This window comes from Plantactinospora sp. B6F1, assembly GCF_040120695.1.
In the GTDB taxonomy this organism is placed as follows: Bacteria; Actinomycetota; Actinomycetes; order Mycobacteriales; family Micromonosporaceae; genus Plantactinospora.
Genome location: NZ_JBEEAC010000018.1, coordinates 115,344 through 157,333, shown reverse-complemented (window position 1 = coordinate 157,333; position 41,990 = coordinate 115,344). Strand labels below are relative to the sequence as shown.

Below are 41,990 nucleotides of genomic sequence, written 5' to 3'. Positions count from 1 at the left end.
TCGACGGCCTGGGCCAGCGACCGGTCGGCCCGGACCGCGAGTCGGCTTCCGGTGACCCGGATCGCCAGCGGGAGCCGGTCGCAGAGCTGCACCGTCCGGTGCACGGCCGGTAGATCGCCGACCGCCCCCGTTGCCCCGACCGCCCCCGCCGACCCGGCCGGGCCCCCCGACCCGGCCGGGCCCCCCGCCTCGGTCGAGCCCCCCGACCGAGCAGGTACTGCGGGAAGTGCCTGGCCCGCCGGTCCGCCCCCCACGGACCCGGTCCTCCCCGTCGACCCGGTGACCGGTTCGGCAGTGGAGGTCCCGAGGACCTGCATCGACGCCACCGACCAACTCGGCCCGACCGGGCCGGTCGGCCACGCCGGTCCCCCGGGCACCGCCGGGGCCGGTCGCCCCGGCGCGGCGTCGAACGGCGGCTCGACCCAGGCCGGTGGCCGAAAGAGCGGCTCGCAGTGGTCCTCGACCAGGTTGCCCTCCGGATCGACCAGGCAGCGCCGGTACCGGCCGTCGTCGTCCAGTACGTCGACCCCGCGGAAAGCGCCGTACCGGTAGTGCACCACCCCGCCCCACTGGTACGGCCGGTCGGAGAGGACTGCCGGTCCCACGTAGCCGGCGGTCACCTCGTCGAGACGTCTCGCCAGTTCCCGGAAGAGTTCGTCGGTCGCGGGGTGCACGGTGAGGAACTTTCCGGCCCCGGCCCTCGGTGCCCGCGGAGCGTTGAGCTCGGCCAGTCCCGCCGTGGTGGCGACGAAGCCGAATTCCGTACCCGCCTCGACCAGCACCGGCGCGCACGCCGCGAGCACCAGCGGCGCGTTCGCGGGCGTTGCCGAGACGTGCAGCTTCCAACCCTGCAAGCGGTCGACCGGCGACGCCGGGGTGACCATGGTCCGCCCGGCCCGTTGCCGCACGGTCCAGCCGGCGAGGCTGATCCGGTCGAGCAGCTCGCGGATCAGGTCGGCCGGCTCAGGTTGCCCGGACCGCACCGCAGGGCGGGCGGGAGCCGAGTTTCGCCTGCCCAGCGGCATGGCGAGGCCGGAACTCCGGCTCGCGGTTGCCGACGACTCGGGCGTCATTGGTCTCCCCGGTTGACGATCGGTGAGGTACCGGCCGTGGTGAGTGGCAGCTGGCACCGCCGACGAGAGTGCCGGTACGGCGCATCGAGTGGGCATCGACCCGGCATCGAGTACCTCCGGTCGGGCCCGGACCGGAGGCTCTGGTCGGACAGCCGTCGACCAGGCCCGGGTCGGGTACCGGACCGTACGGAGACAGGCCGGATTTTCCCGAGTGGACTGGGACACCGGTCCCGGGCCAGCGGGACGTCGCAGGGGACATGATGCTCAGCCGACGGACCTTTCCACACCCCGTTGATGAGCGGGCCTAGGCTGCGAAGGAACCGTCGCCCACCAGCGCCGAGGACCGTCGAGACTGGATTACGAGGGGAGCGTCATGACCGCTAAGCCGATCCGCCCGGTTCGCCGTACGGAGATCGAACCGATCGTCATCGCCAGCGACAACAGCTTCGCGCACGCCTACGGCAGCGTCGCGGAAATGCTGAGCGAGAAGGACATCGGCGCCAAGGCCCAGGGGGGCCTGGAGTTCTTCGACAAGGCGGGCCGTCGGCTCGCGCCGGTACTCAGCCACGCCTGGGAGCTGGAGGGGCTGGTACCGACGCTGGAGGATCCCGACCCGGAGCTGATCCAGGGGCGGTTGCAGGCCGTCGTGCAGCACGTCGGCGACTACATCCGCCGGCATCCGGAGATCGTCGCCGACTCCGGCCTGACCGCAGACGAGGCGATCGACGCGCTGCCGCAACTCGGCGCCGGCACGCTCGCCGAGGACGCCGCGCACTTCCCGGGTGGCGACTCGCCCTCCGGTGGTGTCCGGCTGATGGATCGGGGCGGATGGTTCCACAACTCGCTGCACGCCGCCGGCTGGACACACTGAGAACTTGATCGGACAGGGGTAGCAGGGGTGACGTCCACCGAGGACACCAGGCGCTGGCCCACAGGCAGGCTCGTCGCACTGGTCGGAGCAGCCATCGTCGTCGCGCTCGTGGTGGCCGGGCAGTACGTCAGCGCCCGTGATATCTGGATCGAACAGACCGGCGAGACCGCGGTGATCGCGGTCGCGTTCACCGTGATGGGCGTGCTGGTCCTGATCGGGGTACCCGGGCATCCTGTGGGCCGGCTCACGCTCGCCGCCGGGGGGGCGGCGAGCGTGGCCGTACTCGCGGAGAGTTGGAACACCTGGCTGCCGCTGGCCTGGCTGAGCCAGTGGGCGTGGTTCGTCCCGTACGGCCTGATCTTCCTCACTCTGCTGGTCTTCCCGGACGGGCGGCTGCCCTCGCGGCGGTGGCTCCCGGTCGCCGTGGTGATCATCGGCGGTACGGTCCTCGCCGCCCTCGCCTACGCGGTCGCCGCGCTGGACGACCCCTACGGCTTGGTCAGCGACCCGGATCCGGCCCCGACACAGCGGGCCCGGACACTCGTCCTGGTGGCACTCGTCGCCATCGGGGTAACCGTACTCGGGCTGATCGCCGTGCTGGTCTCGCTGGTGCTGCGCTGGCGGCGGGCCGACAGCGAGACCCGTGCACAGTTGGCCTGCCTGCTGGCGTCGGGGATTCTGCTGCTACTCGGGCTGGTGCTCGAGGCCATCAATCTGCCCGGAGCCTGGCTGATCATGGTGGTGGCGCTACCGATCGGGATGGCCGTCGCGGTGCTGCGCTACCGGCTGTACGGGCTGGACCAGGTCATCAACCGGACCATCGTCTGGCTGGTGATGAGCCTGCTGGTGATCGCCGCCTTCGTCGGACTGATCACCCTGCTGCGCGACCTGCTGATGGCGGGCAGCACCTCGAACGCATCGCTGGTGGCGACCGGGCTGATCGCGGTCGCGTTCGAGCCGGCCCGGGGCCGGGTGCAGCGGGGGGTGAACCGGCTGCTCTACGGCGACCGGGACGACCCGTACCAGGTGATGGCGCGGCTCGGCGAGCTGTTGGGCCGTACCGTCGAGCCGGGCGCGGTGCTGCCGCTGCTGACCGACACCATCGCGCGGTCGCTGCGGGTGCCGCACGTCGCGGTGGAGGTCGAGGGGCGGGAGGGGCCGCGCGTCCTCGCCGCGCACGGTACCGCGAACACACCGATCGAGGCGTTCGACATGGTGACCCGGGGGGAACGGGTCGGCCGGCTGCTGGTCGCCAACCGGAGCGCGGCGAGCCGGTTCACCCCGGTCGAACGGCGGTTGCTGGGCGACCTGGCGGTGCACGCGGCGGTGGCGGCCGAGGCCGTCCGGCTCATCCACGACCTCCAGGAGTCCCGGGAACGGCTGATCACCGCCCGCGAGGAGGAGCGCCGTCGACTTCGCCGCGACCTGCACGACGGGCTCGGTCCGACGCTGGCCGGGATGGCCATGCAGGTCCGGGCCGCGCACAAGCTCGTCGCCGGGCAGCCGCGCACCGGTCGGATCCTCGACGCGCTCGCTACGGACCTCCAGACCTGCACCGCCGAGGTACGCCAGCTCGTCGACCAGCTTCGGCCACCGGCGCTGGACCGGGGACTCGCCGCCGCGCTGCGCAACGAGTGCGCCCGGTTCGACAGCCCGAACCTCGCGGTCCGGTTGCAGGTCGACGGAAACCTCCAGGGGTTGCCGGCGGCGATCGAGGTGGCCGCGTACCGGATCGTCGCCGAGGCGCTGAACAACGTGACCCGGCACTCCCAGGCCAGCACCTGCCGGGTGCACGTGCACCGGGACCGGGCGCTGACGGTGGAGGTCGTGGACGACGGGGTGGGACTCGGCCCGCGCCGGCCCGGCGGGGTCGGCCTCGACTCGATGCGGGAACGGGCCACCGAACTCGGCGGTGACTTCGACATCACCCCGACGAGTCCGCACGGTACGTCCATCCGGGTGCGACTACCCTTCCAGCCGACCCTCCCCGACCCGGCGACGGCGGTGCCAGGGCAGGGCGGCCCAGTCACCCTCGACCGAGCGGCCACCGACGCACCGACCGGGGATACCGGTACCGCCGGCCGTACGGGCGGCGCCAGCGGAACCGATCCGGAAGCCGGCAACCCGGACGGCTGCTGGGGGATCGCCCACCGGTCCGTCGACGCCGGCCCGGAATCGCAGTTGCCGCAGCCGCGCAGCGGAGCCGCACAGCCCGCCAGCACCGCCCCGCCCGCCACCGGGAGCCAGAGTCCGGACAGCGACGCGGGCCGGATCGGCTAGCCCGCTACGCTGAACCCGCGATGCGCAGCCGGGCCCCGGCAATGCCCTTCCGGCCGATGGCGGCGCACATGACGTGATGCGCGGGCAGAGGCGGCGACGAGCATGGTGCACGGTGGACGGATCCTCATCGTCGACGACCACCCGGTGGTGCGCCGGGGGCTGCGCACCATGCTCGAGGGCGAGTCGTGGGTGAGCGAGGTGTTCGAGGCGGCTACCACCGCCGAGGCGATCAGCACCGCGGTCGGCGAACGGGTCGAGGTGATCGCGATGGACGTGACGCTGCCGGACGGTGACGGTGTCGACGCCACCGCGCGGATCATCCAGTCCCGCCCGGAGACCAAGGTGCTGATGCTCACCATGGCCAACGACGAGGAGATCGTGGCCCGGGCGCTGCGGGCCGGTGCCCGGGGCTACGTGCTCAAGGACACCGATCCGGACGCCGTCATCGACGCGCTGCGTACGGTCGCCCAGGGCGGGGTCGTGCTGGGGCCGGGGATCGGGACGTCGGTGCTCACCGCGCTCAACCGGGGACCGGCCGAACTGCCCGCCCCGCTCAACCAACTCACCGCCAGGGAGCGGGACATCCTCGGCCGGCTCGCGTTCGGCGACACCAACGCCAAGATCGCCCGACACTTCGGGCTGAGCGAGAAGACCGTCCGCAACCAGCTCTCCGCCATCTTCGCCAAGCTGGGTGTCGCGGACCGGGTTCAGGCGGCCCTGCTCGCCCGCGACGTCGGGCTCGGCACCTGAGCCGTCCCGGTGCTCAGCCCGGGCGTAGGTCGAACTCGACGACCAGCGGATAGTGGTCGGACGCGGACTCCGCCGCCCCACCGGTGACGACCCGGGGCGGGTGGGCCAGCCGGGCGAGCGGCGGCGTGCCGAGCAGGTAGTCGAGTCGCATCGCGGTGAACTCGACCCCACCGCCCGCGCTGGTCGGCACGGTGTGCGGCGGTTCCGCCGACCCGGCCGGACCCGCCGGCCGGAACAGGTCCACGAAGCCGGCCCGGTACAGCGCGGCGACCGCCCGGGTGTCCACGGTCACCCCGTCCGGCATCAGGTGCCGTTTCCGGTACTCCGGCGGCAGCCGGCCGATCCGCTCGTCGTGCCGGCCGCCCGGATCGAGCGTGTTCAGGTCACCGGCCAACAGGACCAGCCGCTCCGGCAGCCGCCTCCGGTCCGCCCCGCCCCGGCTGGCCGCACCGACCAGCCAGCCGGCCTCACGCAGCCGGCGCCACCCGGAGTACGGGTGAAGGTGCGTGCTGAGCACGGTCAGCGGCCCCCGGTCGGTGTCCAGCACGACCCGCTGAGCCCCGTGGTGGAACGGCCGACGGACCGGTGCGACCACAACCGGCGCGACCGGGGGCCGGACCAGGACCGCCACCGGTTGACCGAACCACCCGCCGGCCAGGTACCCGCGCATGCCGAGCCGCCGGGCGAGGGTGTCGAACCGGTCGCGGTCGCGGCGGAGTCCCCGGAGTTCCTGTAGTGCCAGCACGTCCGGGCGCTGCTCGGCGACAACCTGGAGTACCAGGTCCAGCCGGCCCGGGTCGGCGCCGTCCCGCCCGCCGTTCTTGATGTTGTAGGTCATCACCCGCACCCGACACCACCCCGTCCTCCGTCCGGCAGGCCCACCGGTCACCGCCGCAGGTTCCTCCGCCCGGTCCCCGCAGCCCCGACCGCGGCACCCTCGGGTCTCAGTCTGGTCGGGCCGCCCTGGCCAGTTCGTCGTCGAGTTCCGACAGTTGGGCCGACCTGCTCGGCGCGGTCTCCACCGTCCCCGCAGAACCGTTCGGGCGGGCGGAGCCGCTCGGGCGGGTGGAGCCGCTCGGGCGGGCGGAGCCGCTCGGGCGGGTGGAGTCCCACGATTCCGCGTCGGCCCCGCCGCTGTCCTGCCCGCCGCCGGCGGAGAGTTCCTCGTTGGGACGTACCACCAGCCAGAGCAGGCCGATCCAGAGCGCGGTGAGCAGCATGGCCCCGGCGAAGTCGCTCGGGTGGTGCATCCCCCGGTACATCCGGGAGGTGGCCACCAGCAGCGGCATCACGACCGCGGCCAGCACGGCCAGCCAGCGCCACCAGCGGTCGGTGCGCGGCACCACCAGCAGTGCGATCGCCACCCACAGGCACATCGTCGCCGCGATGTGCCCGGACGGGAACGACGCGGTCGGCAGCGGTCCGTCCAGGTGTTCGACCTGCGGGCGGGGCCGGTTCACCGCGTGCGACGAGGCGAGGAAGAGGGTCAGCTCGCCGAACATGGTCAGGGCGAGGAAGAGCACCGGCCGCCAGCGCCGCCAGAAGGCCACCGCCAGCGGGCAGAAGACCAGCGAGACCAGCAGGATGGCGTGGGTGTCGCCGGCCTTGCTCGCCAGGTGGCTGACGTCGTTGAGGGTGTCGGTCCGCTGCGCGGCGAACCATTCCGGCACCTTCCGGTCGAGTGTCGCCACGAAGGTGCCCTCGACGTGGTAGCTGACCAGCATGCCGAAGGCGTACAGCGCGCCGAAGACCAGCACCCAGCCGGTGATGACCTCGGCGACGGCCGCCCGGGGGTGCGGCAACACGCGGTCCTCCGCCGGTGCCGGAGTGATCTCCCGGCCCGCCTCCGGCTCCAGCCCCTCGCCCAGCGGCCGGACCGGGCGTCCCCGCTCGCGGCGCCACAACCGGAAGGCGTACGCGGTGATGCCCAGCCAGGCGAGGCCGAGCAGCCAGCCGGCGAGGACGTCGGAGAGGTAGTGCACGCCGAGCGCGATCCGGGTCACCCCGACCGCCACCACCACCGCGATCACCAACCCGGTCGCCAGCCGGCGCCACCGGGGTCGCATCGCGGGTAGGAAGACCAGCAGCAGCGCGCCGTAGGCGACCATCGATCCGAGGGCGTGGCCACTGGGGAAGCTGTTGCCCGGCGCCGACGCCACCGGGATGTCGACGACCGGGCGGAGCCGGCCCACCAGCTCCTTGAGCGACGGGTCGAGTACCAGCGCGCCGAGACCGGTGACGATCAGGTAGACCGCGAGCCGGCCCTGCCGGCGGATCAGCAGGCCCACCACCGCGATGGTGACCAACCAGATCATGATCGGTCGGCCGCCCAGCGAGGTTACCGCCCGGAGAACGGTGACCAGGCCGTCGTTGGCCGAGACCAGCTCGTTGAACCAGGCCGCCGTCTCGTGGTCGGCCCGGTACAGCGGCCCCCAGTGGACCCGGACCAGCAGCAACAGCACGCCGAAGCCGACGCCGGTGCCGGCGACCAGGGCGAGCCCGGCCAGGCTGCGTTCGGCGAAATGCCCGAGAGGTCGCCGCAACAGGTCGCTGACCATAGCCACGCCAGAGCCCCCTTCTCGTCTCTGGCCTGCCCGGTACCCGCGCTGCGGACGGCGTACACCCGTCAGTCGTCGCGCGGCTCCGCCCCGGGGCCGACGGCGTCGGCGACCCGCTCCGCGCTGCGCCGGGGCCCGGGTACGGCCCGGCCGAGCGTCCCCGCCGGATCGATGTCCAGCATGTCGGCGCGTCCCGGGTCAGCCCGGTCCGGATCCCAGCGGTCCGGCTCGGCCGGCTCGTGCTCGCCGATCCGCAGCGCCTCCAGTTGGGCGGCGAAGGCCAGCCCACCGAAGAGCGCGATCCCGGTGAGGTTGGCCCAGAGCAGCAGCGCCATCATCCCGGTCAGCGCGCCGTAGGTGGCGCCGAACGCGTCGCTGTAGGACACGTAGCCGGCGAGCAGCACGCTGGCCAGCCACCACAGCGCGATACTGAAGCCTGCGCCGAACAGCAGCCAGGACAGCCCCGGTTGCCGGCGGCGCGGCGCGTGCCGGAACAGCACCGCGACGGCGAAGACGGTCAGTCCGAGGCTCAGCGGCCAGCGCAGCACGTCCCAGCCGAGGCCGGCGGCCGGCCCCCACCAGTCGTAGTGCCGCCCCATCGAGCGGCCCAGTTCACCGCCGCCGACCAGGATGAAGAAGCCGGCCAGCGCGGGTGCCCCGGCGGTGAGCGCGAGTACGGCGGCCCGGACGTACTTCCAGAGCGCCGGACGGTCCCGCTCCACCCCGTAGATCCGGTTCGCCCCGCGCTCCACCTGGGCCATCGTGGTGGTCAGCGCGACCAGCCCGGTGATCAGGCCGAGAGCCAGGGCCAGTTCGCCGGCGTCCTCGGTCTGTTCCGAGTCGACAAGCAGCTCCCTGACCACCCCGTCGCTGGCGCCCGGGGTCAGCGCGATCACCGTGTCGGCGACGACCCGGCCGCCCTCGTCCACCCCGAGGTCACTGATCAGGCCGGTCAGCGCGATCAGGAACGGCACCACGGCGAGGCAGAGTTGCAGGGCGAACGCCCGGGAGTGGCTGAACGCGTCGCCGTAGCGGAACCGGATGAAGGCGTCCCGGACCAGGTGCCAGCCGCCGTGCCGGCGCAGGGTGTGCCAGGCGTCGTCGGCGGATAGTTCCTCGTCGGGCATGCACCGGGTCTCGGGGACCAACCGGGTACTGCTCACCGGGCCTCCTCCACCCGGCGCTCCCCCCGTTCGGCGACCGCGTCGGCGTCCACCGCCAGGTCCGGCTCGGTCGCCGGCTTCGGTACGCAGAGCCAGAGCGCCGCGGGGCGTACCGACACCTTCAGGGAGCGGCCGGCGGGGATGACGTCCCCGTCCAGCTCACGGGGCTGGGCCCGGTTGCTGGTGATGATGACCCGCCGGCCGCGCAGCACCTCCATCCGGGGCACCCGGCGACGGCGCCGCAGCACCGCCCAGCCGAGCGAGAGCCAGTGGTTCAGCGTCCGGGGCGTGAGGACCGCGACGTCCAGGTAACCATCGTCCGGCTCGGCGTCGGCGAGCAGTCGTACCCCGCCCTGCAACCGCCCGACGTTGGCCACCAGGACCGTACGGGCCCGGCGCCGAAGGGGCGGCTGGTCGTCGATCCGGATCGACACCCGCATCGGCCGGTCCCGCAGGTGCCGCAGCGCCCCCACCAGGTAGGCGGGCCAGCCAACCCGGGCCTTGGTGGTCTCGGAGGTGGCCTGCAGCATCTGGGCGTCGAAGCCCATTCCGGCCATCACGGTGAAGTACTGGTCACCGCAGCTGCCGACGTCGATGCGCCGCCGGCCCTGTTCGAGCGCCACCTCGAGCCCGGCGGCCAGGTCGTTCGAGAGCCCGAGGTTGGCGGCGAGCAGGTTGCCGGTGCCCGACGGCAGGATGGCCATCGCCGCGTCGGTGCCGACCAGGGCCCCGACGCAGGACATCACGGTGCCGTCGCCGCCGCAGACGAAGACCACCTCGGCGCCGTCCTCGACCGCCCGCCGGGCCTGGCCCCGGCCCGGGTCGTCGACGGTGGTGGTGAACCAGGCGGGTTCCGGCCAGCCGGCGGCGGCCAGTGTCTCGGTGACGGTCCGGCGCAGCCCGTCGAGGTCGGTCTGCTTCACCGGGTTGACCACCACCGCCGACCGGAGACCGCCGGCACCACCTGCCCGGGTACCCGCCGGTACGCCGTCCGTGCTCTGCTCGTGCGCCTTCACGGCCGCCAGTGTGCAGCAGCTTGCCGCCGACAGCGACCCGGGGGCGGTCAGGCTGCGCTGCGGAGGGAGTCGAGAGTACGGCGACGCAGGTCGGCGAGGTCCACCCCGGCCTCGGTCAGCAGCAGCGCCGCCAGCCCCTGCCCCTCGCGGAGCAACCCGAGCAGGATGTGCTCGGCGCCGATCTCCCGGTGCCGGAGCTGGATCGCCTCGCGCAGGGCCAGCTCCAGCACCTTCTTGGCCCGGGCGGAGAACCGGCTGGAGAAGTCCCAGCCGCCGAAGAGGCCACGCCGCGAAGACCGGGACGGCGGCGGCTCCAGAGCACCCGCACCGAACGACTCCTCCAGCTTGGAGCGAACCGCCGCCAGGTCGATGCCGATCGAGCGGAGCGCCTCCGCGTCGCGGTCGCCGAACTCCTCGGTGCCGCGGCCGAGCTTGCGGTCGATCGCCTCGGCCACCCGGGCGGCGTCCACGCCAGCCTGGTCGAGCAGTTCCGCGACGGAGCTCCGCGCCGGGTCGAGCAGGGCGAGCAGGAGGTGTTCGGTGCCGACGTTGCGGTGCCCCAGCCGCTCGCGCGCCGCCACGGCCCCACGGACGACGTCCCGGGCCTGCACCGTGAACCGCTCGAACATCATGCCCCTCCCTGGGTACGCGCCGACGCCCGGCCGGCGTGCTTCTTGTGTACTCCCTGCCTGCTGACCTCTAGCGCGTCGGCGATCTCCTGCCATGACCAGCCCTGGCGCCGGGCGTTGTCGACCTGGACGACCTCCAGGCGTTCCAACAGCCGACGCAGGGCCACCACCGCACGCAGCCCGACCCGTGGATCGGTGCTGCCGGCCGCCGCCGCCAGATCCGTTGCCTGACTCATACTGTCAACTTAGGTTGACGCCACCCCTTGTGTCAACCTAAGTTGACATGACTCGGCTGAATGCCGTCGTCAGCCGGGCCGATGTTGTGGTAGCAGCAGGCTGACCGCCGCGATAGCCAGGCCGATTCCGGCCGCGATGAGGAAGACCAGGTCGTAGCCGGCAGCGAGGGCGGCCGGAGAGCCGGCGGCGGCGCCTGTTCCGGCCTTGACGCTGGCGGCTGTGGCGAGTACGGCTAGGGCTACCGAGCCGCCTGCCTGGTTGGCGGTGTTGGCCAGGCCGCCGACGATGCCCGCGTCGCGTTCGGGTACGTCGGCGGTGGCCGCGGCCATGAGGGTGGGAAAGGTCAGGCCGATGCCGACGGCGATGAGCAGCGTGGGCCCGAGCACGCCGGTGACGTAGCCGCTGTCGGTTCCGGCCTGGGCGAGCCAGCCGAACCCGGCCAGGAAACAGGCGCTGCCGGCCAGTACCAGTGGGCGTGCACCGGTTCGGGGCAACAGGTTGGCGGCGATCCGCGCGATCACCACGAAGGTCACCGCCGCGGGTGTCTGTCCGAGCCCGGCCTCGAGTGCGCTGTATCCGAGGGCGTTCTGCATGAACAGCGACGTGAAATACCACATCGCGACGGCGATGCCGCCGAAGAGCAGCAGCATGCCGTTGCTGACGGCGACGGTCCGGATTCTGAACAGCCGCAGGGGCATCATCGGCCGGGTGGCGAACCGCGCCTCCACCACGATGAAGATGCTGAGCAGCAGCAGGCCTGCCACGGCTGGCCCGAGGAACCGCGAGGACGTCCAGCCGTGCTCGGCGCTCTGCATGACCCCGTAGATCAGTGCGGCCAGTCCAGCCGTTCCGGTGGCCGCGCCGGTGAGGTCAAGCGATTCCCGCCGGTTGGCTCGGGTGGCGGCCAGCGACATCATGGCCAGTACGATCAACACGGCGCAGATCGGCACGTTGATGAGGAAGACCCACCGCCATGACAGGCCGGTCGTGATGGCGCCGCCGGCGAGCGCGCCGGCCATCCCGCCCACACCGCCCGAGGCGGACCAGGCGCCGAACGCCCGCGCCCGCGGCTGCGGCTCGGTGAAGTAGGTGTTGATCACGGCCAGTGTCGCCGGAGCCAGCATGGCGGCGCCCACGCCCTGCGCGACGCGGGCTCCCACCAGGATCTCCGGCCCGGTTGCCACGCCGCCGACCAGGCTCGATGCGGAGAACAGGAACAGTCCGGCGACCAGCATCCGGCGCGGGCCGAACAGGTCGACGGCGCGGCCACTGAGCAGCATGAAGCCGGCCAGGGTGAGCACGTAGCCATTCACCACCCAGGCCAGGCCGATGGCGGTGAAGCCGAGATCCCGCTGGATCGAGGGCAGCGCGACGTTGACGATGGACACGTCCAGGATCACCATGAACTGGCAGGCACACGCCAGCGCCAGAACCATCCAGGAGGATGTGGCTGGCGGCCTGGCCCGCCGAGTTGTGGTGCTGGTGCTGGTCATGAGGACTCTCCCTGAGCTCAACCCGCCGCCTCCGCGGTCCGAGAGGCCGCCGCGGCCAGGGCCTCGTGGCCGTTTCCGGTGCCCACGGCGACATCGGGGACGACCTGGTCGCCCAGCAGCTGGAGGGTGATCCTGGCCAGCCGGAGTCCTTGGTATCGAGCCGCGTCCAGCGCCGCGGCGCCGGGGCCGTCTCCGTTCGGGCTGGTCACGTGCGACGTGCCGTACGGGTTGCCGCCGGCGGCGTAGACGACCGGATCGGTGAATCCGGGCGGGACGATCAACGACCCCCAGTGGTAGAAGACGTTGCTCAGCGACAGGATCGTGGCCTCGCTGCCGCCGTGCCGGTTGAACGCCGAGGTGAAGGTCGTCACGGGCTTGTTGGCCAGCCTCCCCTCCTGCCACAGACCGCCGGCCTGGTCGATGAACTGCTTGAGCTGCGCGGCCGGCGCACCGAACCGCGTCGGTGTCCCGAACGCGTACGCGTCGGCCCACGCCAGGTCCTCGAGTCCGGCCCGAACGATCGACGCGGTCGCGTCGGCGTGCCGCCGCCACTGCGGGTTCTGGTCGATCGCACTGTCGGGGGCCAGCTCGGCGACCCGTCGCAGCCGTACGGCGGCCCCGGCCGAGGCCGCCCCCTCGGCGACGGCCTGCGCGAGCGCGTGCACAGCGCCGGTCGCGCTGTAGTAGATGACAGCGACCTTCACGGTCATGTCCGGCTCCTCGATGCTGCTAGAATTAGTTATCCGCATAATGTTATGCGCATAACCTTTCTGTCAAGGAGAGCCCGTGGACTTCGAGTACGCCGACGCCCTCAACCAGGCCATCCGGCTGCTGAGCCTGCGCCACCGGGCCAGGGCCGCCGCGTTGCTGGCCCCGCTCGGCCTACACCCCGGCCAGGAGGCACTCCTGCTCGAACTCGACCGGACCGGACCGAGAATCCAGGCCCAGCTCAGCGAGGCCCTCGGCTGCGAGCCGCCCAGCGTCACTCTGATGACCCGCAAGCTCGAGGCCTCCGGCCACATCCGCCGCGAACCCGCCCCCTCCGACAAGCGCGCCAGCATCGTCGAACTCACCGACAGCGGTAGGGCCCTCGCCGATCGGGTCAAGCAGCTGTGGCACGCTCTCGCGGAGGAGACCGTGGCCGGCCTGCCCGCCCAGACCGTGACCGAACTACCCGCCATCCTCAACGCCATGACCGGCAACGTCGACACCAGGCGCCCGGCCAGCCACACAGCCGCCGGTACGGCCTAGCTGTTCGATCAGGTTCAGCGGGAGCGTCGAGTCGACGGTGTCGTCATTCCGGCCTCGTCCAGACCGGCGAGCGCCGGGAGAAGTCGACGGTGGCGGCCACGGTGGCGGCACGCTCGGCGCCCATTTCCCGCTCTGTCAGCCACAGCCCCAGATCCAGGCCGGCGCTCAGCGCGCCGGCGGTGATGCGATCGCCGTCGTCGACCACCCGCTCCTCGATGACGTTGCCACCGTACGCCCGGAGTTCCTGGTAGGCATTGCGGTTGGTGGTCGCGTTGCGCCCGGTGAGCAGGCCCGCCGCCGCGAGCAGCATGCCGCCGGTGCACACCGACGCTGCCCACCGCGCGGTACCGGCCGCCCTGGCCAGCGCGTCGGGCAGCACACCGCGCCGGGCCTCGGCCCACGAGCCCTGCTCGGCACGGTTCATCCATCCCCCGCCGACCACGATCAACCCGTCCGGGCTGCCCAGCACTCTGGGCACGGCCAGCTGGACGCCTCGCATGCTGCGCACCGAACCCGGCTCGGCGGCGACAACCAGATCGACGTCGAATCCGGCCATGGAGAGGACCTCGAACGGCCCGAAGGCGTCCAACTCGTCGAACCCATCGAAAACTACGATCTCCACTCGCACTCACACAGGTTCGCCTTCTGCGTCCTGGCATACCAGTGACATCCTTGCCGTCATGCGTGAGGGATCGGCCATCCATCGTGTCGCCGTCCTGGCCCTGGACCCGGTGGTGGCGTTCGACGTAGCCATCGCCACGCAGGTCTTCGGCCACGAGCGCCACGGCCGATACGAGGTCACGCTCTGCGCGCTCGATGCGGGGTCGGTCACCACGACCACACCAGGTTTCGGCATCACCGTCGCCGCCGGCCTCGAAGCCGTCACCACCGCGGACACCGTCATCGTGCCGGGCTTCGGACGAGGTCCGGCACCCCAGGCGGCTCTCGACGCCCTACGTACCGCACATCGGGGCGGGGCCCGGATCGCATCCATCTGCATCGGCGCCTTCGCTCTGGCGCAGGCCGGCCTGCTCGACGGCCGTCGGGCCACCACCCACTGGGCCCATGCCGCCGATCTCGCGCGGGAGCACCCCGCCGTGCGGGTCGATCCGGCGGTCCTCTACGTCGACGAAGGTGATGTGCTGACCAGCGCCGGACTCGCCGCAGGCCTCGATCTGTGCCTCTACATGCTCGGCCTCGATCACGGGCAGTCGGCCGCGATCCACCGCGCCCGACGCATGGTCACGGCGCTGCATCGTGCCGGGGGGCAGGCCCAGTACACGATCGCGGCCAGGACGGAGACGAGTGAACGACTCGGGCCCGTGACCGAGTGGGCGCTGGCCAACCTGCATCGACACATCACCGTGGCGGATCTCGCACGGCAGGCGATGCAGTCCACCCGGACGCTTCGGCGGGCCTTCGTCGCGGAGTTCGGCACCAGTCCGCATGCCTGGCTGACGGCCGCGCGGCTGCGCAAGGCATGCACTCTGCTGGAGACCGGCGAGCTCACCGTCGAACAGATCGCCCGGCACAGCGGCCTGGGCAGCGCCGCAAACCTTCGGCTGCACTTCCGTCGGGCGTACGCCACCACACCGCTGGCCTACCGCGCCACCTTCCAGGGACCTCGTACCTGAGGAATCCGACGGCCGGTACCGAGCCCGCTCAGGAGACGGCTGCGCGGAACGCCGTGGCCCGCAGCCGCAGCGCGGTCAGGTCCCCGCCCTGCGGCGCCGCACCGAGTAGGGACTCGGCGGCACCGACCGCGACGGCACCCGCCGCGAGGTACTCCGGAGCGGATTCGAGGTCCACCCCACCGAAGGGCACGAACGGGACGTCTGGAAAGGGTTCCCGCAGTGTCCGGAGGTAGGCCGGGCCGCCGAGCGACGCGGGAAACAGCTTCACCGCGGCCGCCCCGGCCAGGCTGGCCGCGACCACCTCGGTCGGGGTCAGCGCGCCGACCAGGGCGGGCAGCCCGAGTCGTACCGCCTCGGCAACCGCCGGCACCAGTCCCGGGGTCACCACGAACGACGCCCCAGCCTGCTCCGCCTGCACCACGTCGGCCTCGGTGAGCACCGTACCGGCGCCCAGCGGCGCGTCCGGACCGAGCGCCGCCCGGGCCCGGACCAGCACCCCGGCCTCGTCCCGGGAGGTCAGCGACACCTCGACGAGGGCGACCCCGGCCTCTGCCAATGCCAGTACGCTGGCCAGGGCAGCGTCCGGATCGTCGCCCCGCACGACGGCGAGCAGCCGGTGCCGGCGCAGCACGTCGGGCAGGTTCACCGTCCCATCCTCGCAGCCCGATCCGCCCTCACGCGGCACAACGGGCCCGGGTCAAGCCGACACAGAACCGACAGTGCGGAGATTTGCGGGGATTCGCATATACCGCCCGGGCGGTTCGGCAATCCTGCTAACCTGCCCGCCATGCACCGAAGCCCTGTGACGGGTCCGGACCGGATGCCCGCCGAGGGCGACGTCAGCCGCACCTACCCGCTCGCCGGCCACCGGCTCAGCGTCGCCGGGGGCAGCCGGGTGGGCCAGCGCTACTCGGCGAACTTCGACGTGCTGCACGTCGATCCGGTGCTGCCGTTCCTGGCGGTCGCCGACGGGATGGGCGACGGCCGGGGCAGCACCGTCGCCGGCGGCACCACCATGGAGACCATGGTCGCCGAGGTACGCGCGGCAGGTCCCGACATCGGCCCCGGTCGGCTCCGCGCCGCGATGGCCCGGGCACAGTCCCGGGTCCGGGCTGCCGGCACCGACCTCAACGAGCTGAGCGGCTGCACCTTCACCGGCCTGGTCGTCGTAGCGCCGGAAACCGCACCGGGTGCCGCCGGCCCGGCGCCGACGTCAGCGGGTGCCGAGGCGCAGTTGCCGGCCCGGCCGGATCGCGCCGACGGGGGTGCGGGATCGCGGCGTACCGCGCCGATCGCCCGGCCGGCACCGGGCGGGGCGGCCGCGGGTCCGACCGGCGCGACCGACCTATCCGGCTCGACCGACCTATCCGGCTGGATCGTGCAGATCGGTGACTCCCGCGCCTACCGGCTCCGGGACGGACTGCTCGAACTGCTCACCGTCGACCACACGGCCGCCTGGCTCGGCGCCGTCTACGGCTGGTACCCGGCGGACTCCCCGGCGGCCGCCGCCGCCCGCTACCAGCTGACCCGCTACGTCGGCCACCCGGCGATGCCCGAGCCGGACCTGCTCAACGTCTCGTTGCGCCCCGGCGACGTCTACTGCCTCTGCACCGACGGGGTCGCCGAGCAGCTCGACTACCAGCGGCTGACCCGCCGGCTCGGCGCGGCCGGCAGCCTTGTCGAGGTGGTCCGCGGTGCGCTCGCCGACACGCTGGTCGCGGGCGGTCGGGACAACGCGACCATGGCCGTACTGCGGGTCGAGCACTGAGCGAACCCTCCGATGTGCGGCCGTGCCGGCCGAATACGCCGACGACCGCCACCGCACCGGATACTCTCGGCTGGTGCAGGATATACGCCACGTAATCAGCGGCGGGATGGTGGCAGTGACCGCGGGGCGACCGTGAGCACTCCACAGGACGCCTTCGTCGTGGTCGGGGTCGACGACTCCCGGCTGAGTATGACGGCGGTCCGACTGGCGGCCCGCGAGGCGGTCCTGCACTCCCGCCCGCTGCGGGTGGTGCATGCGTTCAACTGGGTCGCGGACCCGGCGGAGCCGATGCCGGAGGAGCCCCGCCGCCCCGCCGAGGAACTGCTGTGCCGGGCCACCGCCACCGCCAACCAGGCGCAGCCGACCCTCGACGTCTCCAGTGCGCTCATCGAGGGACCGGTGATCACCACCCTGCTGCGCGAGTCGGGTTCCGCCGCGCTGCTGGTGATCGGCGACGGCGGGCTGTCCGCCGGTACCGACGTGCCGACGGCCTCCGACGCCACCGCCGTACAGCTCGCGGCCCGGGCCGGGTGCAGCGTGCTGGTGGCCCGGGAACAGGTGCCGTTGACCGGGCCGGTGCTGGTCGGGGTGGACGGCTCGGCCAGCTCACTGAGCGCGCTCGAATTCGCCTTCGACACCGCCAGCCGGCACTGCACCGACCTGGTCGTGGTGCAGGTCTGCGACCCGGCGGATGCGGACGGCACCCCGCCGCCCGAGGTCGTCGAGCAACTCGCCGAGGCGGTCGCGCCGTGGCAGCGGAAATTCCCCTCGGTGCAGGTGAACCAGCGGGTCCGGACCGGTGACCCGGAGTCGACGCTGGCCCAGGAGGCGCGCCGGGCCGAACTGGTGGTGGTCAGCGCGCGCGGTGACGAACCCTGGCGCGGCATGCTCGGCTCGGTCAGCCAGGCGATGCTCTACCACTCGATCGCGCCGGTCGTCGTGGTACGCGGCGCGCACGGCGTGTACATCCAGGAGTGAGCGTGCCGAGATCGCCGTTCCGGTCGCGGGTCGGCCCGACTCGGGGCAGGCTCGGGTGATGGAGACCGCGCTCGACCCGCAGCCCCGGCTCTCCGAGGAGGAACTGGGCCGGATCGACGCGTACTGGCGGGCCGCCAACTATCTCAGCACCGGACAGATCTACCTGCTGGCGAACCCACTGCTGCGCGAGCCGCTGCGACCGGAGCACATCAAGCCGCGCCTGCTGGGCCACTGGGGTACGGACCCGGGGCTGAACCTGGTCTACGCACACCTGAACCGGCTGATCGTGCACCGCGACCTGAACGCCATGCTGGTCACCGGCCCGGGGCACGGGGCTCCGGCCATCATCGCGAACACCTGGCTCGAGGGAACCTTCACCGAGCTGTACCCGTCGGTGAGCCGGGACGAGGCCGGGATGGCTCGACTGTTCCGGCAGTTCTCCTTCCCCGGTGGGCTGCCGAGCCACGTCGCGGCGGAGGTCCCGGGGTCGATCCACGAGGGCGGCGAGCTGGGTTACTCGCTCGCGCACGCCTACGGGGCCGCGTTCGACAACCCGGACCTGCTGGTGGCCTGCGTGGTCGGGGACGGCGAGGCGGAGACCGGCCCGCTGGCCGGAAGCTGGCTCTCCACCATGTTCATCGATCCGGCCCGGGACGGCGCGGTGCTGCCGATCCTGCACCTCAACGGCTACAAGATTGCCAACCCGACGGTACTGGACCGGATGCCCCAGGACGACCTGGTCGGCATCCTGCGCGGCTACGGCTACCGACCGTACGTGGTGGCCGGGGACGAGCCGGCCCGGGTGCACCGGGAACTGGCGGCCTGCCTGGACCGGGCACTGGACGAGATCACCGAGATCCAGCGGCGGGCCCGGGATGGCGGGCCGGCTGGGCGGCCACGCTGGCCGATGCTGGTGCTGCGGACCCCGAAGGGCTGGACCGGGCCGGGCGAGGTGGACGGCGAGCAGGTCGCCGGGACGTGGCGGGCCCACCAGGTACCGCTGGAGGAGGTACGCGACAATCCCGAGCACCTGGCCCGGCTGGAGCACTGGCTGCGGTCGTACCGGCCGGAGGAGCTCTTCGACGCGACCGGCGCGCCGCTGCCGGCGCTGGCCGAGCTGGCTCCGCGCGGTGACCGCCGGATGAGCGCGAACCCGCGCACCAACGGCGGCGTCGTACTCCGGGACCTGGTCCTGCCCGACTTCCGGGCCCACGCCGTCGCCGTGGACCGGCCCGGCAGCCCGATCACCGGGGCGACCGGGATCCTCGGCGGTTGGCTCCGGGACGTCATCGCGGCCAATCCGGACCGGTTCCGGCTCTTCGGGCCGGACGAGGTGGAGTCGAACGGGCTGGCCGCGGTCTTCGAGGTCACCGACCGGGCCTTCCCTGGCCCGGGTGGGCCGGGCGACGCCCACCTCTCCCCCGGCGGCCGGGTGAGGGAGGTGCTCTCCGAGCACCTCTGCCAGGGCTGGCTGGAGGGCTATCTGCTGACCGGCCGGCACGGCGTCTTCACCAGCTACGAGGCGTTCATCCACATCGTCGACTCCATGGTCAACCAGCACGCCAAGTGGCTCAAGACCACCCGGGACATCCCCTGGCGCCGCCCGGTCGCCTCGCTCAACTACCTGCTCTCCAGCCACGTCTGGCGGCAGGACCACAACGGCTTCTCCCACCAGGACCCGGGCTTCATCGACCACGTCACCAACAAGAAGGCCGAGATCGTCCGGGTCTTCCTGCCGCCGGACGGCAACACACTGCTCTGCACGATGGACCACTGCCTGCGCAGCCGACACCGCATCAACGTGGTGATCTCCGGCAAGCAGGCGGCGCCGACCTGGCTGCCGATGGAAGAGGCGGAGCTGCACTGCCGGCGCGGGATCGGGATCTGGGACTGGGCCAGTACCGACGCCGGGACCGAGCCGGACGTGGTGCTCGGGTGCGCCGGCGACGTACCGACGCTGGAGACCCTGGCCGCCGCCGACCTGCTGCGCCGGCACCTGCCGGAGCTGAGGGTCCGGGTGGTGAACGTCGTGGACCTGATGCGCCTGCAACCCGCCGGAAGCCATCCGCACGGGCTGACGGACGCGCAGTTCGACGCCCTCTTCACCCCGGACCGTCCGGTCGTCTTCGCCTACCACGGCTACCCCTGGCTGATCCACCGGCTCAGCTACCGCCGAACGAACCACGCCAACCTGCACGTGCGGGGCTACCGGGAGGAGGGCACCACCACCACGCCGTTCGACATGGTGATGCTGAACGACCTCGACCGGTTCCACCTGGTCATGGATGTGGTCGACCGGGTACCCGGGCTAGCGGTCCGAGCCGCCCACCTGCGCCAGGCGATGGTCGACGCCCGGCAGGAGTGCCGCGACCACACCCGGCGGTACGGCGAGGACCATCCGATGGTCGCCCAGTGGCGGTGGCCGGGCTGAGGATGTGGAACGGCACAGCGCCGAGCTTGTCCGGGTTGGCCAGCAGGAAGATCCGCCGTACCGCGTCGTCGTCCACGTCGAGCACCAGCAGGTGCGGGGTCCGGGAGTACCCGATCAGCATGGCCGGCGCGGCATTGACCTCCAGCGACACGGCCCGCAGCGCTGGCGGCCGTGAGTAGATCGCTGCGAAGAACCGGGCCACCTTCGCCGCCGAGCGGATCGGCCGCAGCGCGGCACGGGCGCGGCCGCCGCCGTCGGACCAGGCAACCACGTCCGCGTGCAGCAGGCCGTGCAGCCGGGTCATGTCACCCTCGCGGGCGGCGGTGACGAAGTCGGCGAGTAGCCGTCGGTGCTCGGCCGGTGTGGGCGCGAACCGGACCCGCCCGTCGCGCAGCGCCCGTTCCGCCCGGTGGTACAGCTGCCGGCAGTCCTCGACGGTCCGCTCGACGATGGCGGCTATCTCGTCGTACGGCAGGTCGAAGGCGCTGCGCAGCACGAAAACGGCGCGCTGCGGCGGAGTCAGCTGCTCCATGAGATGCAGCACGGCGATCGAGAGATCCGAGGTGTCCACCGCGCCGAACGGGGACGGATCGGTGCCGACCGGCTCCGGCAGCCACTCACCGACGTAGCTCTCCCGCCGCGCCCGACGGGCCCGTAGCTGGTCGAGGGCGAGCCGCCCCACCACCCTGGTCAGGTAGCGGCGCGGCTGTGCCACAGCCGCCCGATCGGCGCCGGCCCAGCGCAGGTAGGCCTCCTGCAGGATGTCGTCGGCGTCGTGTGCGCTGCCCAGCAGTCGGTACGCCAGCCCGAACAGCATCGGCCGGTGCCGGACGAACTCGTCCACGTCCGGCGCGGTCACCAGCGGCTCCCGGTCACGCCAAGGGTGGCGGCTGTGTTCGGTTGGTGATGGCGATCCGGTTCCATACGTTGATAGTGCCAATCGCCAGGAGGAGGTTGGCGACCTCCCCCTCCGACCAGTGCTTGACGGCCTCGTCCCACACGTCGTCGGGCACCCCGTGGTCGTCGAGCCGGGTCACCGCATCGGTCAGCGCGAGCGCGGCCCGTTCCCGATCGTCGAAGTACGGCGCCTCCCGCCAGGCCGCCACCGCGAACAGCCGACGCTGGTGTTCGCCGTCGGCGAGGGCCTCCTGGGTGTGCATATCCACACAAAACGTGCATCCGTTGAGCATCGAGGCGCGCACCTTGATCAGGTGCAGCACGGTCGGATCGACCGTCGACCGCGTGTACTTCTCCAGCTGCGACATGGCGGCGTAGCCCGCCGGCACCAGCTCCGGCCAGGACATTCGTTGACTCATACTGCAACGACGGATCCGGCCGGCCCTGACGTGACAACGTCAGCTGTTGTACCCGCCACACGGCGCAGGCGTACGGGGGGAGCGGGGTCTCCGGGCTGTCGGCGCCGGCGCCGCTGTTCAGGTTCCGCTACGTGACCCCGAACACACCTGGTGGTCCGCCGTCTACTCCGCGTCGGCCTCCCCGCCCTCGTCATCGAGCCGCCCGCGTTCGTCGTCAGGCAGGTCCTGCCACCACCTCACCTGCTCCGCCGCACGCTTGGCGAACACCTCGCGGTACACGCTGAAGCCGACCGCCTCGTAGAGCGTGATGTTGCCCGCCAGTACGCCCCGGGCCATGTCGCGGGCCAGCGGGTCACCGTCGTCCCTGGCCCGTGCTTCCAGGGCCTCACGCAGCAGCCGCTGCTCGACCGGATCGCGCAGGCGCCCCAGCAGTCGGCTATCCATCGCGCACCCCGCGCCCGTAACCAATCCGGTTGTCGGCGGAGCGACCCGGACACCGTCGAGGGCGTCGCGGGTGATGGGGAGTGGTCACGCCCTCCACGCTGGCAGACCACGCTCGCCGAACCCTGGCGTTCCGCCGACCCCGGCCGGACGCTCGCGGCGCTGGTCAGCGGCGTGTCGGGGCGCCGCCCACGGGCCGACTACGGGTTGGGTACGGGCGGCGGGGGCCGATGTATGGTTGCCCGGGATCGCCGGGAGGCGACGATCACGAGGTGCGGTCGGACGGTGACGGCCAGTGGATAGGGCAGGGCTCTCCAGCATCCCTCGTGAGTCAAGACTCCCCAGCACCCTTCGGGAGTTCCGGGAACGGGCCGGTCTGACCCAACAGGAGCTGGCCGACCGGGCCGGGCTGAGCGTCGGCGGGTTGCGGGATCTGGAGCAGGGGCGCGTCGCCGCGCCCCGGTCCACCACCTTACGCCGACTCGCCGACGCCCTGGGTCTGTCCGCCGAGGAGGCGGCCGGGCTCGTCCGCCTCGGCCGAGCCGCCCAGCCACCAGCGCACGGCCTGCGGTTGCAGGTGTTGGGCCCGCTCGCCGTCGTCGTCGACGGAGCCGGCGTGGATCTCGGGTCGGCCAAGCAGCGCACGCTGCTGGCCCTGCTGGCGCTGCACCCGAACGAGCCGGTCCGGCTGGACACGCTCGTCGAGCTGATCTGGGGAGAGCATCCGCCGGACAGCGCCGCGACCTCGGTGCAGAACCACGTCTCCCGGCTACGCCAGCGGCTGCGGGCGGTGCAACCGGCCCCCCGTGCAGACCGCCTGCTGGTCGCCACCGGGGGCGGCTACCAGCTCACCGTCACCGACGACCAGCTTGACCTGCTCGACTTCCGTCGCCTCGTCGGGCGGGCACGGCATGCCCAGCGGGACCGGGACCTGACATCCGCGTACGAGTGGTACGGGCAGGCGGCCGGTCTGTGGCGCGCGGCGCCGCTGGCCGACCTCGCCGGCCTGCGGATCCTGCCCGAGGTGGCCGCGTTGGACCGGGAACGCCGGACGGTGGTCGTGGAGTACGCACAGGTGGCCGCTGCACTCGGCCAGCACGAGCGGGTGCTGCCGCTGCTGCGGCAGGTCGGCGAGGCCGATCCGCTGGACGAGGCCGCGCACGCGCAGTTGATCCTCGCGCTGGCCGGCAGTGGTCAGCAGGCCGAGGCGTTGCGGGTGTTCGAGGCGCTGCGCCGGCGGCTCGCCGACGAACTGGGCGCGGACCCCGGCCCCGAGCTGGCCGCCGCGCACCGGCGGGTGCTGCGTCAGGAACTGCCGGAGCCGGCGGGGACCGGCATCGCGGAAACCGGCATCGTGGAAACCGGCATCGCGGTGAGCGCGCATCGCCAACTGCCGCCGGACATCGCCGACTTCACGGGCCGGGAGGCCGAGCTGGCCATCCTGTCGTCGGCCCTGCCGTCGGCCGGGGACACCGGCAGCACCGTGGTGATCTCCGCGATCGAGGGGATGGCCGGGGTCGGCAAGACGCGGCTCGCCGTCCACCTCGCCCACCAACTGGTCCGATCTGGACGGTACGCCGACGTCCAGCTCTACGTGGACCTGCACGGCCACGCCGACGAGCCACCCGCCGACCCGGCGACCGTGCTCGCCTCGTTCCTCCACCTGCTGGGTGTGCCCGGTGCCCAGATCCCCGACGGTCTGGATGCCCGGGCGGCGCTGTACCGGGACCGGTTGCACGACCGGCACGCCCTGGTCCTGCTGGACAACGCCGCCGGTGACGACCAGGTGCTGCCGCTGTTGCCGGCCAGTGCGACCAGCCTGGTCCTGGTCACCAGCCGGCGGGTGCTCGCCCTCGACGGCGCCCACACCTTGAACCTGAACGTGTTCACCGCTCGGGACGCCCACGCCCTGCTCGAACGGGTCGCCGGGAAGCACCGGGTCGCCGCCGATCCGGTCGGCGCTCGCCGGGTCGTCGACCTGTGCGGGCGGCTACCGCTCGCGGTCGTACTGGCCGCGCACCGGCTGCGGTCCCGGCCGGCCTGGACCTTCGGCGACCTCGCCGCCCGGCTCGAAGCGGAGGGCGACCGACTCGGCGAGCTGGCGGTCGGGAAAAGGCAGATCCGCGCCGTCTTCGATTTCTCCTTCCGGGCTCTCGATCCGGCCGGGCAGCGGCTGTTCCGGCTGCTCGGGCTCCACCCCGGCGACGACTTCACCGTCGACTCGGCCGCCGCGCTGCTGGGCGTCCCGCCGACGGCGGCCCGGCAGACGCTGGAGCGGCTGAGCGACGAGCACCTCGTCACCCCGATCACCGTCGACCGCTACCGGTTGCACGACCTGCTCCGCGAGTATGCCGCCGCGCGGGCCGCCGTCGAGGACGACGATACGCACGACAGCACCGACACCGCCGTCGACCGGATCCTCACCTGGTACCTGTACGCCGCCGACGCGGCCATCCACCGGCTCTTCCCGTACAACACCGAGGTCGTACTGGACGAGCGGACCCGACCGGCACACCTGCCCTCGTTCGACACGGATGAACGGGCGTTCCGATGGATCACTGCGGAGCAGAGCACCCTGGTCGCGGCCGTGACCACCGCCTTCAACCACGGCCGCTACGACATCGCCTGGCGGCTGCCGGCCGTGCTCCGGCTGCACTTCGACCGTCGCAGCAACTGGCACGACTGGCTCGGTACCAGCCGGATCGCGCTGGAGGCGGCACGTCGGACGGGTAACCGGGAAGCCGAGGCGCTGATCCTCAGCGGACTCGGCCTCGGCCTCGGTCAGCTCGGTCAGATCGAGAAGTCCATCGACCACCTCACCCGATCGCTGGAGATCCGCCGTGCCGTCGGCGACCGGCGCGGCGAGGGCCGGACACTCAACAACCTCGGTACCGCGTACGGCCGGCAGGGCAGGTTCCAGAAGGCCATCGACCACCTGACCGCGGCCCTGGAGGTCCGCCGCGAGGTCAGCTCCCAGTACGACCAGAGCATGACGTTGGGCAACCTCGGGCGGGCATACGCCGGGCTCGGGCAGCACGAGGAAGCGATCCGCTGCCTGTCGCAGGCGCTCGAGGTCCGGCGGCGGCTCGCCGACCCGGTGGGCATCGCCTCGGCGCTCCACAACCTCGGCGAGGCGCTGCTGAGCGCCGGGCAGCACCGGCAGGCCCTGGTACCGCTGCACGAGGCACGCGACCTGTACCACCGGAAGCACTGCCACGGGCTCGAGGCCGAGACCCTGGAGGTGATCGGGGACGTCCTGGTCTGCTCCGGCGAGCCGGCCCAGGCCCGGGAGTACTGGCGACAGGCGCTGGACATCTTCGACACGCTGGACCACCCTCGCGCCGAAGGGCTGCGCGCCCGGCTGGCCGAGCAGCCGGCGCCGCCCGTGATCGGCTCCACGAGACCATAGTCGAGTCAGGGCTCCACAAGACCCTGGTCGCGTCGGGATTAGGCGGGACCCTGGTCGAGCTGGGGCTCGGCGTGCGGCCGACCCTTCAGCTCGTGGAAGCCGGGTACGCCGGCCACCAGCAGCGTCCCGTCCCAGAGCCGTCCGGCCTGCTCACCGGTGGGAATCCGGGAGATGACCGGGCCGAAGAAGGCGACCCGAGCGCCGTCGGTGCCGGTCGTCGCGATGATCGGGGTGCCGACGTGCGGGCCGACCAGGCCGATCGCCTCGGCGTGCGAGGCGCGCACCGCGTCGTCGTACGCGCTCGACGTGCCGGCGTCGACCAGTTCGCGCGGCAGGCCGGCGGTGGCCAGCGCGGCGTGCAGGTCGCCGAGCCAGTCCTCGCCGCTCCGGGCGGTGGTCCACATCGCCGTGTAGAGCCGGGCCATCGCCTCGGGGCCGTACCGCTGGCGCGCCGCCGCGCAGATCCGGACCGGCACCCAGAGATAGCCCTCGGGGTCACCCTCCGGGTCGTCGTCGCGCCCCTCGTTGAGCACCGACAGGCTCATCAGGTGCCACCGCGGCTCGACGGGCCGGACCTTCGCCACCTCCAACAGCCAGCGCGAGGCCGTCCAGGTGTACGGGCACGAGGGGTCGAACCAGAAATCCGCGACGGTCGTCTCCGGCATCCCGTGTCCCTTCGCTGATCAGCCCTGTGGCCGGCCCGGGCCGGAGACCGCGCGGCCGGGGCATACCCGGGTCGTCCGGATCCTAGCCGCCGCCACCGCCACCGCCGCAGCCTCCCCCGGACCCGCAGCCGCTCTCCCCACCGCCGCTGCCGCTGTCCCCACCGCCGTAGCTGGCATAGCCGGAACCCGGGTGCGCCGGTCGGTGTCCACCGCCCCGCAAACAAGATTGATCCGGATAAGTCGTCGCATCTTGCTCAGATCGATCCGGGCTGATCCGGTGGGGTGTTGACGCAGCCGTAGCGCGCCTGCAACATTACGACGACACCACGCAAATTTCGGGCTGTCGACTGCTAAATAGCCTTCTTCAGTCCGGAATTTCTAGACAGGCGTCCTCTGTGCTCCTTCCCCGGCTGCCCTCGGGGAGCGGCCCTTCGGCGGGGTCCGCGGCGGCGGCGGACAGGCGGACGGACGGCGCCACCGCCCGCCCTCCGACGGCGGGCGGGCAAGCCGGGCCCGCCGCCGACCAGGCCCGGTCGCTCGCAGCACCCAGGTCGGTTCCGACGAGCGCCAAGGAAGCCTGATGAGACAGCCACCACCACGACCCCGCCTGATCGCGGCGACGCTCACCACCGGCCTACTCGCGGCGGCGGGATCGCTGCTACCCACGCCGGCCGCGGCCCGGCCCGACATCGGGGCGCAGCGGGCCGAGACCGCGGTCGCCGCCAGCCTCAGTGCCAGCAGCTCGCATCCGGAGTACCCGGCCGGCAACGCCGGCGACGGCAACCCGGCGACCTACTGGAAGAGCGCCAACAACGCGTTCCCGCAGTGGATCCAGGCCGACCTCGGCGCCGCCTCCGAGGTGAACCGGCTGGTGCTCAAGCTGCCACCCGGCTGGGGTACCCGGACCCAGACCCTCTCCGTGCAGAACAGCACCAACGGCAGCACGTTCAGCACCCTCGTCGCCGCCACCGGCTACTCCTTCGACCCGGCCAGCGGCAACACCGTCACCGTCGACCTGCCGACCACCAACACCCGCTACCTGCGGCTGCACATCACCGCCAACAACGGCTGGCCGGCGGGCCAGCTCTCGGAACTGGAGGTGCACGGCCCGGCCGGCGGCCCGGACAACCAGGTCCCGACCGCGCCGACCAACCTGGCAACCCGTCCCCGCTGACCGTCGCCCCGGTGGCCAGCTCCGACCTGGTGGCGATTCCGACCTGGTCGCCGGGCACCCCGGCGAACGGCCAGCCGGTCACCTTCTCGGTGGCGATCCGCAACCAGGGCACCATCGCCTCGGCCGGCGGCGCGCACGCCATCACGGTGACTCTGTCGAACGCCGGCGGCACGGCAGTACGCACGCTGACCGGCTCGTACACCGGCACCATCGGCGCCGGGGCGAGCACCGGCCCGGTGAACCTCGGCACCTGGACGGCGGTGAACGGCCGGTACACGGTCCGGACCGTGCTGGCGGCGGACGCCAACGAGCTGCCGGTGAAGCAGGGCAACAACACCAGCGAGACTCCGTTCTTCGTCGGGCGGGGCGCCAACCTGCCGTACGAGATGTACGAGGCCGAGGACGGCACGCTCGGCGGCGGCGCGGCGGTCGTCGGGCCGAACCGGACCGTCGGCGACCTCGCCGGTGAGGCCTCCGGCCGTCGCGCGGTGACCCTGAACAACACCGGTGCCTACGTCGAGTGGACCACCAGGGCCCCGACCAACACGCTGGTCACCCGCTTCTCCATCCCGGACTCCTCCGGCGGCGGCGGGATCAACTCGACGCTGAACATCTACGTCAACGGCAGCTTCCACAAAGCCATCGACCTGACCAGCCGGTACGCCTGGCTGTACGGCAACGAGGCGAGCCCCAACAACTCACCCGGCTCGGGCGGGCCCCGGCACATCTACGACGAGGCGAACGTGCTGCTCGACTCGTCGATCCCGGCCGGCAGCCGGATCAGGTTGCAGAAGGACCCGGCCAACAGCACCACGTACGCGATCGACTTCGTCAACACCGAGCAGGTCTCGCCGCGACCGAACCCGGACCCGGCCCGCTACACCACGCCGGCCGGTACCAGCCACTCGGACGTACAGAACGCGTTGGACCGGGTGAGGATGGACACCACCGGCAACCTGATCGGCGTCTACCTGCCCGCCGGCACCTACCACACCTCGAACAAGTTCCAGGTGTACGGCAAGGCGGTCCGGGTGGTCGGCGCCGGCATGTGGTACACCCGGTTCCAGACCCCGCCCGGCCAGGAGAACACGGACGCCGGCTTCCGGGTCGAGGGCACGGCGAACGGCTCGACCTTCGAGCACCTCGCCTTCTTCGGCAACTACACGTCCCGGATCGACGGGCCCGGCAAGGTCTGGGGCGAGTTGCAGAACGTCTCCAACCTGACCTTCGACAACGTCTGGGTCGAGCACACCGTCTGCATGTTCTGGGGCGTGCACGTCAGCAACATCACCATCAGGGACTCGCGGATCCGCAACACCTTCGCCGACGCGGTCAACATGACCAACGGCAGTACGAACAACCTGGTCAGCAACGTCGAGGGGCGCGGCAACGGGGACGACGCGTTCGCGCTCTTCTCCGCCACCGACGCCGGCGGCGGGGCGAACAGCGGCAACGTCTTCGAGAACCTGACGGCGACGTTGACCTGGCGGGCCGCCGGGGTGGCGGTCTACGGCGGCCAGAACAACACCTTCCGCAACATGTACATCGCCGACCAGCTCGTCTACTCCGGGATCACCATCAGCTCGCTCGACTTCGGATATCCGTTCGTCGGGTTCGGGCCCGGGCTCACCCGGGTGGAGAACGCCTCGATAGTCCGGTCCGGCGGCCACTTCTGGGGCGCGCAGACGTTCCCCGGAATATGGGTCTTCTCCGCGTCGAAGGAGATGCGCGGAATCCGGGTCAGTGACGTCGACATCGTGGACCCGACCTACCACGGCATCATGTTCCAGACCAAGTACAACGGCAGCACTCCGGAGAACCCGGTGACCGACACCGTCCTCACCAACATCTCCATCAGCGGCGCCCAGCGCAGCGGCGACGCGTACGACGCGAAGTCCGGGTTCGGCATCTGGGCGAACGAGATGCCGGAGGCCGGTCAGGGTCCGGCGGTCGGCTCTGCGGTCTTCAACAACCTGCGGCTGAGCAACAACCACCAGAACATCCGGAACACCACCTCCACCTTCACCATCACCGTCAACCCGTAGTCGGGGACAGCGACCGTAGTCCCGGACAGCGCGGGGTGTCACCGGAAGCCGGAAGCCGGCCGCTTCCGGTGGCACCCCGCGGGCATCTCCACCGTGACCATCGTCGAAGGCGGCTGCCGAGCCGGCCCCGAAAGCGCCGGACGACGCGTTCGCGTTACCGGGACGCACCGTACCGGTCGCGGAGATATCTCACTCGTTCCGCGGGTGTCACGTCTTGCCTACGGAGTCGACCCGCACCTAGCGTGGGACGGCGATCACGTGGACGGGGGACAACCGGTGCGGATCGGGATACGACGACAACGCACGGTAGGACGAGTCGCTGCGGAAACCGCTCCGGTATCCCGTCATCACGTCCGGACGGCACCCCGGTCGGGCGGGGCCGGAGCGGTCCGAAGTGGGGTTGAGCCGTGCCGGCCGAGCTGACCGCCCTGGTCCGCGCGGCGCAGCGGGGAGACGAGTACGCGTTCCGGATGCTCTATCGGGAACTTCAGCCCGGACTGCTGCGGTACCTCACCGTGCTGGTCGGGCCGGACGCCGAGGACGTGGCCTCGGAGACCTGGTTGCAGATCGCCCGCGACCTGGCGACGTTCACCGGTGGGCCGGGCTTCCGGGCCTGGGCCACCCGGGTCGCCCGCAACCGTGCGCTGGACCACCTCCGCCACCAGCGTCGCCGGCCGACCGTGCCGGTACCGGTCGAGACACTCACCGAGCTGCCCGGTGCCGAGGACACCGCCGCGATCGCCGCCGAATGGCTGGGCACCGACAGCGCCGTCGCGCTGATCGCCACGCTGCCCCGTACCGAGGCCGAGGCGGTACTGCTGCGTACCGTGATCGGCTTGGACGCCGAAAGCACCGCGCGGGTGCTCGGCAAGCGGCCGGGAGCCGTCCGCACCGCCGCCCACCGGGGGTTGCGCCGGCTGGCGCGGGTCCTGGCCGAGAGCGGCCCGGATGGTGCGCTGCGGTCGGCCGACGGCGGACCGGCGGCGAAGCAGGTCGCCGACGTACGGTCCGGCGAGGATGTCGAGGCTGGACAGGGATGGCGCTGAGAGAGATGAGATCGGCTTTCCGCCGACGCGGTCGGCCCGACCCGAAGGCGGCAGAGCGCCCGCCCCGCCCGGAGGCGGCAGAGCGGCTGCTCGACGCGGTGGCGGCAGAGCGGCTGCTGGATGCTGTCGCGGCAGGTGTCGTCCCCGAGTCCCGGCCGGCGCCCGGGGACGTCCCGGATCCACTCGCCCGGCTGCTCGCCGTCGCGGCGGCGCCCACCCGACCGGGAGAACTCGGCGGCGAGGACGCCGCGGTGGCGGCATTCCGGGCGGTCCGCGACGCCCAGGCCATGGCCGATCCGACCACGACGTCCCGGACGACCGGTACCCGCGATGTCGTGCCCGGTACGCCCGCCCGACCGCCCGCCCGGCCGCGCCGGCTGACAGCCGGTGCCTTCGGCTGGATCACCGTGGTCGTCGCCACGCTCACCGCGGGCGTGGCGCTGGCGGCGGAGATCCCCGCGCTGCGTCCCGCCGGGCCACCACCCCGGGCGCCGAGTGCCGAGGCCGACCCGACGGTGGTAGGGACGCCCGCGCCGCCCACCAGCACACCGGCGCGGCCGCAGGCCCTGCCCGGCACCGAGCCGCCGCCGACCGAGCCGGGCCGGCCCCGCCGGACTCCCCCGCCGCAGGCGCTCGTGGCGCAGTGTCGCTCCCTGCTGACCACGGGTAACTCTGGTTCCGGCCCGGCCGCCGGCCCTCGGCCGTCGGCCGCCCTGATCCGGGCGGCCGGCGGCCGGGACAAGGTCGTCGACTACTGCCGACGCCTGCTGGCCAACGCCACGGAGCCGGGCAACGACGAGCCGCGCCGGCCGCCGGGCAAGGGCGCCACGCCCGATCCGCCCGGTAAGCCGCCCGGCCGGGAAGCCGCCGGCAATCCTTCCCGTTGATCCTGCCTCGCCCGAGCCATCCCGGGACAGCCCGCGAACCGACGACCGCTGCGGACCAGCAACCCCCACAGGCCAGCAGCCACCGCTGACTGGCCACCGCCGGACCCCGGCTACCGCCGGCCGGCGTCCGGGCCGGCGTCCGGGCCGGCGTCCGGGCCGGCGTCCGGATCGCGCTCGACCCAGTCGGGCAACGCCTCCCGGGCGGCCAACCAGGTCGCCGGCACGCCGACCGCGTCGGGCCGGTCGCCGATCCCGGTGTACGCGGCCAGCACGCCGCCGACGATCGCCCCGGTGGTGTCGACGTCCCCGCCGGCGGCCACACAGGCGGTGATCGCCGCCGGAAAGTCGCCGAGATGGGTCGCGGCGACCCAGAGCGCGAACGGGACGGTGTCCTGGGCGGTCACCCGTGAACCGTTACCCAACTCGTACGCCGCCTCCTCCACGGTCACCGCCGTTCCGCTGAGCAGTCGACGGGCCCGCGCGACGCCCTCGGCGCAACTGCCGTCGATCAGGTACGGCTCCAGCCGGTCGAGGAACTCGGACGCGGACGGGCGTACCCCGGTGAGCCGGGCCTGCCCGGCGTGCGCGGCAGCGACCGCGACCAGTACCGCCCCGGCGATCCCCTCGGGGTGGGCGTGGGTCACCTCGGCGGATCGGATCGCCTGCTCCGCAGCCCGGCGCGGCCGGTCGGCATGGTAGGCACCGACCGGAGCGACCCGCATCGCGGCGCCGTTACCGCAGGAGCCCTCTCCGCCGAACGCGTCACGGGCCGCCGCCCGCCACGGCACCCCGTCCCGGATCCGGTGCAGGATCACCACCGCGCCCGCCCCGTAGCCCCGGTACGGCTCGCAGCGCTCCGCGAACGCGGCGGCGAGCCGGTCCTGCTCGATCTCGCCATGCGCGCGCAGCTCGGCAACCACCGAGCAGGCCATCTCGGTGTCGTCGGTCCACTCCCAGGGGCCGGCCGGCGGTCGACCCGCCGCCAGGTCGGCCGGCGACCGGCCAACCATGAAGAACTGCGCGCCGAGCGCGTCACCGACGGACAACCCGTGCAGGCTGTCGTAACAGATGTCGAGCCGGGCCGGCCCGTGCGGAACGAAGGACATCGCCCCGATCATCCCGCAATCCGGTCCGGCCCGCCCACTCTGTCACCCGAAGCCAGGCCGGCAGGCGTCCTCGACGCGCCCGGCAAGGTGTCCGAACGCGTCGGTCACCGGACCGGCAGCCACGGGTGAACCGGACCGGCAGCCACGGACCGACCGGCAGCCACGGGTGAACCGGACCGGCGGCCACGGACCGACCGGCGGCCACGGTCGGGCGCCGTCAGCGTTGACAGGCCCTCAGCGGGGTGCTGGTCCGGGCGGCCCGGGTCGAGCCGTCCCTGAACTTCGCCGTCGCGGTGATCGCGATGGTGCCGCCGGCCGAGTTGCGCGGCTCGGCCCGGAACGGCCCCAGGCTGGCCAGCCAGGTCCCCCGGTCGTTGCCGATCGTCCGGGCGGCTCCGCTGCCGTTGAACGGCACCACCGTGTCGACCCGGTAGCGGAACGACACCGACGAGACGTCCCGGGCCGCACCCACCCGCACCTGCACCAGCCCGAAACTGGGATTGCCGCAGCCCTCCTGGTGCAGACCGGTGACGTTCTGCGACCGGCCGAACCCGCCGGTCACCCTGACGGTCACCGTCGTCTGCTCGCCGATGGTGCGGGCTCGGCGGGGCGGCACCGTGCCGGCCGGCGGCCGGGTGGTGCGAGCCACCGTGGGCCTCGGCGCGGGGGTCGGGGTCGGGCTCGCGCCGGTCGTGGTGGGCGCGGCAGACGGGGACCCGGCGGCCGTCAGGCCCTCCGACCACTGCGGACGCTTAGGCCCTTCGCCCCCGCAGGCCGCAGCGAGAGACAGCACGGACGTGCAGGCCGCGGCGAGCACGAAACCTGCTCGGGTACGCCGAAAGTGCAGGACAGTCACCTTGATCCCGTCGGTCGTGTTGGCCCCATTTCACGGCATCAGCCGGCCCTGACCGTAGTCCTATCCGTCGATGTCGCCAAATCCACTCCGGAAAGCGGGACAAGTCAGCACTTCAGCCACCTTGCGTCGGCCGGCCCCGCCGGTGCTAAGGCCGCCACAGCACCAGCTCGGTCTCCCTGACCCGCTCGGAGAAGCGCCCGGCCGGCGACGCCGTACGCAGCAGCCGTCGCAGGTCCCGTTCGAACTCGGGTCGGCGGCCGGCGAAGAGGTGTGGTGCGGCGGAGGAGAGCGAGAAGACCGCCGCCACCACCTCGTCCTCGGTACGTTCCCGCACGGTGCCGCCGCCGACCGCCAACCGGCGCGGGCCCCGGTAGCCGGCGGCGCGCATCACCTCCTCCTCCCCGCCCGCCGTGCCGCCGGGCAGCACGCCCCGACCGGCCCGGCGCACCGGACCGAGGTAGCGGGCGACCAGCGCGTCGATCTCGTCGTGCGGCGGGCGGGGAAACGGAAGCGGGTCGGCGCCGTCCACCCCCCGGTGGGTGGTGGCGGCCACATGCACCCAGACACCGTCGCTGCCGAGCATCGGGCGTACCGCGTGGGCCACCCGGGGGCGGTCGACCCAGTGGAACGACTGCGCGAACGTGACGACCCGGAACGCGCCGAGCCCGGCGGGCAGTTCCTCAGCCCGCAACCGCTGCCAGCGCACGTTGTCGACCCCGGTCTCGCGGGCCGCCCGCTCGGCCCGCCGCACCATGTCCCGGTCCGCGTCGATCCCGACCGCCGTCGAGAAGAGCCGTGCCAGCAGCAGGGTCAGCGAGCCGGGTCCGCAGCCCACGTCGAGCAGCCGGCCGCTGCCGTCGAGCTGAAGTTCGGCGGCCAGGGCGTCGGCGAGCGCCGCCGGGTACGGCATCCGGCCGACCGCGTAGTAGTCCGCGCTCCCGGCGTAGAGCGTCTCGTCCCACTGGAATCCGGGTGGCCCTGCCGACACGGCACCACCCTATGCCCCGGCCGGACCTGCGGGCGTCGAGGACCGAGTCGATCCAGCGGCAGGTCGGACCGGTGGGCGCACAGGCTTCGTGCACGTTCGTGGCGCGGTGGTGCTGCTCAGCCGCCTTCTCCGTCGGCGTCGGCAGCCGGTGCTGCTGGCCGGCGGGCGAACGGCGGTGCGTGCTCGGGGCGTACGCCGACGCCGATCAGGTAGGCCGGGCCGAGGGACACGAACGGGAACCGCCGGAGCAGGGCCAGCACCGGCCAGGGCGGCCCGGCCCGGCGCTCCGACAGGATCGGGGAGACCAGATTCCGGTGCATGAGCTGTTGCAACCACTGCACCAGGATGGTCGGCAGCAGCCGCCGGGACCGGACGGCTGCCAGGTCGGCCTCGGTCACCGCGCCGCGCTGGAGCGGCTCGGCGAGCAGCGTGGCGGCGGCGACCGCATCCTGCACGGCGAGGTTGATCCCGACCCCGCCGACCGGTGACATCGCGTGCGCCGCGTCACCCAGGCACAGCAGCCCGGGCACGTGCCAGCGGTCGAGCCGGTTCAGCCGTACGTCGAGGTGCTTGACGTCGTCCATCGAGGCGATCGCGTCGACCCGGTCGGCGAAGTTGGGAGCCAGTTCCGCGATGTCGCGGCGGAACTGTTCGACTCCCCTGGCCCGCAGTCGCGCATCGCTGCCCTTGGCCCCGATGTAGGCGATCTGGAGGTAGCCCTCCCGGGGGATGACCACGGCGAACCGGCCCGGAGCGACCCTGGGGGTGAGCCCGGCCGGGTCGTCGTGCGGGTCGCGGGGCAACCGGAACCACCAGGCGTCGATCGGTACCGGAAACTCCCGGACCGGCAGGTCGGCCTGCGCCCGGGCCAGTGACCACCGGCCGTCGCAGGCGACGGTCAGGTCGGCGCGCAGCTCACCGGCCTCGCCCTGCGGCCCCCGGTAGCGCACGCCCCGGACCCGGCCGTCCTCGCGGATCAACTCGGTCACCTCGGTGCGCATCCGGAGCGTGAACGAGGGCTCGGCGGCCCCCGCCTCGGCGAGCAGATTGAGCAGGTCCCACTGCGGCACCATCGCGATGTACCGATACCGGCTCCTCAGCCGACGGAAGTCGGCGATGACGACCTGCTGTCCCGGCGCCACCGGAAAGGCGACCTCGTCCAGCCGGCTCTGCGGCAGGGCGGCGAACCGCTCGCCGAGGCCCAGTTCGTCGAGGAGTTGCAGGGTCGACGGGTGCACGGTGTCGCCCCGGAAGTCGCGCAGGAAGTCACCATGCTTTTCCAGCACGGTGACGTCGACGCCGGCCCGGGCCAGCAGCAGGCCGAGCACCATTCCGGCCGGTCCGCCGCCGACGACGACGCAGGTCGTACCCTTCTCCACCGCGATCACCTTATTCAACAGCTGGTGAATTATTCCGCCACGCTACTCCCGGGGCAGTGAAGATCGCAACTGTCCCGGCGCGAATCCCGGCGCGGTCACGGCGGCGACGGAAAATCTCCGGGCCGCGCCGCCGGCCGTTGACGGGGCGGATACGTCACGCTACGTTCGTTCTAAGAACAGACGTACGCCCAACGAACGAGTGACCGGCCGCCGGGCCGGGCGCCCGGACCGGCGGCGCGCCCGTCTGCCGCCACCGCTCGGCAGGGCGACGACGCGCGATCAGGAGACTGGAGACGGATGGCCGAGATCGTCTCGTTGGCCGAAGGTGTGGCCGAACTGGTCAACGACGGTGACACGGTGGCGCTGGAGGGATTCACCCATCTGATTCCGTTCGCCGCCGGCCACGAGATCGTCCGGCAGCGGCGGCGCGACCTGGAACTGGTCCGGATGACCCCGGACGTCATCTACGACCAGCTCATCGGGATGGGCTGCGCCCGACGGCTGGTCTTCTCCTGGGGCGGCAACCCGGGCGTCGGCTCGTTGCACCGGTTCCGGGACGCGGTCGAGCACGGCTGGCCCGCCCCGCTGGAAATCGAGGAGCACAGCCACGCCGGGATGGCGAACCGCTACGTGGCCGGAGCGTCCGGGCTGCCGTTCGCGGTGCTGAGCGGCTACACCGGCACCGACCTGGCCCGGCACACCGCCACCATCAAGCCCGTCACCTGCCCGTTCACCGGCGATGTGCTCACCGCCGTGCCGGCGTTGAACCCCGACGTCACGATCGTGCACGCCCAGCGGGCCGACCGGGCCGGCAACGTACAGATGTGGGGCATCACCGGAGTGCAGAAGGAGGCGGTGCTCGCCGCCAGGCGGTCCCTGGTCACCGTCGAGGAGATCGTCGACTCGCTGGCACCGGTGCCCACCCAGGTGGTCCTGCCGACCTGGGCGGTCAACGCGGTCGCGCTCGCGCCCGGTGGCTCGCATCCGTCCTACACCCAGGGTTACTCGGTCCGGGACAACACCTTCTACCAGTCGTGGGACGCGATCAGCCGCGACCGGGACACGTTCACCGGCTGGATGCGGCAGCACGTCCTCGGCGCCCGGAGGGACACGTGAGCAATTGGACCGCCGACGAGATGATGACCATCGCCGCCGCCCGGCAACTGCGGGACGGCACCTCGTGTTTCGTCGGCATCGGCCTGCCGAGTACCGCCGCCAACCTCGCCCGTGCCACCCACGCCCCCGGGCTGGTGCTCATCTACGAGTCCGGATGCCTCGGCGCCAAGCCCGACCGGCTGCCACTGTCGATCGGCGACGGCATCCTCGCCGACACCGCCGACGCGGTGGTCAGCGTCCCGGAGGTCTTCAACTACTGGCTCCAGCCGGGCAGGATCGACATCGGATTCCTCGGCGGCGCCCAGCTCGACCGGTACGGCAACATCAACACCACCGCCATCGGCGGCGACTACCGCGACCCGAAGGTGCGGCTGCCCGGGGCCGGTGGCGCGCCCGAGATCGCCGCCTCCTGCCGCGAGGTCGTCGTCATCATGCGGCAGAGTCGGCGTACGTTCGTCGAGCGGGTCGACTTCGTCACCTCGTTCGGCTACGGCACCGGTGCCGGTGACCGGGAGCGGCTCGGGTTGCGCGGGGCCGGGCCGCAGGTGGTGATCACGGACCTCGGTATCCTCCAGCCCGATCCGTCCACCCGGGAACTGGTGCTGACCCGACTGCATCCGGGCGCCACCGTGGAACAGGCCCGCGCGGCGACCGGATGGCGGTTGCGGGTCGCCGACGACCTGCGTACCACCGAGCAGCCGGGCGACTCTGAACTGTCGGTGCTCCGTGCCCTCAAGGCCGCGAGCGCTGACGACGGCTCCGCATCCACGGCCTGAACCGCTGCGCGGTGCCCGTAACGCGCGCGGCGGTCGGCCGGGAGGCGGACCCCGACCCGTTCCCCGGCCGACCGCGCCCGCGCAGCAGCGGCGGCAGCCTGATAGAAAACTTCGATGAGCCGAAGCATCGCGACCAACACCCGTGTCGACCGCGCCGAACTGCTCGCCTTCCTCCGGCCCCGACACCGCGCCATCCTGATGACGACCCGCCCGGACGGTCGACCCCAGTCCTCGCCGGTGACCTGTGGGGTCGACGCCGAGGGCCGGATCGTGGTCTCGACCTATCCCGAGCGGGCGAAGGCGACCAACGCCCGCCGGGATCCCCGGGTCTCCGCCTGTGTCCTCTCCGACGAGTGGAACGGACCGTGGGTCCAGGTCGACGGCACGGCCGAGGTGCTCGACCTGCCGGAGGCGCTGGAGCCGCTGGTCGAGTACTTCCGGTGCATCTCCGGCGAACACCCGGACTGGGACGAGTACCGCGAGGCCATGCGGCGGCAGGACAAGTCGCTGATCCGGGTCACCATCGACAGTTGGGGCCCGGTCGCCACCGGCGGCTTCCCGGCCCGCCTCGCCGACTGATCCACCGGACCCGGGCCTGTCGGGAGCGTCATCGGCCGCCCACCTCGACGATGGTCCCCGAGCACCGGGGTGCATATCCGGGGCGGCGGGACAGCGGGCCGTCCCGGCAGGGTGGCAATCAGCCCAGGTAGAGGCAGAACGGGTGACCGGCCGGGTCGAGGTGGACGAGGACGTCCTGCTGCGGCTGGAAGTCGGCGCGGGTGGCGCCACACGCCACCGCGTGCGCGGCGGCGCTCGCCAGGTCGTCGACCTGGATCTCCAGGTGCATCATCATCTGCTGGTCGTCGGCGCCCGCCGGCCAGCTTGGCCTGCGGTAGGGCGACTCGGTCTGGAAGGCCAGCCTGACTCCTCCGGCCGGATCGCGCATCAGCACCCAGTCCGGCTCCTCCTCGATGATCTCGAACCCGAGGAGGCGCTGGTAGAAACGGGCGAGAGCCACCGGGTCCGGTGCGCTCAGGTTGACGGTGGTCAGGGTCAGACCGGTGCCGTCGCGCATGATTCGGAACCTCCGAACGCTGGTCAGAGCCTTGGAGTCGGACAGGGTCCGGGCGCCGGCCATCACCACGGCCGGAGTTCGCAGATCCTACCGGCGACCACCGACAACACCGAGACGACCACCGACAACACCGAGACGACCCCCGGCGACACCGAGACGACCCCCGATGACACCGAGGCGGGCCGGGCCGGCGCCTAGGGGCCGAAGGCGGTGAGGAACCGGTCCCGGAAGTCGCTCATCGGCCAGACCGGAGCGTCCGGACCGGGCTTCAGGCCCTCCTGCCAGTTCCAGCCGGAGATCCGGTCCAGCACGGCGGGGTCCTTGGCCACGATGGTGATCGGTACGTCGTGACTGGCGTTCTCCCCGGTCACCATCGGTGCCGGCTGGTGGTCGCCGAGGTAGACGAAGACGATCTCGTCGTCGCCGTACCGCTCCAGATAGGAGACGATGGTGTTCAGCGAGTACTCGACGGCGCGGCCGTACTGCGTCCGCACCTTGCCGGTGTCCCGCCACACGTCCTCCGGCGACTCGCCCGCCTCCGCCATCGGGCCGAAGATCGATCCGTCGCCGAGCTCGTCCCAGCCGATGAGCTCCGGGAGCGGCGCCCAGGGTGCGTGGCTGGACACCAGCGGGATCGTCGCCATCACCGGCGGGTGGTCCGGGTCGGCATGCTCGCGCTGCTCGAAGACCGACAGCGTGTACTGGTCCGGCATCTGCGCCCAGCTGAACTGCGGGCCACGGTAGCCGAGTTCCTTCGAGGCGTGCACCTCGTCGTAGCCGAAGAACTTCCCCTCCGGCCATGCCTGGGTGATGCCCGGCATCACCCCGACCGTCCGCCATTCGGCGCGCTGGAAGGCCCGGTTCAGGGTCATCCGGTCGCTGGCGACGAGGTGGGTGTAGCGCTGCTGGTTGTTGATCCAGAGTCCGGAGAGCAGCGTGCCGTGGGCCAGCCAGCTCCCGCCGCCGTAGGTCGGCGAGGTCAGCCAGCCGCTGCGCGCCGCATAGCCGGCGGCGCGCAGCCGGGTGTAGCCCGTGTCGAGGGTGGCACCGACCCCCGGGGCGAGGGCCGGGTCCTCGATCGCCGACCGGCCGTAGCTCTCGACGAAGGCGAGGACCACGTCCTTGCCCCGCAACGCGGTCAACAGCTGGTCACCGGGAGTGTCGCCGAACGCGTCGACCCGGGCCTCGGCCGCGAACACCTTTTGGTCGCGCAGGGCCGCGCGCACCTGGAGGGCCCGGTCGTAGCTGAGCGTACTGATCGGCACATCCGGGATGATCTGCACGCCGAGTACGGCACCGACGACACAGGTGGCGCCGAGGGCCGACACGATGTGCGTCGCCGCCCTGCGGTTCCGGACCACCAACCGGGTCAGCCGGAGCACCGCCCAGGTCATCAGGACGAGCAGGCCGACCGCGAGCAGTCCGGCGGCGACCACCGCGACGACGGCACCGAACTGGCCGTACGACTCCGCCACGTAGTCCGTTCCGGCCTCGAACGAGATCCAGTCGAAGACCGGGTTGAACGGCCGGGCCAGCACGGCGAAGAAGCCCAGGTCGATGACCTTCACGATGGCCAGCAACCCGAGGGCCACCCCGACGGGTACCGCCACCATCCGGCGTCCCCGGGCCGGCAGGAGCAGCACCAGCGAGACCACCAGCAGGGCTTCCAGCGGCAGCCGCAGGAACGCGGCCGGGGTGAAGAGGGTGAGCTGGTTCGGCGCGAGCATGGCGAAGACGACCAGCAGCAGGGCCAGGCCGCTGGCCAGCCCGGCCGCCACGGTTCGCGCCCGGCCGCCCGGCCGGGCGGGAGCGGCGCTCGCGTCGTCACGGGCGCCCGGCGCGGCGGTACCGTCGCCGGCCACGCCGGTCCCACCGTCATCGGCCCCGGCGACGCCGGACGCCTGATCGGCGCGGACGTCGGCCGGCGCGTCGGACGCGGGTCTGGCCCGGTCGGCCGGTTCGGGCCGCGCAGGGCCGTCGTCCGTGGTCGGGACGCCCGGCGGCTCCGGCACGGCATCGGTCGGGGTTCGACGACGGGGCGTGAAAGCCGACAATCCAAGGGCCCTTTCCCGTGAAGCCTGGTGACGCCCGCTCGCCACTGTGGTGACCGACCCGCACGGTCGCGCGCGGGCGGTCGTCGCCAACCCCGTACGGCCGGCCGGCGAGGGTCGAGGCGGTGACCGGCTCTCCGTGCCCCGTCGCGATCCGGGCGCCACGTTAACATCCCGGACCGGCCTCGGCCGCCGGCCGAGGGGGCGATGAACCCCGATCCGGATCGGCGGCGTCACCCGACGGCGAGTTCCTCGCTGTACGTGGCGATCGGGCTGCCGTCCGCGCGGTATGCGGTCAGCCGGCCGTGCGAGAGGTTGGCCGAACGGAACGAGAAGAGCCACTGCCCCGGATAGACCTTCAGCAGCGGAATCGTCCGGGCGGCGCCCCCGGGCGCGGACTGGTATGCCAGCCGGGCCACGGTGGCGTCGACGACCCCGTTGACGCGTACCTTGGTCTTCTCGGCGGCGACCTCGAAGGTGATCGGCGCGCCCGCGCCGAATGCCGCACACTCGGCCGCGCTGCGGCAGACGAAAAAGTAGCGCGGGTTGTGCACGTCCGACATCGAGTACGCCTTGAACGTCGGGTCCGCCCCCGCCGGCAGCGGCTGTACGGCGAAGAAGGCGACCACGGCCACGGCGGCGGTGCCCACCCGCAACCAGCCCCGGGCGGTGGAGGTACGCCGACCGGCGGCGACCGCCGCGACCGTGGCCCCGCCGAACCCGGCCAGGCACAGCGCGATGGTGGCGAGGGAACGGGAGTTCTCGAAGAGGAACTGGAGTCCCGGGGTCATCGAGACCGAACTGAGCAGCGCGCCCAGCGACAGCACCATCGCGGCCAGCACCGCGACGCCAGCCACCCGGCGCGCCACTCCGTACGCTCCGACCAGGAACATCGCGGCCAGTACCGGCCAGATCTGGTGGTGGGTCCAGGAGACCGGCGAGGCCGCCACGGTGGCGCAGCCGATCAGCACGGCGGCGGGTGCCGGCTGCCCGGAGAGCTGGAGCTGCCGTGCCCGCAACAGCGCCACGCCGCAGACGACCAGCACCAGGCCGGCCCAGAGCAGCGGGAAGGTGTCGCCGTCCGCACCGACCCGCAGCAGCATGCCGTGCAGCGACTGGTTGCCGAGGGAGGCGAGGTTGCCGACCCGGGAGGTGTCGAGGAAGGTGCCGGTCCAGAAGGCCCAGCTGTCGGCCGGCAGCACGACCGCGCCGACCAGGGCGGCGGCCAGGAAGGCGCCGACCGACCGACCGGCGTCGCGCCAGCGGCGGGAGACGAGGAAGAAGACCACGAACAGCAGCGGGGTCAGCTTGACGGCGGCGGCGATCCCGACCAGGACGCCCCGGTACCGGGCCGGGGTCAGGCCCATCCCGTCGACCAGGGCCAACAGCACGATGAAGATGCTGACCTGGCCGAACCGCAGGTTGCTCTGCGCCGGCGCGGAGAGCATCAGCGCGCAGGCGATGGCGGCGACCACCAGCGGCCGCCGGTGCCGCGCCGGGGTGACGGCGCCGCCCACCGCGACGGCGA

At 72.4% G+C, this 41,990-nt stretch carries 37 protein-coding genes and 1 pseudogene (1 of these 38 only partly in view); 16 read left to right on the top strand and 22 right to left on the bottom strand.

Translation table 11 applies throughout. The annotated features are described in order from the left end of the window. Positions 1-1,073, bottom strand: a 1,073-nt coding sequence (locus ABNF97_RS22485) for a class III lanthionine synthetase LanKC N-terminal domain-containing protein (RefSeq protein WP_502930539.1), incomplete at its 3' end; no start/stop codon positions are given. A gap of 373 nt (positions 1,074-1,446) precedes the next feature. Here ABNF97_RS22485 and ABNF97_RS22480 point away from each other — a divergent pair. The 3 genes from ABNF97_RS22480 to ABNF97_RS22470 all read left to right on the top strand — a co-directional run bounded on the left by ABNF97_RS22480 (position 1,447) and on the right by ABNF97_RS22470 (position 4,974). Then, positions 1,447-1,944: a hypothetical protein gene (locus ABNF97_RS22480; RefSeq protein WP_130463855.1), complete on the top strand. Its 498-nt coding sequence runs from the start codon at positions 1,447-1,449 to the stop codon at positions 1,942-1,944. Positions 1,945-1,971: 27 nt separating this feature from the next. Further along, entirely contained in the window at positions 1,972-4,224 is a 2,253-nt protein-coding gene (locus ABNF97_RS22475; protein ID WP_349339685.1) for a sensor histidine kinase, read from the top strand. 102 nt (positions 4,225-4,326) lie between these two features. Beyond that, a complete protein-coding gene (locus ABNF97_RS22470; protein WP_130463856.1) occupies positions 4,327-4,974 on the top strand; it encodes a response regulator in 648 nt (215 codons plus the stop codon). A 13-nt stretch (positions 4,975-4,987) separates the two neighbouring features. Here ABNF97_RS22470 and ABNF97_RS22465 read toward each other — a convergent pair whose 3' ends face one another. The 8 genes from ABNF97_RS22465 to wrbA form a co-directional block, all read right to left on the bottom strand. Further along, a complete protein-coding gene (locus tag ABNF97_RS22465; protein ID WP_130463857.1) occupies positions 4,988-5,812 on the bottom strand; it encodes an endonuclease/exonuclease/phosphatase family protein in 825 nt (274 codons plus the stop codon). Positions 5,813-5,918: 106 nt separating this feature from the next. Then, a complete protein-coding gene (locus ABNF97_RS22460) occupies positions 5,919-7,532 on the bottom strand; it encodes a phosphatase PAP2 family protein (protein ID WP_349339688.1) in 1,614 nt (537 codons plus the stop codon). A gap of 68 nt (positions 7,533-7,600) precedes the next feature. After that, the gene (locus ABNF97_RS22455; RefSeq protein ID WP_130463858.1) at positions 7,601-8,695 is read right to left on the bottom strand and encodes a YhjD/YihY/BrkB family envelope integrity protein; all 1,095 of its coding nucleotides are present in this window, start codon (positions 8,693-8,695) and stop codon (positions 7,601-7,603) included. Next, positions 8,692-9,630 (bottom strand): diacylglycerol/lipid kinase family protein, encoded by a 939-nt coding sequence (locus tag ABNF97_RS22450; RefSeq protein WP_502930540.1) that lies wholly within the window; start codon positions 9,628-9,630, stop codon positions 8,692-8,694. The genes ABNF97_RS22455 and ABNF97_RS22450 overlap by 4 nt, the downstream gene beginning before the upstream one ends. Before the next feature lie 128 nt (positions 9,631-9,758). Further along, on the bottom strand, positions 9,759-10,343 hold the full coding sequence (locus ABNF97_RS34270; RefSeq protein WP_486484759.1) for a Clp protease N-terminal domain-containing protein: 585 nt from the start codon (positions 10,341-10,343) through the stop codon (positions 9,759-9,761). Next, positions 10,340-10,576, bottom strand: coding sequence for a helix-turn-helix domain-containing protein (locus ABNF97_RS22435; RefSeq protein WP_130463859.1), 237 nt, complete (start codon positions 10,574-10,576; stop codon positions 10,340-10,342). Before ABNF97_RS22435 ends, ABNF97_RS34270 begins: the two co-directional genes overlap by 4 nt. 69 nt (positions 10,577-10,645) lie before the next feature. Further along, complete coding sequence (locus ABNF97_RS22430; protein ID WP_349339684.1) at positions 10,646-12,013, bottom strand: MFS transporter; 1,368 nt, start codon at positions 12,011-12,013, stop codon at positions 10,646-10,648. A gap of 74 nt (positions 12,014-12,087) precedes the next feature. Continuing rightward, a complete protein-coding gene (gene wrbA, locus ABNF97_RS22425; protein WP_130463861.1) occupies positions 12,088-12,780 on the bottom strand; it encodes an NAD(P)H:quinone oxidoreductase in 693 nt (230 codons plus the stop codon). Positions 12,781-12,856: 76 nt separating this feature from the next. On the opposite strand from wrbA, the gene ABNF97_RS22420 reads away from it, so the two are divergent. Further along, positions 12,857-13,321: a MarR family transcriptional regulator gene (locus ABNF97_RS22420; RefSeq protein WP_130463862.1), complete on the top strand. Its 465-nt coding sequence runs from the start codon at positions 12,857-12,859 to the stop codon at positions 13,319-13,321. A gap of 43 nt (positions 13,322-13,364) precedes the next feature. Here ABNF97_RS22420 and ABNF97_RS22415 read toward each other — a convergent pair whose 3' ends face one another. Then, positions 13,365-13,943 carry a DJ-1/PfpI family protein gene (locus ABNF97_RS22415; RefSeq protein ID WP_349339683.1) on the bottom strand — a complete coding sequence of 193 codons (579 nt, stop codon included), beginning with the start codon at positions 13,941-13,943 and terminating at the stop codon, positions 13,365-13,367. Positions 13,944-14,001: 58 nt separating this feature from the next. Between ABNF97_RS22415 and ABNF97_RS22410 the strand changes: the two genes are divergently transcribed. Beyond that, a complete protein-coding gene (locus tag ABNF97_RS22410) occupies positions 14,002-14,955 on the top strand; it encodes a GlxA family transcriptional regulator (RefSeq protein ID WP_349339682.1) in 954 nt (317 codons plus the stop codon). 28 nt (positions 14,956-14,983) lie between these two features. Here ABNF97_RS22410 and ABNF97_RS22405 read toward each other — a convergent pair whose 3' ends face one another. Then, positions 14,984-15,601: a bifunctional 4-hydroxy-2-oxoglutarate aldolase/2-dehydro-3-deoxy-phosphogluconate aldolase gene (locus ABNF97_RS22405; protein WP_130463865.1), complete on the bottom strand. Its 618-nt coding sequence runs from the start codon at positions 15,599-15,601 to the stop codon at positions 14,984-14,986. Between the two features lie 141 nt (positions 15,602-15,742). On the opposite strand from ABNF97_RS22405, the gene ABNF97_RS22400 reads away from it, so the two are divergent. The 3 genes from ABNF97_RS22400 to ABNF97_RS22390 all read left to right on the top strand — a co-directional run bounded on the left by ABNF97_RS22400 (position 15,743) and on the right by ABNF97_RS22390 (position 20,132). After that, entirely contained in the window at positions 15,743-16,723 is a 981-nt protein-coding gene (locus ABNF97_RS22400; protein WP_130463866.1) for a serine/threonine-protein phosphatase, read from the top strand. A gap of 132 nt (positions 16,724-16,855) precedes the next feature. Further along, on the top strand, positions 16,856-17,701 hold the full coding sequence (locus ABNF97_RS22395; RefSeq protein ID WP_349339681.1) for a universal stress protein: 846 nt from the start codon (positions 16,856-16,858) through the stop codon (positions 17,699-17,701). Positions 17,702-17,759: 58 nt separating this feature from the next. After that, positions 17,760-20,132 carry a phosphoketolase family protein gene (locus ABNF97_RS22390; RefSeq protein WP_349339680.1) on the top strand — a complete coding sequence of 791 codons (2,373 nt, stop codon included), beginning with the start codon at positions 17,760-17,762 and terminating at the stop codon, positions 20,130-20,132. Positions 20,133-20,202: 70 nt separating this feature from the next. Here the strand turns inward: ABNF97_RS22390 and ABNF97_RS22385 are convergent. The 3 genes and pseudogenes from ABNF97_RS22385 to ABNF97_RS22375 form a co-directional block, all read right to left on the bottom strand. Continuing rightward, positions 20,203-20,976, bottom strand: a pseudogene (locus tag ABNF97_RS22385) (sigma-70 family RNA polymerase sigma factor); the annotation flags it as partial. 28 nt (positions 20,977-21,004) lie between these two features. Next, a complete protein-coding gene (locus ABNF97_RS22380) occupies positions 21,005-21,436 on the bottom strand; it encodes a carboxymuconolactone decarboxylase family protein (RefSeq protein WP_349339679.1) in 432 nt (143 codons plus the stop codon). A 174-nt stretch (positions 21,437-21,610) separates the two neighbouring features. Beyond that, positions 21,611-21,892, bottom strand: coding sequence for a hypothetical protein (locus ABNF97_RS22375; RefSeq protein ID WP_349339678.1), 282 nt, complete (start codon positions 21,890-21,892; stop codon positions 21,611-21,613). A 292-nt stretch (positions 21,893-22,184) separates the two neighbouring features. On the opposite strand from ABNF97_RS22375, the gene ABNF97_RS22370 reads away from it, so the two are divergent. Further along, on the top strand, positions 22,185-25,298 hold the full coding sequence (locus ABNF97_RS22370; protein ID WP_349339677.1) for a tetratricopeptide repeat protein: 3,114 nt from the start codon (positions 22,185-22,187) through the stop codon (positions 25,296-25,298). Between the two features lie 38 nt (positions 25,299-25,336). Here the strand turns inward: ABNF97_RS22370 and ABNF97_RS22365 are convergent, their stop codons facing one another. Beyond that, positions 25,337-25,963 (bottom strand): mycothiol-dependent nitroreductase Rv2466c family protein, encoded by a 627-nt coding sequence (locus ABNF97_RS22365; RefSeq protein ID WP_130463871.1) that lies wholly within the window; start codon positions 25,961-25,963, stop codon positions 25,337-25,339. Positions 25,964-26,543: 580 nt separating this feature from the next. On the opposite strand from ABNF97_RS22365, the gene ABNF97_RS34265 reads away from it, so the two are divergent. The 4 genes from ABNF97_RS34265 (at position 26,544) to ABNF97_RS22350 (ending at position 31,115) form a co-directional block, all read left to right on the top strand. Continuing rightward, entirely contained in the window at positions 26,544-27,137 is a 594-nt protein-coding gene (locus ABNF97_RS34265) for a discoidin domain-containing protein (protein WP_502930538.1), read from the top strand. Between the two features lie 11 nt (positions 27,138-27,148). Next, the gene (locus tag ABNF97_RS22360; RefSeq protein WP_502930537.1) at positions 27,149-29,182 is read left to right on the top strand and encodes a hypothetical protein; all 2,034 of its coding nucleotides are present in this window, start codon (positions 27,149-27,151) and stop codon (positions 29,180-29,182) included. Between the two features lie 407 nt (positions 29,183-29,589). Beyond that, positions 29,590-30,228, top strand: coding sequence for an RNA polymerase sigma factor (locus ABNF97_RS22355; RefSeq protein ID WP_349339676.1), 639 nt, complete (start codon positions 29,590-29,592; stop codon positions 30,226-30,228). A 5-nt stretch (positions 30,229-30,233) separates the two neighbouring features. Continuing rightward, entirely contained in the window at positions 30,234-31,115 is an 882-nt protein-coding gene (locus ABNF97_RS22350; protein ID WP_349339675.1) for a hypothetical protein, read from the top strand. Positions 31,116-31,225: 110 nt separating this feature from the next. Here the strand turns inward: ABNF97_RS22350 and ABNF97_RS22345 are convergent, their stop codons facing one another. The 4 genes from ABNF97_RS22345 to ABNF97_RS22330 form a co-directional block, all read right to left on the bottom strand. Continuing rightward, positions 31,226-32,221: an ADP-ribosylglycohydrolase family protein gene (locus ABNF97_RS22345; protein ID WP_349339674.1), complete on the bottom strand. Its 996-nt coding sequence runs from the start codon at positions 32,219-32,221 to the stop codon at positions 31,226-31,228. A 217-nt stretch (positions 32,222-32,438) separates the two neighbouring features. After that, positions 32,439-32,870, bottom strand: a complete 432-nt coding sequence (locus ABNF97_RS22340; protein WP_130463875.1) for a hypothetical protein — start codon at positions 32,868-32,870, stop codon at positions 32,439-32,441. A gap of 352 nt (positions 32,871-33,222) precedes the next feature. Continuing rightward, entirely contained in the window at positions 33,223-34,065 is an 843-nt protein-coding gene (locus ABNF97_RS22335) for a class I SAM-dependent methyltransferase (RefSeq protein WP_349339673.1), read from the bottom strand. 116 nt (positions 34,066-34,181) lie between these two features. Next, entirely contained in the window at positions 34,182-35,444 is a 1,263-nt protein-coding gene (locus ABNF97_RS22330) for an FAD-dependent oxidoreductase (protein ID WP_349339672.1), read from the bottom strand. A gap of 297 nt (positions 35,445-35,741) precedes the next feature. Here ABNF97_RS22330 and ABNF97_RS22325 point away from each other — a divergent pair, with 297 nt between their 5' ends. The 3 genes from ABNF97_RS22325 to ABNF97_RS22315 all read left to right on the top strand — a co-directional run bounded on the left by ABNF97_RS22325 (position 35,742) and on the right by ABNF97_RS22315 (position 37,915). Next, on the top strand, positions 35,742-36,560 hold the full coding sequence (locus tag ABNF97_RS22325) for a CoA-transferase (RefSeq protein ID WP_130463877.1): 819 nt from the start codon (positions 35,742-35,744) through the stop codon (positions 36,558-36,560). Beyond that, positions 36,557-37,336, top strand: a complete 780-nt coding sequence (locus ABNF97_RS22320; RefSeq protein ID WP_130463878.1) for a CoA-transferase subunit beta — start codon at positions 36,557-36,559, stop codon at positions 37,334-37,336. The genes ABNF97_RS22325 and ABNF97_RS22320 overlap by 4 nt, the downstream gene beginning before the upstream one ends. Positions 37,337-37,450: 114 nt before the next feature. Next, positions 37,451-37,915 carry a TIGR03618 family F420-dependent PPOX class oxidoreductase gene (locus tag ABNF97_RS22315; protein ID WP_130463879.1) on the top strand — a complete coding sequence of 155 codons (465 nt, stop codon included), beginning with the start codon at positions 37,451-37,453 and terminating at the stop codon, positions 37,913-37,915. Positions 37,916-38,033: 118 nt separating this feature from the next. Here ABNF97_RS22315 and ABNF97_RS22310 read toward each other — a convergent pair whose 3' ends face one another. The 3 genes from ABNF97_RS22310 to ABNF97_RS22300 form a co-directional block, all read right to left on the bottom strand. Beyond that, a complete protein-coding gene (locus ABNF97_RS22310; RefSeq protein WP_130463880.1) occupies positions 38,034-38,411 on the bottom strand; it encodes a VOC family protein in 378 nt (125 codons plus the stop codon). 194 nt (positions 38,412-38,605) lie between these two features. Beyond that, the gene (locus tag ABNF97_RS22305) at positions 38,606-40,273 is read right to left on the bottom strand and encodes an alkaline phosphatase family protein (RefSeq protein ID WP_349339671.1); all 1,668 of its coding nucleotides are present in this window, start codon (positions 40,271-40,273) and stop codon (positions 38,606-38,608) included. A 422-nt stretch (positions 40,274-40,695) separates the two neighbouring features. Next, positions 40,696-41,990, bottom strand: partial view of a glycosyltransferase 87 family protein gene (locus tag ABNF97_RS22300; protein ID WP_130463883.1) — the 3' portion only. It continues 298 nt past the right edge of the window; 1,295 of the gene's 1,593 nt are visible here — the last part of the coding sequence; its start codon lies off the right edge, out of view — the gene reads right to left on this strand; its stop codon occupies positions 40,696-40,698.

Bases quoted from the DNA above. Each gene is read 5' to 3' on its own strand.
- ABNF97_RS22325 (WP_130463877.1), top strand. From the start codon at position 35,742: ATGGCCGAGATCGTCTCGTTGGCCGAAGGTGTGGCCGAACTGGTCAAC.
- ABNF97_RS22380 (WP_349339679.1), bottom strand. From the start codon at position 21,436: ATGTCCTGGCCGGAGCTGGTGCCGGCGGGCTACGCCGCCATGTCGCAG.
- ABNF97_RS22345 (WP_349339674.1), bottom strand. From the start codon at position 32,221: ATGTCCTTCGTTCCGCACGGGCCGGCCCGGCTCGACATCTGTTACGAC.
- ABNF97_RS22400 (WP_130463866.1), top strand. From the start codon at position 15,743: ATGCACCGAAGCCCTGTGACGGGTCCGGACCGGATGCCCGCCGAGGGC.
- ABNF97_RS22350 (WP_349339675.1), top strand. From the start codon at position 30,234: ATGAGATCGGCTTTCCGCCGACGCGGTCGGCCCGACCCGAAGGCGGCA.
- ABNF97_RS22470 (WP_130463856.1), top strand. From the start codon at position 4,327: ATGGTGCACGGTGGACGGATCCTCATCGTCGACGACCACCCGGTGGTG.
- ABNF97_RS22435 (WP_130463859.1), bottom strand. From the start codon at position 10,576: ATGAGTCAGGCAACGGATCTGGCGGCGGCGGCCGGCAGCACCGATCCA.
- ABNF97_RS22375 (WP_349339678.1), bottom strand. From the start codon at position 21,892: ATGGATAGCCGACTGCTGGGGCGCCTGCGCGATCCGGTCGAGCAGCGG.
- ABNF97_RS22315 (WP_130463879.1), top strand. From the start codon at position 37,451: ATGAGCCGAAGCATCGCGACCAACACCCGTGTCGACCGCGCCGAACTG.
- ABNF97_RS34270 (WP_486484759.1), bottom strand. From the start codon at position 10,343: ATGATGTTCGAGCGGTTCACGGTGCAGGCCCGGGACGTCGTCCGTGGG.
- ABNF97_RS22310 (WP_130463880.1), bottom strand. From the start codon at position 38,411: ATGCGCGACGGCACCGGTCTGACCCTGACCACCGTCAACCTGAGCGCA.
- ABNF97_RS22365 (WP_130463871.1), bottom strand. From the start codon at position 25,963: ATGCCGGAGACGACCGTCGCGGATTTCTGGTTCGACCCCTCGTGCCCG.
- wrbA (WP_130463861.1), bottom strand. From the start codon at position 12,780: ATGACCGTGAAGGTCGCTGTCATCTACTACAGCGCGACCGGCGCTGTG.
- ABNF97_RS22480 (WP_130463855.1), top strand. From the start codon at position 1,447: ATGACCGCTAAGCCGATCCGCCCGGTTCGCCGTACGGAGATCGAACCG.
- ABNF97_RS22465 (WP_130463857.1), bottom strand. From the start codon at position 5,812: ATGACCTACAACATCAAGAACGGCGGGCGGGACGGCGCCGACCCGGGC.
- ABNF97_RS22410 (WP_349339682.1), top strand. From the start codon at position 14,002: ATGCGTGAGGGATCGGCCATCCATCGTGTCGCCGTCCTGGCCCTGGAC.
- ABNF97_RS22390 (WP_349339680.1), top strand. From the start codon at position 17,760: ATGGAGACCGCGCTCGACCCGCAGCCCCGGCTCTCCGAGGAGGAACTG.
- ABNF97_RS34265 (WP_502930538.1), top strand. From the start codon at position 26,544: ATGAGACAGCCACCACCACGACCCCGCCTGATCGCGGCGACGCTCACC.
- ABNF97_RS22430 (WP_349339684.1), bottom strand. From the start codon at position 12,013: ATGGTTCTGGCGCTGGCGTGTGCCTGCCAGTTCATGGTGATCCTGGAC.
- ABNF97_RS22460 (WP_349339688.1), bottom strand. From the start codon at position 7,532: ATGGTCAGCGACCTGTTGCGGCGACCTCTCGGGCATTTCGCCGAACGC.